This is a genomic window from Empedobacter tilapiae, from assembly GCF_004785645.1.
In the GTDB taxonomy this organism is placed as follows: domain Bacteria; phylum Bacteroidota; class Bacteroidia; order Flavobacteriales; family Weeksellaceae; genus Empedobacter; species Empedobacter tilapiae.
This window is the reverse complement of record NZ_SRPE01000018.1, coordinates 1-41,504: the sequence shown is the minus strand read 5'-3', so window position 1 is coordinate 41,504 and position 41,504 is coordinate 1. Positions and strand designations below refer to the sequence as shown.

Sequence of the window (41,504 nt, the reverse complement as noted above, 5' to 3'; positions counted from 1 at the left end):
AATGAAAAGATTGAAAGAAACATGGCTACTACTATTTGTATATTTTTCATTGTATTATCTTTTATTGATTATTATGGTTGAAATCCTAATTGCACTAAAGCGTAAGCCATTAAATTATGAACAAATTTTTCTTGAGATGTATCGATTACTGTTCCTGATATTGGCGTTCTAAATATACCTTCATCCCAAACGAAAATAACTTTTCCTTTAAAATCTCCTCCTATCGTCCAAACTGCAACACCTCCTCCTACAGCTGTTTCATTAGCATAAATAGTACTTGTTGATGGTAATTGATTTGCCAAAACTCTTCCTTGTGTATCAGAGCCTAACAACGCAATATCTTTTGTATCTCCAAAAACATTACTTAACTGATTGGTTATTGAACTTCGCGCATTTATTTCTCCATAACTACTATAAGGACCTGTAATCCCAAACGAATTTAAAATTGCACTAAAATCGTACTGCGGATTATCTATGTTAATAATAGCTACACCTCCTAATTTTACATAATCAGCAATTTTCTGTGCATTTGTACTCGAAACTTTTTCAAAAAAGCCATTAATAATATCATAATTAACTTTTAATTGAGCTGCTGTAGTCGTTTCTAGAAGCGATGTAATATTTGAAAACTCAAAACCAGTAATCCCTTTGAAGGTTCCTGTTGGACCATAATTTACAGGATTAGTTAATTGGCTATTATAGGCAGGAAAAGCATTTCCTCCAATTACCCAAGAACCATAAGAGCCTAATCTTATTTTTCTTGGTGTTTCTCCACTAGAATCACACGTATTTTTTATACAATTCCAAATAGTCCCATTGTATAACTTGGTACATTTATCTTGGATATCGTACACCAACATTCCTTCTTTTGGATCTTTTATTGCATCTGTAACTAGGTTTGGTGTTGCACTAACATGAGGAACTCTAGTAATTACCATTCCTTTTGTACTAGATTCTAGTGCTAAAAATCCATTTGGAACATTATCTGGCCAAACTTGTTGTTTAGTTTGAGTTGTAATTCCTACATTCGTATAACCGTCAGGTGTTCCACCTAAACCAGAATTGTAGCATAATGGTTTAGATATGAAATCTTTTAATGCAATAAGAGATCCTGCTAAACCTCCTTGTCCAGATATTGTTAATTGTGTAAACCAAGTTGTACTTGTTATTTTAAAGGCACCACCACCACCATAATCACCATATAGTCCACCTGTTATCTTGTTTCCTGTAATAGTAGTATTACAACTTGTTATTGCAGAAATTGTGACAGCTCCTTGATTAGCTGTAAAGTTAAAATCTTCTCTTCCTGAAGGAACTGGAGAACTCCCTGTAGCTCCAATTACAAATACTAAATTATTGACAGGCCTATCAAATTTTAAAGTTACAACCCAAGGTGCATCTGCCACTCCATTGGCATTAGAAGCATTATATCCTACTCGTATAGACTTTGCTCCTAATTGATAACAAGGTAATGAAGCATAAGCTACTGGCCATTGATCAACAAAACCTACTGAAGAACTACTAATATTAACGCCATTAATTGTCGTTTGACCATTAGGAGGTATAGCATATGTTTGTGCACCTAATTTTATTATATTACAGAATAGTAATAAAAGTATAAGATTAATTATCTTTTTCATTGATTATATTTATTTGGTTGTTATATTTTTTAGGTGTCCAAAGAAAATAATGATTCAATTATTAACCTAAAAACCTTCTACTCAACAACTACTCTATTTAAATACAATACTATATCCCAATAACTTAACAAACAAAAAAACTTTATAACAATAGATTTATTGTAATTTATCTACAAACTTTCTAAGCCATATAGTAAAATCTTCTTCAGTATTTAACTTCAATTTTTTTCGAAGATTATAGCGATTATTCTCTACTGTTCTTATAGATTTATATGTATATTTTGCAATCTCTTTATTTGAAAAACCTAAATAGATATATGAACAAAAAGTGAGTTCTGAAACTTTTAAAGTTGAATTTATTTCTAATATTTTGCTTGAAAAGCTTGGATAAATCTCTTGAAAACGACCCCAAAAATGAGGAGAATTTTGTTCAACCAAATTACTTAATTCAAAAAAATAATTATTCGCTTTCAATTCTAATTCTTCAATTTTCTTTTGCTTCTTATCTATTTCAACTCCAACTTCTTTTATATTACTCCGAAGTATTGTTTTAATTTCCATGATATTCAAAATCTCTTTCTTTGTTTTAAGAAAACGTACATACCAAAAAATCATTCCTACAAATGAAATACATACTACTATGAAGAAAAAAACAACTATTTGTTTACTATTTTCTTTATGATTTTGGTCTCTTTGGTCAATAAGTTGATCGAAGGCTAATTGAACAAGCTCTTTATTCTTTACATCAAGAGAATCATTCAAAGCTTGATATTTGTATAAATAAATGGTAGCCTCTTTACTATTTATATTATTTGTTATATAATAATTTGACAAGTCTTTATATATATACATCTCGGTTTCTTTCGATCCTATTTTTTTTGCATTTTCAAGTGCCTTTTTATAATAAATGATTGTCTTTTCTATATTTCTTCTTTCTTCTAATTTAGCAAGTCCAATGAAAGTAGTGTAGAGAAACTGTGCATCGTTCTTCTGAAGTAATTTGATAGATTTATTAAAATACTCATTGGCAATTTCATGCTGTTGAAGACTCAAATAATAATCCCCATATTGATTATATAAAGTAGAGTAATAATAATAGTCATCTTTTTCGTTGAAATGTTTTTTTAACAGCTCTTCCTGTATCTTTAGATGTTTGAATACTGAATCTTTATTGTTTTGAATCTGAAAAGTGTTTGATAAATTCTGATGAGTAAACAAAATAGATAAATCTTTTAAATCTTTATCTTCTATATTTTTTGATATTTTCAATTGCTTTCTATACTCTTTAATAGATATTTCGTATAATTTAAGACTTGTATATGCTCGCCCTCTCAATCTGCAAACTTCAGCTTGCATCGAAGGCGTAGATTTATAAAAGGAGGTTAATACTGCATTTTCAAGATAAAAAAGTCCGTCTTTATACATTCCTATTGTTAATAGTACGTTAGATATATTAAGATTAGCCTTACATATCCCTTTGTCATATTTATTATTTATTGATAGAGTTAATGCTTTTTTTGCATTTTTCAAAGAAGATATTAGTTCCATCTTTGCATATTCTTGCTGAGAAAACTCTAACAACTTGTCTATATCTTTGAAAGTATTTGATTGCGCATTTAATACTACCATTGATATTAATAGTAATATAAATGAGTGTATTTTCTTCATAAAAATCAAATTGATTAAAATTGTAAATCAATAACCGTATATTGAATCTAATATCTTTGAATGTATCATTACCACATCCAATGATTTTAATATAAAAATCCCAAACCCTACCTAAGCAGTAGTATTTAATTAATATTAAATTAGTATCTGATGATGATACATAAGTTACTTTTAATTAAAGAAAGTTTAGAAAAATAAAACATTAATTAAAGAAGGAGGTGGTCTTGTAATTTTTTGTATTAAATAAAAATTACTTTCCCAACAGTTATAGGTGTAATCATGTATAGATGCGTTTGAATAATCGTCTTTCTGATGCAAAAAAATTATCTTTTTAAAAGTATAAACCTGATAACAAATAAATGCAAAAAACATAAAAAAAAAGCATACCCTAACTTTCCTCGAAGGACATATTGAAATAGAAATAATATACTTATTTTTTTTCTTACACATTTTTAGGTTGGCTAAAGATGCGCAAAGAAAAGTATCAATAAAATAATAACCTTAAAATAGAATACTCATTCACTACTCTATTTTTTTACAAACTGAAAATCAATGAAAAGCGTTTTTTATCAAACTAAAATCAATACTTTTTTTAACGATAATGTAAAGCCTTCATCTGTGTTTAAACTTTTTTTCCATCATGCTAATTAATTTTAAAGTGTATTTCACTATTTATTTATTCGTCTAAATGACAAGCAATTTCTTGATTATTTATAATTATTCCTTTCTACTTCTACTGTTTTAGTTTTATAATGATGTTACAAGTTGTGAAAATAAATAATGGGCGAACAATGAGATTATTTCATTATTTCGAGAATAAGTAGGTATTTGAATCTAATTACGTAAAACCGTAAAAACAAACATTATATAGTTAATATTTTTACATGGAAACATACAAATATAGATTATGGACAATCTTAGAATATTATTATCCATTATAGGAGTAATTATTGCATTAATCAGCCTTATATATGCAAAGAAAAGTTTTAGTAAAGATTATGGAGTAGATAGAGAAAATGAACTAATTGAAAAGTTAAGGTTTGATTTTTTCGTAACAAGAAATACTTCTTTAGAATGCTCTCAATTAATCAAAGAATTAATCGAAGAATACAACTTAGGGGAATCATTATTTATCGATTCATTTACCTATAACGATTATTTAAGAAACCTTATCCACTCTCAAGAAAAAAATTTAAAAGAAGACACTATTGAAAATGCTTTAAATCAAGAAGCTACTATTCCATTCCATGTAGTTGAATCAATGATCAAAAGTATAAATAAACAGAAAAATGAACTATCACAAATTTACACACATTTAGAAATCGTAAAACACAATTTAAAAAGTGATAAAAGAAAAAGGTAATATAATTTTCTATTGTTGGATACTATTTTTAATTATAGAAATTAGAAACCTGATAAAAAAAGAATTAGAAAAGAATACTCTCAATTTGAGATTTAGTCTTATTCTATCATTTTTTAGTAATCCCTTTATTTCACAAAACTTATTCTATCATTATTCTCTGCTGTATCTTTCCCCCATTCTGCAATAGCTTTAAGCACAGGAATAAGTGTTTTTCCAAACTGTGTCAATTCATAATCTACTTTAAGAGGAGGTTTACTAGTATGTACTGTTCTGGTAATCAAACCATCTGCTTCCATTTCTTTTAAATGTAGGCTCAATGTTCTTTCTGTAATCACTTTACATTCTTTCCTCAATTCACTATAGCGTTTTTTTTCTATTAAATGTATGAGAATTACAGCTTTCCACTTTCCTCCTATATATCTCATTGTCAAACTAGTGGAACATGGGTATTGTTTATTGTCTATACTGTACATCTGTTACTATCAATTTTAACCGTTATTGCAAAGGTAAATTACTATATTTAGTTTTGCAACAATAAAAAGTATAGTATAATTTAAATTTAAAAATTTATGAGTTTTTTAGATCTTGCGAAAAGTAGATATGCAACCAAAAAGTATGATCCTACAAAAAATATTTCGACAGAACAAATTGAAGAATTAAAGGAAATAATACGATTAAGTCCCTCATCTATTAACAGTCAACCTTGGAAATTTACATTTGTCACGAATAAAGATGTAAAAAAACAATTGGCCTCTCAATCTTATACAAATGAAAATTCAATTAACGATGTAGAGCTTTTAGTTGTCTTTAGTGTAATGGAAAATATAGAACATTTTGAGAAACGAAATCTTTCTATTCTTCCTGATGCATGGGTGAAAGGTTTTTATGAACCAATGATAAAATCGAATGGTAATACAGCTGTAGAATCTTGGATGAAACACCAGGTTTATCTTTCTTTAGGCTACTTTTTAAGCGCCTGCATTAGCATGGGACTAGATGCTACTCCAATGGAAGGAATTAATAAAAAATCCTACAAAGAAATACTATCTCAAGATGGATACCAACCTTTGTTTGCTGTTACGGTAGGTTATGCCGATAAAGATGATTTAGCGCATCCAACTATCTTACCAAAATCTCGTTTTGAATTGGATGAAGTTATCCAATCAATTTAAAGAATAAAAACAAGTTATTTACGTCTAAATAAAATATTAAATAACAAAGACTTACAAGATATTAAAATAATAAATTAAAAAGCATTCAGAAAAAGTTTAGAATATTACATTAGTAATAAAAAAAAGTCCATATTCATATGGACTTTTTTTTATTATTTTTTTATAAATTTCAAATTTACGATTTTACCTTTGTAGTCTGTCCTTAAAATATAATTTCCCATTGGAAGCTTTTCTACAGAAACCTTATTATCTTTAATTATCTCTGTTTTTAGAAGTTGACCAACATAATTATATATTTCTGCTCTAGCATTTTCTGTTTCTTTAGAAAAATATAAGAATGAAGTTGTTGGATTAGGATAAATCTTGAATTCAGAATCCAGAATTTCATTAATTGCTAAATCAGATTTAGGTAAAATAATATTTTGACCATATACAGATGTTTCTGTATTATCTACATTTTCATTAAAGGTTAAAACAAATTCATCTTCTGATGTCTTAACTAAATTATGATGAGATTTAAATGATTCTCTTGTTAGCAATGGTAATGTTTCTTCTTTTAAATCAAATTCTCCATTACTATTTAATCTCGTAATGTGTGTTGTAAATTTTTGAACCGTAAATTCTTTTCGATTATCATATGCAAAAACTGGTTTATCATTATCTAATAATAAATTTCCTATATGCGCTTTAGCATTATTTAAAGAAATAGGAAATACTTCTTTTCCATTATCAGAAAATAATCTTTGTCCTGTTTTTTTATCAAATTTTTGAACATATTCACCTATATAATTTTGTGAACTTGCACTATTATAAGTCGAAATTGCCCAAATATGATCTGTCCCTTTTTGCGAGGCTACTTGTATATCTTTTTCGAAATAAGCATTATTTGTATTAAAATCAACACCTCCAATTCCCCAAGGTAGAGAACCGTCAGAATTGACTCTTACTAAATACGAATCTGAACGTCCTGCCATTCCACTTGTGAAAGCATAATAAATTACATCGTTTTCAAAAAAACTACTATTTTTTGAACTCCAAGTAGATGTTTTATCCGATAACATTACAGGCTTTTCCCATACTGTATTTCCTTTGTTATCAAAACTCTGTGCAAATAAATTAGTATAATTACGTGTTGTAATTTTGTGAAAAACAGCAACTACATTTCCATTACTTTGTTCATAAAGTTTAGATGGTACAGTACTTTTAGATATCTCATCGGAATAAATGATTGATGGATTTATCCAAATTGGTTTTCCTTCGCTTGTAAATTTCTGAAGACGAGCATTTACTTTACTAGAAGGCCAATAACTAATCATAATTTCACCATTAGATAAAGGTAAAATAGTAGGTAAATATCCTTCTCCTAATTCAATTCCATTTAGCCCCCAAGGTAAATCACCATTAGGCGTTACTTTATAAACAAATGCTAAAGTCCCATTTCCACTTCCTGTTATACCTATGTATAAATTGTTTTCTTTGTCTAAAATAGTATTTTCAACCATAGTATAACTAGACATTGGAATTTGATTGCTAATTAACTTTCCTTCTTCTCCAAAAAGTTTATGTCCATTCTTATCCAACAATTGTAATCTTAACTCATAAAGTATAGGTGAATCTACTTTTTTCCAAAACCCAACGTATGTTTTCCCATCGCTTGTAGCTACTGAAAAAGAAGCTCCACCATTTTTTAAGGAAATAACTGAATTTGTATTTGTATCCGTTGTCCATTGTGCTTGCGATATTGTTGCGAATAAAATACTAAAAGATAAAATTAATTTTTTCATATTATTTGTTTTTAGTCTTACAAAACAATTAGTATTTAAAATTTAATCCTAAAATAACACCACCTACTTAGCACACACTATCATTTTTTTCACACCTATTTACTACAAAACAATAATGAATTAGTTTAAATCATTCATATGTTGCGAAAGAGTTTAAATAATGGTAAATATCAACTTGTGTGTTTGTAAGATTAAGTTTTTTCCTAAGCCTAGTTCTAGAATTCTCTATAGTTTTAGGAGTTACATTCAGTAAATTGGATATTTCTTTTGTATTCAATTTTAGCACAATCATAGCTGCCAATCTTTTATCATAAGTCGTGAGATTAGAATGCTTATTTTCCAAATTTTTAAAAAATGATTCATGAACATTTACAAAATGATGTTCAAATTCTTCCCAAGAATTGGTTTTCATATTTGTTTTTATCTCCATGATAATTTTAGAAATATCATCTACTATCTTTTGGTTTTGTACTTTCAATTTAAGATGATCAATTTGTTCCATTATTGATTTAAAAACCTCCTCTACTTTAGATTGCTCCATAGATTTGTAAACAAGCTGTTTTTCTTTCATATGATTCTCTATTTCAAGTTTATTATTCTTTTCTTTTTGAAGAAGCTTTTCTAACTCTAATTTGGAAACTTTACTTTTATAATTAAGCACCAATAAAATTGAAATGATAATACATAAAATAAGGAAAATACTTCCAGCTAAATAATATGTTTGTTTTTTTGTTTGTATCAATTCATCTATTTTTTTCTGAGACTCATAATCGTGTTTTAACTTTGTCCGTTCCACATTTACAGCTTTCTCTTCTATATTCAAATGCTCACGAATAGAATCATATTTTTTAAATGTAATCGCAGCACTTTTATAATCTTTTATATTCAAAAAAGTTGTGTAAGAAGTCCAAAGCAAATCTCTATATTCAAAATTGGCATTAGATTTATTTGTATATGAATCCATTTTTTTTACATAATAAAGAGCTTTATCATAATTTTTAATACCATTAAAATAATTAGCTAAGTAGAAATAAACCAAAGAAAAAGTTTTTCTTTTTTCTATTTTTTCATGATTTAATATCTTTTCAGCTTCATTTAGATAATCATATGCCTTGATATTATTTCCTTGAAACGAATACACCTTACCTAAATTTGCAAGAACAAAAACTTTAAGTTCAGGATTATTATAATTCTTAAGTTTAGTTAAAGCTTTGGAAAAAAAATAATTTGAAGAATCTAATTTCTCAATCGAAAAAAATGCATTACCAAGATTATTAAGAGTCTTTATCTCTTCATAATTATTATTATTTTGGATATGTTGTTGAAGTAGTTTTTCATAGTATTGTATTGCTTTTGGTGTATCATTTAATTGAGAATAAACAAACGCAAACATATCATTAATCTCTGCAATTTTTTTTGGAGATTTCCCATCGTAAATTTTATATGCTTTTCTAGCATAATCTAAAGCTACATCAAAACGATTCGTTTCTGAGTATATTTTGGATGCTTCTATATAGAAAACACCTAATTCATCATTCGTTTTTGCATCAATATATGCTTTATTTAAAAAGTCTTGTGTTTTAACCCAATCTAAGTTTTTATATTGTTTTGCTTTTAATAAAAATGATTCACTACTTGTATTTTTAACCTGAGCATTAACGAAATTGAATAAAAGAAAAATTTGAAGGATAATGAATCGAGATTGTGTCATTAAAAATATTTTTGTGTTAATTTTTTAAATCTACAAAAAGATTTAATCTTATTTTGACCTTCGTTTTATTTTTTAACTGTATTAACCTTTTGTGTATTTTAAATAATGCTAATTTTTAAATTATTTATATTTCTGTTGAATATTTTTTCGTTGATATATTGAATGACTGTCATTGCGGTAATCTTTGTTAATATCCTAGTTTTAAACCCATCAAAAGATTTGGCATAATTGCTTCTTACCATAAATTGGTCACACATTTGAGAAAATAATGTATCAATTTATTTACATATTTTTTAACGAGAACTACGAGCAATCTTACAAATTTCCAAAAGCATACTATCCACTATAAAAATATCTTCCGACTCATTAAATATTTCAGCAAGTTTCAGGCTGATGACATTTTGGTAAAACATCAGTTTTTTTCTTCTATTGTATACTGTGCAATTTATTTTATAGTTAAACACGATAGAAGCTTACGGAAAAAGTCACTTTCGCTGTACAGCCCCATGTATTCAGCGGTCAAACTTAGACTAATAACCTCAAGATAGCTTAATATTAATACTCTATGCTGAATGGGCAATTGTTTTCTGTAGATATTTTTCTTAAAACTTCCAATATTTTTTCTTAATTCACAAGTAAGTTGTTCATTTTAAATCGTTTTGTAATTAAAATAATTTACTAATTATCATCGTAATGAACAACTTATTTTTAATTATAAAAATCATAATGCACAATGGATTTCTATTAATTGTCTTTCGATACTATTGTTGCACATAGATGGATATTATAATAACTGTTTTCGGTATTAATGTTTCAGGAAAAAGAATAGCATCTTAAATATAATCAACTCATTCTAACATATCAGCAAAGGTTTTAATCGCTTTTTCCAAATCCTCTTCTGTTAATGTTCCATAACCTAATCGCAAACCGTTTATTCCTTTGTCAAAACTATAAGAATCTGGTGTAATGATTTTAATACCTTTTTCGTTCATTTTTTTAGCAATAGATTCCCAGTTTTGGTATTCATTCGGAACTATCCAAATAGCTAAACCACCTTCAGGAACGTTAAAAGAAGCTTTTCCTTTTAAATGTTTGTTTAAAAGTTCTATTGTAAAATCACGTTTTTGTTGGTAAAGATGTGTTGCTTTTTTAATATGTCGTTTAATGGTTCCGTCTTTAACAAGTTGTAAAACGGCTTGTTCCATTATACTATCGCCTTGTACATCGATAATCGAACGTAATTCCCCTACTTTTTTAATCAAAGAAGAATCATTACTCGCTAAATATCCGATACGCAATGCCGGAGCAACGACTTTGCTCATGGTACCAATGTAAATGTAATTTTGGAGTTCTTTGAAACTCGATAAAGGTAAAACCGGACGATATCCAAAATGAAATTCATTGTCGTAATCATCTTCGATAATGGTAAATCCGTATTGGTTTGAAAGTTTTATTAATTCCAATCTCCTTTTCAAACTCAATGTAACAGTTGTGGGATATTGATGATGCGGCGTTGTATAAAGTGCCTTGATTTTTTTTGATGATTTTAAATATTTTACAACTTCATCTACCAACAATCCATCTTGATCAACCGAAACCGGAAGCAACTTCGCTCCTGCACTTTCAAAAGCTTTCCAAGCAGGTTTATAGCCCGGATTTTCTACCATTACATAATCTCCCTTTTCTAAAATACAATGAGCAGAAAGATACATCGCCATCTGGCTTCCACGAGTTATACACAAATTTTGTTCCTGAACCTGCATTCCTCTTTGATGATTAAGCATTTGAACAATGTTTTTCCTAAATTCTAAATCTCCAAATACATTACTGTAACCCATCATTTGCCATCTTGCTTTTCGATGGAAGATTTGACGATAAGCTCTTGCCAGCTCTTTAATAGGTGCAATTTTACTGTCGGGATATCCGTCATCAAACATAATTTGAATTAAAGGATTTGAAATATCTTCTAAAGAGATTTCTGTCTTCTCGTTTTTTACAGCTTCTTCAAAATCGGGTAAAGAATCGGATACAAAAGTACCGCTTCGTTCTTTAGAAATTAACCAACCTTCTATCAATAAAACATTTAGAGCTTCGACAACCGTATTCCGATTAACGTTCAACATTGTGGCTAAATTCCTACTTCCGGGCAAAGCTTCACCCGATTTTAATCTGCCTGATTGAATATCATTTATTAAAGCATCGGCAATCTGGAGATAAATTGCTTTATCTGATTGACTATCTAATTGAATTTCAAATTTCCATTCTCGTAACATCTGGACTAGCTATTTTTATAAAAACTGTATCATTAAGACAGTCCAAAGATAAAATACTTTTGTATTGCAATAATGCATTAAACAATAAAAATTTTTAATCATGTCAAAATTAGAAAACGCAACAGAAGTAAAAAAATCGATTCATGCCGAACAAAAACAATTCAGTTCTAAAGATTTTCATCAAACCTTTGCAAGACCTACCTATTTAAAACCTTCGCACATTATTCACAAAAACGTTGAAAATGCAGGAGTTCACAATCAATTTTCGGAAGAAAGAAAACATCCTGTATTTTTTGTAGATCTGCCAAGTAAAAATGTAAGTATGACTATTGGAGGTTTGTTACCAGGACAGAAAACACATTTACACCGCCACACTTATGAAACTGTTTTATATGTGGTTGAAGGTAAAGGTTGGACTCGTGTTGAAGACGAAATTGTAGAATGGCAAGCGGGCGATGCTTTATACATTCCTTCTTGGGCTTGGCATCAGCATCAAAACCTAAGCGATACCGAACCAGCGAAATATATTGCGTGCGAAAATGCTCCTCAACTTCAAAACCTTGGCGTGGCATTACGAGAAGAAGAAGGAAGAGATTTTTAACGATAAAAGAACTTTAAAACAAAAAGAAAAATGAACAATATACCTTTTAAAGGCGTGATTGCTTATCCGGTAACGCCATTTGATCAAAATGAGAATATAGACCTTCCGTTGTTTAAAAAACAAGTCGAGCGTTTGGTTACTTCCGGCTCGCATGCGATTGCTCCGTTGGGAAGTACAGGTGTAATGCCTTATCTAAACGATACAGAAAAAGAAGCTATTACCGAAGCTACGATGCAACAAGTCGCAGGTCGAGTTCCCACATTAGTAGGTGTATCGAATCTTACAACAGAACGAACGATTTACCATGCTCAATTTGCCGAAAAAGCGGGTGCAACAGCTGTTATGATTATTCCGATGAGTTATTGGAAATTATCGGATCAGGAAATTATAAAACATTATGATTCGGTTGCTTCTAAAATTTCTATTCCTATTATGGTTTATAACAATCCTGCAACAAGCGGAGTAGATATGTCGTCCAATTTATTGAAACGATTATTGGAAATTCCTAATGTTACGATGGTAAAAGAAAGTAGTGGCGATGTTCAGCGCATGCATTACTTAAGAAGAGAATTAGGTGAAGATGTTGCTTTTTATAACGGATCAAATCCTTTGGCATTAGCCGCTTTTTCAGCTGGTGCAAACGGTTGGTGTACGGCAGCTCCGAATTTGATTCCCGAATTAAACATCGCCCTGTATAATGCTATTCAGGAAAATGACTTGCAAAAAGCTCGTGAACTATTTTACCAGCAAATGGATTTATTAAAGTTTATTGTTGCAAAAGGATTACCAAGATCTATAAAAGCTGGATTGGATTTATTGGGAATTGGCGGAGGGCACTTTAAAAGTCCTTTAAATGCTCTAAACGAAAACGAAGTTGAAGAACTTAAAAACATTTTAAAAACATTAAACTACAACATTGAAGAGTAGTAACTTTTAAATCAAAAATAAAATGAAAAAAGCTATTTTTTACCATGCAGGTTGTCCTGTCTGTGTTAGTGCTGAAAAAGATCTTTTAAATTTAATTCCAAAAGATCTAGTTGAAGTTATCCATTTAGGTACGGATAAATCAAAAATTAAAGAAGCCGAAAATGCAGGTGTATTATCAGTTCCTGCTCTTGTTCTAGTAAACGGAAATGTTTTGCATATCAATTTCGGAGCTTCTATCGAAGATGTAAAATAAATTATAAACTTCTCCCGAAAAACTAACTTTTGGGAGGGGTTAAAAAACTTCTTTATTCTTATTAAACTATTTAATACATAATTTATTATATAAAAATTAACTGATTATCTATCCAACCATAATTTAAACTGCGGCATTCTTATTCGGCTTACAATTACTTCTGCATTTCGATCACGTTTCAAAATGACTTTTGTCTTTTCGTTAAAATATTTGTGCATACTCTCGATACTGTTGATGTGTAAAATATACTGACGATTTACACGAAAGAAAAACTGTGGATCGAGCTGTTCTTCTAGTTCTTCCAGATTGTATGGTACCGTAATAGATGAATCATCTCGTAACCTGAAATAAACGGTTTTATGTTCAAGAAAAACATAATCGATATCTTCTACAGGAATAACTTTGTAGATTTCGCGGTAGTGAAGTAAAAAACGACTTTTGTATTTTTTTTGTTGGGTTTGAAACATATTCACAAGCAACCCTAAATCATCATCAGAAAATTTAGGTTTAATTCTTTTCACTTTTTCTAAAGCCTCTGCTAATTCTTCTTTAACAATAGGTTTTAGTAAATAAGCAGCACCATAAACTTTAAATGCTTGTAAAGCATATTCGTCGTAAGCCGTTGTAAAAATAACAGGTGATTGAATGGTTACATGTTTGAAGATTTCAAACGACAAACCATCAGCCAAACGCACATCCATAAAAATTACATCAGGATGCGTATTTTCGTTCAACCAGGCAATACTTTCCTGAATAGTAGGCAGAATCGCCAACAAAATGGTTATATCTTCATATTTATCGATAATACTTTTTAACAATGCAGCATTGTGCTGTTCATCTTCTATTATAATGTACTTCATGGCATTGTTTATAAATTTAACAAAGGTAACTTAACTTCAAAACTTGTTACTGATATCTTAATTTCTGGCATTTCTCCTTGTAATAACTGATAGCGTTCCTGAATATTTTTTAACCCCATACCTGTACTTTTGTAATCGATATTAATGCGTTGTAAATTGTTTTTTACTACAATTGTTCCATCTTCAGAACTATCAATAGATAGTCTTAGAGGTTTTTTAATGGTAGAAATATTATGTTTAATGGCATTTTCCATCAATAATTGTAAGGTTACTGGTGGAATTCCTTTTGTTTTATCCGCTTCGCTAATATTTACTTCGAGATAAATACTTTCTCCATGTCGAATTTTAATCAAATGAAAATAGGTTTCAACAAACTTTAATTCTTCTTCCAATGCGACTACATCTTTTTTCCCACTAGTTAAAATATAACGATACACTCTTGAAAGATTTGCTAAAAATTCTTGAGCTCCTACTGGATTTGTTTCGATCAATTGAGTTAGAATACTGAAATTATTAAACAGAAAGTGAGGATCTAATTGTAATTTCAGAACTTCTAACTCTGATTGTAATGCATTCTCTTTCAATTGAAGCGCATGTATTTCAAGTTTATTACTTTCAATGACTTTTGCTTTCCATTTTTCAAAAAAGAAAAAAGAATGATAAAAACTATTAACAAATGCCGCAACTACAACATTTACCACTAGATATTGACGAATTTCTAATTCTATTTCTTTATTCGTAATAGAAGGTTCTGGCCAAATCAATTCATAAACTACATTTTCAAGATACAGCAACATAAACATAGAGCCAATTACAACACCTGTGGTAAGGAGGAAATGTGCTAACACACTATCTTTAAAAATAGGTTTTTGATTCACCCAATTAGAAAGTAAGGCAATAATTCCGAAAAGAACCGTATACATGACTACACCGCCCATAAGACTTGCTAAAACTTCCGTCCATTTTGCTTCTGTATAGAAAAACCACCAACTACTTTCAGGATTCAATAAATACTGAATCAAATGTGCTAATCCCAAGGAAATTAACACACCGCTCCAATAAAAAAATGGTTTCCATTGTTGTTTACCTATTACAGTATCTTTAAATTTCATTTAATTTCCGCCTAACGATTTGTATAAAGCAATGTACGCATTTATTTGTTTCTGAATAGCTGATGTATGTGCCAACTCTGTCTGGAAATAAGCTTGTTGTACCGTTAGTACTTCCAAATAATTTGCTTCACCATACTTATACAACATTTGTGCATCAGCAATGGCTTTATTCATGGCTGATTTTCTTTTATTTACTTCTATTATTTGTTCTTTTATTCCGTTAATGTTATTTAATGAAGTGCTTACTTCTTCTACCGCAGTCAATACCGATTTTCTAAACTCGTGTACAGATGCTTCTCGTTGATGCAGAGCTTGCTCATAAGTTGACTTAATCGTTCTTTTGCTAAAAATAGGTTGCGTTAATCCTGCTGCAACTGTTCCAAACAGTGAAGCCGGAATAGAAAACCAATTACTTGTTTTAATTGCATTTAATCCGCCTTGTCCTGTAATTTTCAAACTTGGATAAAAATCTGCTTTCGTAATTCCAACACGTGCATTAGCTGCTTGTAGCAATAATTCTTGCTGTTTTACATCGGGACGATTTTGCAATATATCTGTCGGAACACCAGCTTCTAGTGAACTTAAAAAAGACGCATTAGTAAAAGAATTCACACGCTCTACCACATCTGGATAACTTCCTGCTAAGGTCTGTAAAGCATTTTCTTGTGCTTTAATACTAGTTTTTATTTCAGGAATTAATGCAGCTGTTTCGGCTAGCTGAGCTTCGGATTGTTTAATTGCTAATGAACTTACATCGCCAACAGAATATTGAACATGAAGCATATCCAATGTTTCTTTCATACTCTTATATACTTCTTGTGTAATACGTAACTGTTCATCTAAACTCAGTAAATTATAATACGCTTGTGCTGTTTGAGCGATTAACTGTACGCGTAATGCCCGACGGTTTTCAGCCTGACTAAGATAGTTAGCTAAAGCTTCTTCACGTTGTTTTTCCAACTTTCCCCAAAAATCAATATCCCAAGAAACAGAAGGTGCAAAATTATACTCTTCGGACAGTTTTGTACTCGAAAATGAACCCATCATACTATTTTTAGAAAGCTGTTGTACGCCTGCACTTACTTGTAGATTAACATCAGGTAGATAATTTAGTTTCACACTTTTCAGTAAAGCTTCAGTTGCTAAAATATGTTCAGCAGCAATCTTTAAATCTAGATTATTTATAATGACCTTATCGATCAAGCTTATCAATTTATCATCCTTAAAAAAATTTTGATAAGTCGCAATTTCCTCAACATTACCATTATTCGTTATAGGATTATCTGTATATTCTGTTGGAAGATTAAGATCTGGACGTGCATAATCTTGCGTTACTTTACAAGATTGTACTAACAAAACCAAAATTAATCCGATTCCTATATTTTTTATCGTTATTTTTTTCATTTGTTACGCATTTTTATTGCTAGAAACTTTTTCTTGTAAACTTTGAAAAATCATATACAAAACAGGTATAATTAATACCCCCAATACAACACCGCTTAACATTCCACCAGCGGCACTGATACTGATGGATTTATTACCAATTGCTGTACCTCCAGTTGCAAACATTAATGGAACTAATCCGGCAACAAACGCTAACGATGTCATTATGATAGGACGCAAACGCATTCGAGCACCTGTAATCGCTGCATCAAAAATTGATAATCCTGCTTTACGTTGTTGTATAGCAAATTCTACAATTAGAATGGCATTTTTAGCCAATAAACCAACAAGCATAATCAATGCAATTTGTACGTAAATATTATTATCTAATCCAGTAAAACCAATGGCAAGAAATACCCCTAAGATTCCTGTAGGTAAAGAAAGTATTACCGCTAATGGCAAGAAATAACTTTCATATTGCGCTGCTAAAAGGAAGTAAATAAATAGAATACTTAATCCAAAAATAAATATCATTTGTGAACCAGAATTTCGTTCTTGTAAAGCCAATCCACTATATTCATAACTGTATCCTTTTGGAAGTTCTTCTTTAAGAACCTCATCAATTGCCGTCATTACTTTTCCAGTACTAGCGTCACCTGTAGCGTTTACATTTACCCGAATACTATTGTATAAATTGTAACGGCTAATATCTTGTGGACCAAAAACTTTTTTAAGCGTTACCAAGGTAGAAATCGGTACCATTTGATTTAGATTATTGCGAACCATAATTTGATTTAATGATGCTTCATCTTTTCTAAATTCAGCTTCGGAACGAACATTTACACGATACAGCCTTCCAAAACGAATGAAATCTGTTGTTTGCGAACCTGTTAAATATAATTGTAAAGCATCCATTACTTCTTTCGGAGTCAATCCTAATTGTTGTGCTTTATCCTCATTTAATTCTACTTCATATTGAGGAAAATCACTTCGAAAAGTTGTAAACGCCATTCCTATTTCAGGACGTTTTCCTATCGCTTCAATTACTTTTTTACTAACTGCTTCAAAATCCTTAATATCACCAGAAGTTCTATCTTGTAAAACAAATTCGACACCTCCAGCAGTACCAAAACCTTCTACAGCAGGATTACGAAAAATCAAAAACTCTCCTTTAATTTTTCCTTTCATAACTCCTTCGATTTTGTGCATTACTTCATTGATATCTGATATTTCACCACGCTCTTTCGGTTTTTTCAATGTAATAAAACCCATTGCCGAATTGGGTGCCGCACCATTTGTAAATAAATTAAAACCAGAAACTGTACTAATACTTTTAACTTCGGGCAATTCTAGAACCATCCTAGTTGCCTTTTCCATTTCTTCTGTAATAAATTGCAAATTCGTCCCTGCCTGTAAATTAACTACAAAACTTAAGTTGTTATCATCTTCTTCTGGAACAAAACCTTTTGGAGCATTATTCATTAAAAAGAATGCACTGAAAGAAATCAAAACTAATAACCCAATGGCAAGAAGTTTTTTCCTTCCTAAAAACTTCACTACTCCGATATATTTATATGTTAATCTTTCAAAACTAACATTAAACGCATCAGCAAAACGTTGTGTAAACTTTTTCTTTTTTCCTTCTTCATTTATTTCATGATTTTTTAATAACAAAGCACACAAAGCTGGGCTCAATGTTAGAGCATTAATTGCAGAAATCAAAATGGCGATTGCCAATGTATACGAAAACTGTTTGTAAAATATTCCTGCCGGACCTTCCATAAATCCTACTGGAAGAAATACAGCAGACATTACCAAAGTAATCGAAATAATGGCTCCACTAATTTCACTCATTGCAGATGCCGTTGCTTTCTTAGCAGTTTCGCCTGTTGCCTGCATTTTGGCATGTACGGCCTCTACAACTACAATGGCATCATCTACCACAATACCAATTGCCAATACTAAAGCAAATAAAGTCAAAACATTTACTGAAAAACCGATCATGTAAATGAAAAAGAAGGTAGCAATAATGGACACTGGTGCCGCAATAGCTGGAATAATCGTTGAACGAAGATCTTGAAGGAAAATGAGTACAACAATAAATACCAAAAAGAAGGCTTCAATCAATGTAGTTTTCATTTGTGAAACAGAAGTATCCAATCGATCTTTCATATTTTGAATCAATTCATATTTGATTCCATCTGGAGCATTTTTCTGAAAATTATCTAATGATTTATTTACTTCAATTGCAATGTCATTTGCATTAGATCCACTTGCTTGAATAACTGCAAATACAACCGAGGGCTTTCCGTCTGTAAAAGTATCACTAGAATAAGTAGATTGTCCAAATTCAATACGTGCCACATCTCCTAAACGTAATATGGAACCATCTGTTTTAGAACGAAGAATGATTTTTTCGAACTCTTCGGGCTTATTCAACTTACCTTTATAACGCAAAGTATATTGTAAAGTAACATCACTTTCTTCACCCAATGTTCCTGGAGACGCTTCAAAACTGTATTGTTGTATAGCAGTCTCTACATCAGAAGGTACTAAACCGTAAGAAGACAATTTAGTTGGATCTAACCAAACACGAACTGAATAATCTTTTTCTCCAAACATCGTCACATTTCCTACTCCTGGAATACGTTTCAGTTCAGGAACAAGATTGATGTTTGCATAATTTTGTAAAAAACCTTCGTCATATTTTTCAGGCTTTTCACTGTTTATATTTACAATCATCAAATAACTCGTCTGTTGTTTAGTCGTTGTCAACCCCAAACGAATTACTTCTTGTGGTAATTGAGAATTGACTTGAGCGACACGGTTTTGTACATTTACGGCAGCTTGATCTGGATCTACTCCTTGTTTAAAAATAATCGTGATGGAAAAACTTCCGTCATTAGCAGCACTGGAACTAATGTATTCCATATTTTCAACTCCATTAATAGCTTGTTCCAAAGGCGTGACTACCGAACGAATAACACTTTCGGCATTAGCTCCTGGATAAGTTCCATACACAAAAACAGTAGGAGGTGCAATTTCAGGAAACTGTGTCATAGGAATACGCAACAGTCCTAAAATCCCTAAAAGTACTAGTATAACTGAGATAACTGTAGCAAGTACAGGTCTTTTAATAATTTTATTTAACATTTCTTAATGCATTTTATTTATTCACTTTTGGGGAAATCACAGCATTTTCAGGAATCATAGCCAATTCGTTTGCAATAATTTTATCTCCTGATTTAAAGCCTGATGTAACAATGTAAAAATTACCTGATTTTGTGTAATCTTGTAATGCTACACGTTCCATTTTGTTTCCTTTTCCAATACGTCCTACAAAAAGTTTATCTTGTACTTCGTAAGTTGCCAAAAGTGGAATTTTAAACACATTTTGTTCTATTGATTTTAAAACAATTCTTCCTGTATTTCCTGTTCTTAGTAAACGTTCTGGATTAGGAAAAGAAGCTCGAAGCATCACCGATCCTGTTGTAGCATCGAATTGTCCGTCCATCATGTCTATTTTTCCAACATGATTATAAGGATTTCCATCTGCAAGTAATAAAGTAATATCTTGAAAGCTTTTCAGTTTTTCTAATAAATTTGCTCCCTGTCGAGAAGCATTAATTTTAAGTATTTCCTTTTCTGGAAGAGCAAAATATGCATAGATTTCGCTCACTTGAGATAAAGTTGTTAATGGTTGTGTATCCGTAGGACCAACCAAAGCGCCTAAACGATTCGGAATACGCCCAATGTAACCACTGACAGTTGCTTTTATCAAAGAAAAACCTAAATTAACATCAGCCGAAGCAACTAATGTTTGTTGCTGTTTTACCATCGCTTTGGCATTCTCGTAATTCGCTTTAGCCTTTTGATATTGAAAGTCTGCTACTACCTTAGAATTACTCAATACTTTGTATTTGTCTAATTCTAATTGTGTCGTTTCTAATTGAGATTTAGCCATAGCCAAAGAAGCTAAAGCAGTATTTTTTTGCTCACGATATACACTGGCATTTATCCGAAACAAAGGCTGTCCTGCTTGTACATAAGCTCCTTCATCGACATAAATTTTGTCTATGTAACCACTTATTTGAGGGCGCAGTTGAATGTTGTCTTTTCCTTCTAAATTGGTTGGATAAGTCTGATCTATTACTGCTTCAGTTGAGTGTAAAGTCAGTATTTCTGCCTGTATTATTTCTGCTTGCTCTGTAACTTCTTTTTCAGAATTTTTACAACTTTGTAAAATATATGTAGAGACTAATAGCAAACTCGCTATTAAGATTTTGTTGTGGATGAAACGTTTCATTAATTCTTACATTTTAACTATTTCTACCACAAAAATAAAGAGGCTATAACCTCCTTACTTTTGAATAATAACCGAAGTGAAGAAAATGAAAGCTGAAATGCAGAAATAAGAATTTAAACCTTTTAGCGACTTTTAGTTTTTCTTACTTTTTTTATATAAATTATAGACCATTTATTTCTTAAACCGAATCAACTTTAATAAAGTTTCTCTGTTCTTTTTAACCCATTGTGGTAAACGTGAAGTAATCCTTTCAGCAATAACCGCTTAACATTCCTTATTAATAAACAAACTTAAATATCGTACTAAAAAGAAAAAGTCCTTATCTAAATAAGGACTTTCTTTGTTCTATAAGAATTAATTTATACTATAAATTATTTTCTTTTTACATTAACAGCCATAAGGCCTTTTTTTCCTTTTTCAATATCAAAAGTAACTTGATCATTTTCATTTACTTTATCAATTAATCCAGAAACATGTACAAAAACATCTTCACCTCCATTTGCGTTAGAGATAAAACCAAAACCTTTTGATTCGTTGAAGAATTTTACTGTTCCTTCTTGCATACTTATTTATTTAATTAATTTATTTTTTTCGAAATTTGAATTGCTCTGAATCCTTTTTCAGTCATTTCTTTTTTAAACTGCACCTTGTCTCCTACCTTAAGCAGTTCTTTTGATTCTTTGAAATGAAAGAATACTTTATCATTAGAAGTTGGTACTTTTATAAAACCAAATCCTTTCGAATCGTTATAGACATCAACTGTACCTTCTATAAAAACATCTCTATTGTCAGATTCTAATCTTCTATTATTCAGCAAATCAGCTTCTTTGTCTTGCAAATGAGGCGGTACATCTGTAAAGTTTCCTAATACATCAACATAAACAATCATTTCTTCTAACGACTTTCCTTTATTGTTATTGTCTTTTCTGCTCTCTCTTTTGTTTAATTTTTCTAATTTTTTTAAAGCTTTCTTTTTGCTATTTTCTTTTTTAGATGTAGAATCTGCCATAAATGTTTTATAGTTCTTTTATTATTAATATTAAAAACCTAAGAATAAATGAATTGATTATCAAATATATTTTACATTTTACAGACGTAAAACTTACAAGTATATATTTTAGAAAACAGAAGTTAAAATTATATTGACTAGGTCAATTAGTGAATTAAAAAAAGTAAAATAAAGAATACAATTGTAAACTATGTAAGATAAAATATCTTCTTAAGTACTTGGCAAAGGTAATAAGTTTTAGTGAATTGAGTGTTATTAATTCATAGAGAATTCAGTATTATTAGAAAAAAAGTTCTAACCTTATTGTATGAGCTAGAACTTAGATCTTATTCAATTTATATAATTAAAACTGATAAATAAAAGTGTTAATGTTCATACCTGCGCCTACAGATGCAAATAAAACAACGTCTCCTTCATTTATTTGATGATTATCTAAATCATTATCCATAATCATTTTCAAGAGAATTGGAATTGTTGCCACACTACTATTGCCAAGTTTATAGATATTCATTGGCATAATATCTTTTGGTACATCTTGATCATATAAATTATAAAAGCGTTTTACAATCGCTTCATCCATTTTTTCATTGGCTTGATGAATAATTATTTTGCTGATATTATCTATTTTATATGTACTATCATCAACACACTTTTTCATTGCTAAGGGTACTTTTGATAACGCGAATTCATATATTTTACGCCCAAACATTTTGATGTATTTTGTATTCGGGCATTTCTCATTATTATATGATTTCCCGAAGAATAGATAATCTTTTTCCTCGTTGGCATAAGAAGCAGATAAATGAGCTTGTATACCTTTATTCTTTGTAGAAGGTTCTATTATTACCGCTCCTGCTCCATCAGCATAAATCATTGTATCTCTGTCATGTTGATCTACAACTCTTGAAAGGGTTTCAGCTCCAATTACTAAACATCTTTTTGCTAATCCAGCTTTTATAAATGCATTAGCTTGTATTACTCCTTCTATCCAACCTGGACAACCAAAAATAACATCATATGCTACGCAATAAGGATTTTGAATTTTTAATAGATTTTTTACTCTAGCAGCAAGACTTGGAACCATATCCGACTGTATTGTATCATGTTTTACATCACCAAAATTATGAGCGAATATAATATAGTCTATGGTTTCAGCATCAATCTTTGCATTTGTTATCGCAGAAGCTGCTGCCATATATCCTAAATCGGATGATACTTGGTCATTTCTTGCATATCTACGTTCTTCTATACCCGTTATTTGTTTTAATTTCTGCGATATAATTGCATTATTTTGATCTAAGATTTCTCCTTGTTCATTAAAAAATTGATGTTCTTCGAAAAATTGATTTGATATTTTTTCGGTTGGAATATATTTTCCTATTCCTATAAAGTGATTTGTCATATATATTATAAATAGAAGAGCTAAAATCTATTATTGCTTACAATCTCGGGAAAACTAAATAAATAATAGTATAAAATTATATTTTTAACGTAAACTTTATGTTTATACAACAAAAATAGCTTAAAAAATATTAAAATAATATTCATACTAAATTTTTGTTTTCAAATAAGAACGCTCGAAATAGATTTAAATATTTTTTTACTTTAAATTAGAGTAGCTATCCTAAATCCTTTTTAAGGACTATTATTATGCAGAAAATATAAATAAGACGTTATACATTAAAAAATCGCAAAACACGACAACAAATAAAATAGTTCGATTTAATACTAGTAGGTAACTACTCTAACGTTACTATAATTCCAAAAAAATCATATCTTACTATCTTCTCAGGATAAATAGGAATTGATTCTGATGGGATAATTACATAAACCTTTAAAGAAAAAAGAAATATAGAAGATAATACCATTAAAAACCTCCTACAGTTGAACTGCAAGAGGTTATAAATTATTTGTTTCTTAGTGAAATAAATGTTTGTAGAACTACAGAGAGAATAACAAAAAATAATCCAACATAAAACGAAATATTTACTTGTTTTCCCTCATCGAAGAACCAAAATGCTATTATAATCGCATATATGGGTTCCAAATTAAGACTTAGATTAATAGTAAAAGCGGATAACTTTTTTAATATTTCAGTGATTGAAACATACACTCCTACTGTACAAAAAAGAGCTAGTATAATTAAATAGAATGTATCTTTTCCTTTAGGAAAAATATTTTCCACTGGAAAGAAATACAAATATGCGGGCAATAAAACTCCTAAACCAATAGTTCCTCCAATCATCTGGTAGTAATTAATAAGCTTAGTATCGTAGCAAATTGTCAACTTCTCATTATAAATGGTATAAAAAGAAGCGAATAAAGGCGAAATAATACCCAATACAATTCCTAACCGATAAGAGGCGTCAAAACTAAAAATCAAGCTGATTCCAAATAAAGTCAATAAACTTAAAAGTAACTCTGATAATTTGAATTTCTTTTTATTGATAATAGGTTCAAGAATAGCAGTAAAAAAACTTGCCATACAATAACATACAACTCCAATAGAAATGTTGGAATATTTGATACTACCATAAAATAAAACCCAAGAAAATGTTATAAATACACCAATCTTAGCTATTTTTATTTTTTCTTTTAAGCTGATATTTGTATTAATTTTCAGCAGTTTTATAATAATAAATAAGATAATTGCAGAGAAAAATACTCTGTACCATGTTAACAAACCTTCGTTCAAAGAAATAAGCTTTCCGAATACACCTGAAAAGCCAAGTAATATCACACTAAAGTGTAATAACAAATATGATTTTTTCATAAAATATTGTCTCTCCATTCCTTTTTACAGAAACGAGAATTTATATTATTAAAATTTGATTGAGAATTTGAGGTACAGCAAAATAACCGACTAAATTAGCCAGCGCTGCACTTCTTTAAAATCTTGAAGTAATATTAAGCTCTTGGAGGAGGAAGACAACTTAATCTGTTCATATCTTGTTATTATAGTTGTAAATATAATAAAATATTCAGCTAAACACAACCATTTATTGCTATAGACTACTAATTTCACACTACTATTAGTGTCAATAATTAAAAAATAATAATCAAGAATGCAAAGAGAAGATGATTTTAAGGAAATTAGTCAAAACTTAACACCCGAACATTTTACTAAAGTAAATATATGGTCAACCGAAGAAATTGATTGGGATTTTTTCGACGAGAATAAGACAAATTATTTGGTCTAAAATACCCTTCAATGACTATTGCTTATATAACAGCTTGAGGACTTCCGAAGTTAAAAATAGAAATTGAGATTTGGGCTGCTAATTATAACCGAACAATTCTAATTATTCTTTTATAAAGCATAAAAGAATCAACCTCCTTACAATTGTAAGGCTTTTTTTATTCTCAAAGGTGATAAAATAAGTCAGTTTTATATAAAAATTCCAATTGAAACAGAAAAGAAACTCTAATTGAGTTTCTTTTCTGTTTGTATTAATCAAGATAATTAATATGTCTTGATAAAAATTATTTTTTGATAATTTTTGAAACTTCAATTACTCCATTTTCTAAAGTAAATTTCACAAGATAGTTTCCACTTTTTAAATTAGAAAGGTTAATTTGGTTATCTTTAAATTCTTTAAAAGTCATCAATTTTTCTCCTGTATAGGTCAAAATAGACAATTCTTTTATTGATTTTTTTGAAGTAAATTTTAAATAATCTTTCACTGGATTTGGATAAATTGAGAGCTTTTGTTTCTCAGATTCTTGAGTTGTTAATTTAGAGCAATCTGCATCGAAGGACCAAATACTTTCCAAGCCAGGATCTTCTTCATAAGTAGTTGTAATCCAAGTTTCACGATTATCTAAACTTTGGAAAGTTGGTGCTGTAGCCCAACCATTGATTCTATGAAATCCAGCAACAGCAATGTTTTCTTTAACCTTAGACCAAACCTGAATTGTTACCCAATATCGGCTATTCTCTTCTTTATTTACAGGTAATTCTATACCACCATTAGGAATTGTAAGTGTAGTCCAAAAAGTAGGATAATCAAGAAATGTTTCGGTATGTTGTATAACTTCAGTTGCTGTAATATTTTCGTATGACTTGATAATTTCTCCTGGAGAGTTGTTCTTATCTTCTCTAATTTCAATCGTAAAGTTTTTAAAATCCTCTTTTCCTATCAATGGAACTATTAAATATTTTAATGTTTTTAATTTAAATATTTCCGAATCTTTTGGTATAAAAAAATCATCTGCTATTAAGTATCCTGCATCACCACTTATTGAACAACCTGCCCAAAATGGTCCGTCATACGATTGGTCACAATTATATTCGGGTTCTGGTGGTATTGCACCGCATCTGATATATTTTTTCACTGAATAATTAGAATTAGTACATGTATCATCTAAATGTACATAATATCTAACTACTTCATCTTTGGAAGGAGTCCAATTGATTAAATCATAACCTGATGCATAGATTTCGGTTCCAGCTTCATTTGAAATAGTAATAAACGTATTGGTAGGATCATTTGGATAAACTATAAATGTATACTCTACATTTGCCGTTACTTTAACATTTGAGTAAGTGCTATGCATTGCTGCAGTAAAAATTTGCTCTTCTCTTCCATCGCAAGAAGGTGTGAATGTTTCTTCAGGGAATGGTCCGTCAAAATAATTTGTAAGACATCCTTTTGTAATTGTTTTCTGAGCCTTAATTTTATTCTCAAATCTATTTATAGTTTGAGAAAATACAGTCTGGAATAATAGGATAAAACCTAATAATAGAATTTTTTTCATTTTTAATATCAAATTTTGTGATTCGATACAAATCTTGTAATTGAAGTTTTAGTTTGCAAAAAAAGTGATGTTATATTACTACTCAGACCTATTTTTTTAATGCTCAATTACTACTCAAAAAACATCAATCAACTCATATATTGATAGTTATAAAATCAATTTAAATCTGTCAAATATTTATTAAGATCAGTTTTACTATTCGTTAAACCCATTTTTTTTCGAAGTCTAGTTCTAGAATTTTCTATAGATCGAACAGTAGATTTCGTAATATTTGCAATTTCTTTAGTAGAAAGGTTGAGTTTTATCAATGCACAAATTCTTTTATCCATATTACTGAGATTTGGATGAGAATGATTAAGATTTTGATAAAATGATTCATAAACATTAGAAAATCTTAACTCAAATTCTTCCCAATTGTTAATATGAGAGTTATGATGTAGCATATTGATAACATAATTCACGGAATTTTTGGTATCTTTTTCTTCGACATTAGATTGTATTTTTTTTAGATCAGTCATCAAATATTGGAAAAGTTCTTTTTGTTCCGTTTCTTTTATTGTTTTTACTGCTAATTCTTTGTTTCGAATTTCAAGTTGATGTTTTAATTCAGTTTCTCTATATAGTTTTAATTCGTGTTCTAATTTTATTTTTGAAATTCTATTTTTATAACGTATAATCAGAATTGAAAAAATTAACAACAAAATAATCAGGATACAAATAGTAATTATAAGAGAAGAATTTTTATTATTATTTATTATTTCTTGTTGTTGGGCTTTAATTTTGTTATTATAATCAATTTTTATCTTTTCAACATTAACTGCTTTAGATTCGATATTGAGATTTTCTCGAACTTTATCATATTGACTAAAATAATGTGCAGCTTCTTTATAATCTTTTTTTAATAAATAAGCCTTATAAAGGGTTTCCAAAAGATCTTTCTGACTAAAAGTATTATGTGTAAGTTCAAAATTTTCTGATTTTTTCGCAAAATATATTGCTTGATCTGCATTCTTGGTTTGTATATAAAGTTGAGCAAGGCACAAGTATATCCAAGATTTTGTGTCTGCAGTTGTATTTTTGTTTATTCTTTGTTCTGATTTTAACAGATATTCTAATGCCTTCGTATTTTCATTCAGCTTACTGTAAGCTCTACCTATATTGGTATAGATTGTAATTTCTAACTCTTCTTTCGGAGAATATTTTAGTAATTCTAACGCATCAAAAAAATAAATTAAAGATTCTTTCGCATCGTCAAAATTTAGATAAGTATTTCCAATATTCGTTTTGGTTTGCGCCATAAAATAATACTCTTTATTGTCACTATAATGCTTCCAAAGTTTATTGAAATAATAAAGCGCTATCTTTTTGTCGTTTAGTCGAGAATAGAGAATAGCTAACTGTGTTTCTAGTTTATAACGTTTTTCTTCGTTTGTATTTTTGTATAAATTATACTCTGATAAAAGTGCTTCCTGAAACAAATCGAGTGCATCTATATCAAAATAAATTTTTTTTGTTTTATCATAAAAATCTTTCCAAGAAGCATCGGTATTTAGTTTTTCGGTATGTTCTTTTGCTAAATTTATATAATATTGAGATCTCGTAAAGTTCTCAGTCTTTAGTTCATCAGCAATTTTAAGACTTAGATCAATTATTTGTTTCTTGTCTTTAGCAATTACCAAACTATCCATAAGTGTAGAAACAGAACTTTGGGAATAAGAAAATATAAACAGTAAGAAAAATTTCAAAACCAATATTTTTTTAAATAACACCATAAAATAAACGTTTACAATTAGATAAAAGTAAGTAAATTAGAGTTATAATCGGATAAAATATTATCTATCTTAGACTTAAAAACAAATCATAGTTCATGTAAAATAAAAAAACCTCTTTAAAAGATTTTAAAGAGGTTTTTTGTTTTTAAAATTGTATTATTAGCTGTAATAGTTTAAGTTAGCTTAAGTTTCATCATTATGTCAGTTTGCTCATCATTTCCAAGTTTAAAAATATGTTTATCAAACTCCACAAAACCGTTTTTCTTATAAAAGTTTATTGCTCTCTGGTTCTCTTCCCAAACGCCTAACCAAACATAATCTGCATTTTTTTGTTTCGCAATTTCTATTGCTTTATTATATAGAATTTGTCCAACTTTTTTTCCATGAAATTCTTTTAAAACATAAATTCTTTCAATTTCAAGTGCTTTATCGTCTTTGATTTCTGTTTGCGATTCTCCGAAGTTAAGCTTTAAATATCCAATTATTTCTTGGTCAATTTTCGCAAAATAAAACTCTGCGTTTATGTCATTTAATTCAGTTGTTAATTTATCAATGGAAAAACCTTTACCTAAATAATCTTTCATGTTTTCTTCGGTATTACTTTCAGAAAAAGTTTCATAAAATGTACGTCTGCCAATTTCTTGTAATTGCAGAATTTCATCTTTTTTTATTTTTAAAATTTCTACTGTTTTCATTTTTCAAACATTCCATTCATAGTTAAGCCACTCATTATTTTCTGTCGCACCCAAACGTTCGTAGAATTTTTGTCCTGCTTTGTTCCAAGGCGCAACTGTCCATTTTATTTGATTACAATTGTTTTGTTCAGCTTCAATTTTTAAAGCATTCATCAGTTGTTCACCAATTTTATGTCCTCGATAATTCTCGTCAACATATAGTTCTTTCATATAAATGGCTGGTCGGTTTTGTATTGTATAAGGAAGAAAATAGTATACGAGAATACCTGTAATCTGTTCATTGCATTCAGCAACAAAACAATAGAAGTCTGGTGGATTTTTTTGAAAACCACTTACTTTCACTATTTCAGGAGTAATAGCAAAATTTTTACTGTATTTTTCAAAAACAGCTAATTCTTTCATTAAGTTCCAAATATTTTCACTGTCTTTTTCTTCAGCTTTTCTAATCGTTACATTCATTAGTTCTAAATTTTAAACAAAATTCTGAATATGGTCTGAAAAAAAATTATACAAATGATAAAAAATGGATCCTATCTTACATTTGTTCTAATACGGCTTAGACTTACTTGTGTTATACCTAAATAAGAGGCGATGTGACCAAGTTGAACCCTTTGAATTAAGCCAGGATAGTTTTTTATTAATTCGATATATCGATCTGTTGCTGTTCCAAATTGTCTAGATATAAGTCTTTCTTCCGCCTTTAAAAGTTCATTTTCTGCTAACTTTCTACCCCAATTGGCTATCTCAATATTTTCTTTAAAAAGATTTTGAAGGTTCGCAGTATTCAATTCGTAAAGATTGCAATCTTCTAGTAGTTCAATGTTTTCATATCCTTTTTGATTGATAATATAACTTCTCAACGAAGCAATTGTATCGCCTTCTTTTCCAAATGAAAAGGTAATTTCGTTCTCTCCTATATTAGAAAAAGTTCGAGCTATCCCTTTTTTAATAAAATAAATGTTTTTTTCAATTTTATCAGCACGGATTATCATATGATGCTTAGGAAAACTAACTTCAATAATATTCTCTTCTAGCATAAGTTTGGATTTAGCTGAAAGAGGATAAATTTTATCTATAATTTGATCAATATCCATTTTGCTGGTTAAGTTCTATTTGAAAATTGCAGATAGTGTTCGAGCTAATTTTATTTTCAAAAACTAAATTAATTTATTGTTTTTAGAAAACCAATTTTAAGATTTGAAAATGCTAAGTCAAAAATTTAGTTTCAGTCCGTTTTTGTGAAATATTAATGTTAGACGTCATTTTTTCTCGAAGTAAAATAAGCAAGTTTAACTAGATTCCACCATATCGTACGAAGCTACCAAGAATTAACATTAGTATACTAATTGTTGTCACGGCTATGATGTGAAATGTCATTAGAGGAAGTTTTGTATTATCTGTTTTTAAACGAGGAAGTACATAAAATTGTGCACTCAAAGCGAATAATACAATTGTAGCTAGGCATATCAGTTTTAAAGAAACAACACGTTCAATTGGATTTTCGAAATTAAACCAATTACTAATTTTTATGATATAGATATAGGACATTCTTATCCCTGTAATTACCATGACTAACAAGGCTGGAAGTCCAATACGTTCGTATTTACTTTCAAAAGAAAATAACTTTTCTACCGACTTTTCTTTCCATACTTGTGGTAAAATAACTAAACTTAATATAATATGACCTCCTACCCATATCGTAGCTCCTATTAAATGGAAAATTAATAATAAATGTAATTCGTGCATATTTGTTTAAGTTAACATAATTTATATTCAAGATTTTGTACAAGTTTATAATTTACAACATCATCGTTATGTTTTTACATTCTAATGAAGTTATTTTTGAGATCCTATTTTACTAAAATCAACTGACTATTTTCTAACGCCTCTAACTTATGTATAACATTTGGTTCGATGGTTATATATTCACTAGAGCTTAATTCTATTTTTTGTTCATTTTCATCTAAATACAACACTTTTCCAGTAACACATAAAAGCAGTGCAGGAATTTTTGTACTATGCTCTTTTAAAACACTTTTTTCCAATAATTGAATTGATGTTACGTTACTTGATTCTCCTTTGAAAATACTTATCGCTCCAACATTCTTGTCATTTGCATGAATGTTATTTAAACTAGACGATTTATCCATAATGAATTATTTTATTATCTAAATTTATTTCAAATCAATTAAATAAACAATTCAATTTAGTTTATATTTTCTTATCTATATTCATTAATGATAAACTATTATAGAGAACAAAAAAAAACCTCGTTTAAAAAGACTTAAATAAGGTTCTATATTTTAATTTTTTACTTTTTTTATACTTGTACAGTAGTTCCACTTTTCAGTAAAAGTTTCTATTTTGTTACTTCTCCAGTTTCAATCCAATGATCAACTTTTTTACGTTTTATCATATTTTCGGAATTATCTATTCCATAATCAATTGTATACATATTATCATAACTTCTAAGGTTATTATTAGATAAAACAATATTTAAAGGAAATGAAAGCCAGCGAAAATTAAATTGCTGTGCATCTGAGTTATATTGACTATATTTTTCGTTCAATTCTTCATTTAGTTTTTTGAACTTTTTATCATCATAAAGTTTCTGATTAATCTTATATTCTGTCCATAAATTATCATTTATTTTATTAGAATTTTTGATGATTGAATCCGATTTTTTTGCTAAAACTTTTAGACTATCAGAAACATCAGAATTAAGGATTAATTTATTTCTTTCAGACATTTTGTCTTTGTAAGCAAGTAAAGAATTTTTAGTTTTTTCGTTTTCTTTAATCAGTTCTTTTGATAATTTAAGATTGTAAAAATAAATCAGAGAAGTTATTGCAGTAATAAAAATTAGTAATGTAAGAAGGCAACCTTTTATAAATTTCATAGTTTGACGATAATTCGATATAATTTCGCTAATATATCAATTAACTAAGTTTAATATAAATGTTTCTGAAAATACGATTGACATCTGTATTTTCACTTTTCTTCTTATTCTATTGTGATAATTTAAAACTACTCTCATTAAACAAAATAATATTTGTATCAGAAAGTAATGCTTTGTTTTGTATTAAGTAATTTTTCAAATTTTAGGTGTATCAATAAGTTCAAGGCAAACAAGGTTCTTGTTTGATGGAATTTCTGAACTATTAAAACTAATGTTATCATTGTGCAAGTAACCTGCTTTAGCTACAAAGATTGCTGCTTCGTTAATGTTCATTTCTTTTGCTCTTTTCAAAAGTAATTGACCTAAATTATTATTCCAAAGTCTTTGCCAAAAAGACTGTCCTTTGGCTTGCTGTCCATAACTAAAATATATTCTCACTATATTTATATTATGTAATTCTGAGTTCATGTAATTGTTTTTAGAGTTCATTTAATCGTTTACCTTTTTGATTTAAAAATCTCTTATACTTTGGTTCACCAATCATTTGTTTATTATAAATACTGTTGTTACCAGAAATCAAATATGCAACAACACACGCAATAGCAGCATATACTCCACAATCAACACCAAAAAGTTCAAGTGCCATAATACTACAAGCTAACGGCGTATTTGTTGCTCCTGCAAAAACTGCAACAAACCCCATTCCTGCTAAAAGTCCAATCGGTAATGGGATAAAAATACTTATTGCACTCCCCAAAGTAGCTCCAATAAAAAACAAAGGTGTTACCTCTCCTCCTTTAAAACCTGCTGAGAGTGTTAAAATGGTAAAAATCATTTTCAATAGAAAGTCATACGCTGGCAATTGCTCTTCAAAAGATTCAACAATTGTTGGTACGCCCAAACCAATATATTTTGTGGTACCAATTATCCAAACTGCAAGAGCTACGATTGTACCTCCTACTAAAGGACGAAAAGGTGGAAAACTTATTTTTGATTTAAAAATAGCACTTGTCTTATGCATAGATTTACTAAATGTTGCTGCACATATACCAAAAATAACACCTGCTATAATGGTAAAAAAAATGTTGAGAAATGAAATTTCAGGAACAAAATCGATATGATAATGTGTATGCTCAGTTTGCCAAAGTTTGGTAACTAAATCAGCTATAATTGCGGACAAAAATGCAGGAAAAATAGCATCGTATTTTAATCGTCCTATTAAAAAAACTTCTAAACCAAAAATGGCTCCTGCTAATGGTGTGCCAAACACTGAACCAAAACCAGCTGAAATGGCTGAAATAATTAAAATTTTTCGCTCATATTCTATCAATCGAAATGGTTTACTAAATTGATCTGCAATTGCTCCTGCCATTTGTAATGCAGTTCCTTCTCTACCTGCTGAGCCTCCAAACATATGGGTAACAAGTGTTCCTATAAATACAAACGGAGCCATCCTAAAAGGAATTATTTCCTTTGGATTATGTATTGTGTCAATAAGTAAATTATTTCCAGCTTCAATGTTTTTACCAAAATAGTAATAGAGTAAACCAATAGAGAAACCACCAATCGGTAAAAATGCAATTAACCATAAATGATTTTCACGATAATTTGTAACCCAATTTAATGATTGAAGAAAACCTGCCGAAGCACTCCCTACACACAGTCCTATAAGAGAACATAAACATACCCATTTTAAAATATAAAGAATTGCAGGAAATTGTCTAAATAACAGATGTAACTGTAGATTTATTTTTTTGCTGAAAGATTTTGTTTGTTTTAATTGCATAACTACCTGATTAAAATGCTTAGATCATTTTACTTAATCAGGCGTCATCAGCTTTTTATAAAGCGGTTGGGTAAGGAAGAACACCATTTCCTTTTTATCTACTGCAAAAGTAATAATTTATTGTTAAATACTCATAAACAGCTTTTACAATTTCTGCAATTATTAATTTGTTCAATGCTAAATCAACTAGATTTTCTTTTAATAATTGAGAACAAAAGTTTATGTTGCATAACTTCTTAATTCATCAATTTCATTAAAAATAATTTCTTGCACATAGCCTAACTTTATTAATTGCTTTAAAATTGTATCTATTTTTTATCAAGTTACTATTATTTTGCGCTCTATTTACTTTTAATTTACGCTCAATATATCATACTCTATTTACAGATATTTTAGCTTTATCCTTCCCATATATTGATCTTTTAATATTAAATTACCCTCTATCACTAAGAACTTCAATGATTTATTTTTTTTATTATCTTCAAATTTAATATTATTTAATTCAAAGATTATAGAAATAGAATACATTTCATCTCCAAATACACTATTTAGTTTTGAAAGAATAAAATCGTTTTTATCTGATATAGTTTTAATGTTTAATAGTGATTTATCATCAATTAAGGATCCTGCCATTGATAGAGAACCAATTATATTTCTAAAACTTTTCTAAAATCATCTAGTCTTTCAACTTCCTTTTGACTCTCTAAATCAATTCATTATGAATAGAATATATAATAACATATTTGAATACATTATTATATACTATATTTTCTCAATGCTTTCTGCTGAAAATGTATAATTTTTTTATAAATAAAAAAAATTTACGAAATAAGTTATAATTGTATATTTGCGTTTATTTATTCTAAATAAAAAGATGAGAAAATATTTATTTAAAATCCCTCAAAAACCTTCCCTATTTCTTAGTTTGCTTTTAAGCGTTTCCACTTTTGCACAAGTCAACGATTCTATAGTAAACTCCAATGAAGTTATATCTGTAGATGAAGTTATAGTTACAGCTGGTAGAAAGTCCGAAAATATAAATAAAATACCATCTTCTGTTACTGTTATTTCTCAAAAACAGATACAAGAACAAATGGAATTTACTACTGACATTTCACAAATTCTTGGAAATTTAGTTCCTGGACTAAATGTGAGCAATAACAAGTCAACCAATTCTGGACAGTCGTTACGTGGACGTACAGTTTTGGTATTAATTGATGGTATTCCTCAATCTACTCCTTTAATGAATGGAGCTAGAGATATACGCACAATAGATCCAAGTGTTATTGAACGAATTGAAGTTATAAAAGGTGCTACTTCTATCTATGGAAATGGATCTGGAGGTGGAATTATAAATTATATCACAAAAAAGAATTTTAATCAAAATCCTATTTCAGGACAAACTTCTGTAGGAATTACAGCTAATCCATATAATAATAAAGAAACTTTTGGTTACAGAGTATCTCAATTCCTTTCTGGGAACGTTAATAAAATTTCTTATATGGTAGGTGGATCAATTGATTACACAGAATTACAACGAGATGGTGATGGTCTAGTTTTAGGACAAACAGACGGCACTTCAAACTCTTACCAAAATAATGTTTATACAAAACTTAATTATCAAATTAACGATGAGTCTGAAATTAGTTTAATGTATAATTTTTATAACAGTACACAACATGCAAAGTACATAAGTAAAAATGGTGTTTTTGGTGTTTCGCCAACAATTGGAGTAAAAGGAGAAGATCCTGGAAAACCAACAGGTACTCCATTCAATCACAACTTAATTGTTCGTTATAATAACAATAAATTATTTGGAAATACTCAGTTCGATGCTTCATTTTATCTTAATTCATTTCGTTCAATGAATAGATATGTTGAATCTGCAGTAAACTGGTATGGACCTGGTCAAACAAAAATTAATTCGAATAAAAAAGGGATTCGTTTAAACTTTAATACACCTTTTTCTGTTGCTAATATCCCAGGAGAGGTTACTTACGGATTAGACTTACTAAACGATGTTACATATCAAGACTTAACAGACGGAAGAGTTTACATTCCGAAAATGAAAATGGCAAGTTTTGCTCCTTATGCTCAATTAAAATTAGATTTATTGGAAAACTTAGTCTTTAAGGGGGGAATTCGTTACGAAAATGCTCAAGTAAAGATAAAAGATTTTAGAACTATAGCAAGTGGGCCAAATGGAGAAGGATCTATAGATGTTCAAGGCGGAAAATTCCCTTATAAAGGAACCACTTTTAATGCAGGTTTACGTTATACAAAATTTGACATTTTTAATCCATTTATAAGCTTTACACAAGGTTTTTCTATTAATGAATTAGGAAGAATTGTACGAGCTGCAGAAGAAAGTACATTAGCGAATGTAAATACAAAACCTATTTTAACAAATAATTACGAAATCGGATTTTCTTCGCGATATAAGATGTTGAATTTTACAGCTGCTTATTTTATAAGTACATCAAAAGATGGGGTTAATTTAGTAGCAAACGAAAATGGCATATTGAGACCATTAAGAGCGCCTGAACGTACCTACGGAATCGAATTAAGCTTAGACGCTAATATTTCTAGAGTATGGAAAACAGGTGTATCTTATTCTTTTGTAGAAGGAAAATCTGAAAATAATGATGGTAGTAAAAAGTATTTGAACGGAACAAGAATTGCTCCTCCAAAAGCTACAGCGTATGTACGTTTTTCTCCAAATCAAAAACTTAATATCGCTTTAAATTATGTAATGACAGGTGATAGAGATCGTTTTAATATAAACAATAAAGGCGTTTACTTAGCAAATGAAGCTCCTGTAAAAACTGTTAACTTATTTAATTTATCTAGTAATTATCAGTTCAATAAAAATTGGGGAGCTAGCTTAGGAATCGATAATATTTTTAATTACACATACTATACCGTCGCAAGCCAGTACAGCGCAAATGCAGCTAATTATGTTAGAGGAACTGGAACAACAGCAACATTTATGATTAATTATAAATTTTAACTTAAAATGATTAAGAAATCAATACTTTGGTTACATAAATGGCTTGGTCTTATTGTAGGCTTAATCATATTTGTTGTAAGTATTACTGGATGTATTTATGTTTTTTATGATGATTTAAAAACAATAGTTTATCCGGAAAGATATTCTATTCAAGAAAATAAAATGCCTGTAAGTAAGCAGGCATTACCTTTAACTGATCTTATAGAAATAGCAAATAAAAATCTTCCTACGAATGAAAAAGTTACACGTGTTGATTTATATTTAGATAAAGACAGAACTTGGATTTTTAGAGCAAACAAAACTGATAAAGAAAAAACGTTATACCATAATTACATGGTTTACTATAAAAGAGTTTTCATAAATCCATACAGTGGAAAAGTACAATTTGTAGAAAATACAAAATATGAATTTTTTCAAGTTGTTTTGCAACTACACCAAACATTATTGTTAGGAAAAAATGTTGGTCATACCATTGTAGCTTTATCTACAGTTATTTTTATAATACTTACAATAAGTGGCTTAGTGCTTTGGTGGCCAAAAAAATGGAAAAAGAAATTAGTAAAAAAAGCTGTTTGGGTTAACTTTAGTGTAAAATGGAAACGTTTAGTTTACGATTTACACAACGTTCTAGGTTTTCAGACATTTGTATTTGTACTAATTATTGCATTTACAGGCTTAATATTTTCTTATCCTAGCTTTAAAAAGTTTACAACAAAAACTCTTAATTCGATAACAATATCAGAAAACGATAAAGATTTATCCTTAGAAAAAAATGTAATTCTTAATCCTAATAATATTTTGAACGAGTCTTTACTTTATGCAATGGAGAAAAATCCTGAAGCTAATATGATGTCCGTTAGATTAAGAGATAAAGATGAAGACCAAGATATACAAGTTAGATTAGAAAAGAATAAAACAAGTGTTTTCAGATGGTATTATTTTGATCAAAATTCAGGAAAATTACTTAATATAAAATCAAGTGAGAATCAAAAACTAGGCGATGAGTTAATAGGAATGAATTATGATTTACATACCGGAGGAATATGGGGATATCCTACTAAAATATTAGCTTTTATTGTCTCTCTCATTTGTGCATCTCTTCCTATTACTGGAGCAATTGTATGGTGGAATAAACAGCCTAAAAGAAGATAGAAATTACTTATACAGGTATGAAAAGATGAGGTCTCCATATACTAAACAAATAGTCAATTTTAAATATTTTAAGTAGCTTTTAGGGAAAGCAAATAAAAATGGTACTCTTTATATTTCATGAAGGTACCATTTGTTTTTACCTTCCAGATGAATGTGTTTTTTAATTTCCTTTATGACAGAATGAATATCTTTTCCATTTATTTTAAGATATTTGTAATATGGATGGTAAAACAAGAGCTAATATAAAACCTGGTATGCTGGTTAATATTGTATTGAAAAAGGATCAACGAACTGGCGAATTGACTGAGGGTATCGTGAAAGATTTATTGACTTCTGCGCCTTATCATCATCATGGTATAAAAGTTCGTTTGATGGATGGACAAATTGGGCGTGTACAGGAAATTATTGAAGACGATTTTTAGAACACATCAAATTATAAATTAAAAGCTCTTATTCGTATTGATAAGAGCTTTTTATATTTTTTTGTCTTTGCTTTTTCTGTTTTTGATACCAACTCAACTTTTGGGAAATCCTGACATTTGTTCTCATTACAAAAGGCTAATTATTAAACTTTCAACTTCCATAGCTTGACGCCCCCACTGCTGATACATTTAGTTTTAGTTGGGAAGATTTTTATCTTAATGAAATGTGGGAATTGTATTAGGTAAAAAGTAGTGGTTACATGTATTTGTCAAACTGAATTTATTTCAGCTTCTTTTTATCATCAGTCAGAGTGAAGTTTGTAAAACGTTGTATCGAAGACTTAGACGATAAATAACGATTACTCGCTAATTGCTTAACTATGTTCATTTTTTTTCTTGATAAAAAGACATTTGAGATTAAGAAAACGGCATTAAAACTCACACGTTAAGAAAATGATTGAATGAAACGTAAAAAAGGTTTTAGCCCGTAGGGTTTTTAAAATCTTTAGTGAAATGAGAACATTTTTAGTAGTGAGGTTTACAGCCAAGTCTTTTTTCGTTAGTTTTTTTGACTAAAAAAAGTGACATTAAAGAAAAGGAATACATATACCCTTCGGGAAACCTTGACGCAAAAACATTTGAAATTAAAAATTTGAGATTAAGAGGAGAAGCTCCACTGGAGCTTAGGTAAAATTGTTACAAATTAATTAATAATTATATGTTCATTTTTACCTTGACGCAAAAACGAACCAAAAACGTCAAGACTGCGATTTTCGACGTTCAATCTTATTTTACTCACTAAAAATCTTAAATGACTCGCTATCGCTCACTAATCTTTTTTACGCTCGTTTCAATGGATTGAAGCTCGTCTGCAAATCGTATGTCAACTTTAAAACTCTTATTTACAGCAATCTCGGCTCTTCAGCAATGACAGTTTTTGAAATTCATTGTTAAAATGAATTTGAATATTGAAAAAGGAATTAAAAATCCGACGATTTAGTATCGAAATGAAATTCAACTCTAAATTATTGAAATAAAAAAGTTGGAGTGTTTGAGCAAAGCGAGTTGCCAACTTTATGAAAATAATTTAGTTAGTTGAATCATTGAGAGACTATTGTCGGCATCTTTTTTTGTTTCGTTTTTTTGGATGAGCAAAAAAATGAAAATAAAGAAAAGCGTCGATTGACGATTTTTTAAATAAATATCTTTTTCCACTTAGCAACAGTATTTCTACTTAATTTAAAATGATTTGCTAATTGAGAATTATTTAGATTATGTTTTTTCTGATAATCTAATATTAATAAAATATCCTTTTTAGAATAAGATCTGAATTTTTGATTTACTTCAATATTTCTTTTGTGTTTATCTTCGAAAATCAATTTATTTAATTCTAAAATATCAAGTATAGATAAAGTGTTTTTATTCAATATTTCTTGACAAACTGATTTTTTTGAAGGATAAAGGTCATTTATAATATCTGAATAAAGTGTTTTATAATTTATCTTGGTTTTCATTGGTCTGAGTTTAAAAAGCCACTAATCACTAAAAAATGATTAGCAGCTAATGGTTAATTAGAATAGGTTAAATTAATAATTAGAGAGTATAGTTTTTATTTGTCCATATTTTTATACTTACTTATCCATTTATACAAAGTTGTTTTTGGAATATGATAACGTTCAATCACTTCTATAATCTTCATATCTCCAGTTTCTATTTTACTCAATATGTAATCAATCATTTCTTTCGTGTACACATTTTTACGAAATCTAGGTAATGTTGATTTTTGACTTTTAAGAGAAAAATTATTAGTTTTTACAGGAGCATATAAAATCAAGTGTTGAGAATACAATCGAAAGAAATCATACTCTAATAATTTACTCCATTTTAAAAGTAGTTCTGAATCGATACTTTCCTTATTATACATATCCTCCACTTCTTCTTTAGTTAATTTCAAGAAATTACAGATGCGTGATATTTCTATTCCTCTCTCTATAACTGTTTGTTTAATTAAAGCTCCTATGTGAATAGACTTGTAATTCATCTCATATTCATTAGAGTTTCGTAAGAGAAAGCGTGAATGATGGAGCACCATATCCTGCTTGTAAACTAATTTGATCAACATTATCACCTTGTGGTGATGTTCCAGCAAAAGTTCTATAAAATTTGATCCTTATTAAATCACCAACATTAAAATTATTAATTACTGTTGGTAAAGTATAAGATTGATTCATTCCAGCAGACCAATACAGAACAAAAATAGGTCTTGCACCTGAAATAGAAGTCCAACTTGTTCCTCCGTTACGACTTACATCGATGTTTAATGCCATAAAAATCTTTGCGTCAGTAGCAGGACTTCGTAGACCAAAGTTTAATGATGCTCCTATCAAATAGTTTCCTGATTGATTAATCCTTATATTACCTGTTGATGGAATAGTAGCATTAATTGTATTAAGAGATTGATTACTAGAAGTAATTGGAACAATTTGATCGCTACCTGTATTATAATTACTAGGCGTAAAAGTTAAAGTTGATGTAGATGTAAAGAACGCTATTTGAGATTGAGGACTAATGTTTGCTTTTCCTACTAACCCATTTTCATCAACAAAAATCGGTGAAACTGTAGTGCTTGTTAAAATGTCTGTATTTCTAATTCTTGTTCTTCCATTTACATCTAAACTTTGTGTTGGTGTTGTAACACCTATACCAACCCTTCCTTGATTAGTTATTACAACATCATCTACTTGTTGTGCAACACTAGGAACTCCTGTAGTTGGATTTGTAGTTGCAGCAGATGATTTTCCGTCTGTATGAAAAAGCTGTTGAGGATTTTCGGTATTTATTCCTACTTGAGAAAATAGAGTAACTGATGAAAACAAACTCATCAAAATGACTAAATGTTTTTTCATAATTTTAAATTGTTTAGTGATTATTTAATAAATAGTCCTAAC

General features: G+C 29.4%; 38 protein-coding genes, 1 pseudogene and 1 riboswitch. Of the genes and pseudogenes, 9 read left to right on the top strand and 30 right to left on the bottom strand.

Annotated elements, in window-relative coordinates:
- Positions 1–71: 71 nt before the first annotated feature.
- Complete coding sequence (locus E4J94_RS17210; protein WP_135837016.1) at positions 72–1,640, bottom strand: hypothetical protein; 1,569 nt, start codon at positions 1,638–1,640, stop codon at positions 72–74.
- Positions 1,641–1,796: 156 nt separating this feature from the next.
- On the bottom strand, positions 1,797–3,308 hold the full coding sequence (locus E4J94_RS17205) for a helix-turn-helix domain-containing protein (RefSeq protein WP_135837015.1): 1,512 nt from the start codon (positions 3,306–3,308) through the stop codon (positions 1,797–1,799).
- 907 nt (positions 3,309–4,215) lie between these two features.
- Here E4J94_RS17205 and E4J94_RS17200 point away from each other — a divergent pair.
- The gene (locus E4J94_RS17200) at positions 4,216–4,671 is read left to right on the top strand and encodes a hypothetical protein (protein WP_135837014.1); all 456 of its coding nucleotides are present in this window, start codon (positions 4,216–4,218) and stop codon (positions 4,669–4,671) included.
- A 125-nt stretch (positions 4,672–4,796) separates the two neighbouring features.
- On the opposite strand, the gene E4J94_RS17195 is transcribed toward E4J94_RS17200, so the two are convergent.
- Positions 4,797–5,144, bottom strand: a complete 348-nt coding sequence (locus E4J94_RS17195) for a winged helix-turn-helix transcriptional regulator (protein WP_135837013.1) — start codon at positions 5,142–5,144, stop codon at positions 4,797–4,799.
- Between the two features lie 96 nt (positions 5,145–5,240).
- On the opposite strand from E4J94_RS17195, the gene E4J94_RS17190 reads away from it, so the two are divergent.
- A complete protein-coding gene (locus tag E4J94_RS17190) occupies positions 5,241–5,843 on the top strand; it encodes an NAD(P)H-dependent oxidoreductase (protein WP_135837012.1) in 603 nt (200 codons plus the stop codon).
- A gap of 152 nt (positions 5,844–5,995) precedes the next feature.
- On the opposite strand, the gene E4J94_RS17185 is transcribed toward E4J94_RS17190, so the two are convergent.
- From E4J94_RS17185 to pdxR, 4 genes and pseudogenes are all read right to left on the bottom strand, one after another.
- On the bottom strand, positions 5,996–7,627 hold the full coding sequence (locus tag E4J94_RS17185) for a T9SS type A sorting domain-containing protein (protein ID WP_135837011.1): 1,632 nt from the start codon (positions 7,625–7,627) through the stop codon (positions 5,996–5,998).
- A 130-nt stretch (positions 7,628–7,757) separates the two neighbouring features.
- Positions 7,758–9,338 carry a tetratricopeptide repeat protein gene (locus E4J94_RS17180; RefSeq protein ID WP_135837010.1) on the bottom strand — a complete coding sequence of 527 codons (1,581 nt, stop codon included), beginning with the start codon at positions 9,336–9,338 and terminating at the stop codon, positions 7,758–7,760.
- 98 nt (positions 9,339–9,436) lie between these two features.
- Positions 9,437–9,616, bottom strand: a pseudogene (locus E4J94_RS17995) (IS982 family transposase); the annotation flags it as partial.
- A 570-nt stretch (positions 9,617–10,186) separates the two neighbouring features.
- Positions 10,187–11,611, bottom strand: coding sequence for a MocR-like pyridoxine biosynthesis transcription factor PdxR (pdxR, locus tag E4J94_RS17170; RefSeq protein WP_135837009.1), 1,425 nt, complete (start codon positions 11,609–11,611; stop codon positions 10,187–10,189).
- Positions 11,612–11,711: 100 nt separating this feature from the next.
- On the opposite strand from pdxR, the gene E4J94_RS17165 reads away from it, so the two are divergent.
- The 3 genes from E4J94_RS17165 to E4J94_RS17155 are packed head-to-tail and all read left to right on the top strand — an operon-like array spanning position 11,712 to position 13,392.
- On the top strand, positions 11,712–12,212 hold the full coding sequence (locus tag E4J94_RS17165; protein WP_135837008.1) for a cupin domain-containing protein: 501 nt from the start codon (positions 11,712–11,714) through the stop codon (positions 12,210–12,212).
- Positions 12,213–12,242: 30 nt separating this feature from the next.
- On the top strand, positions 12,243–13,139 hold the full coding sequence (locus E4J94_RS17160; RefSeq protein ID WP_135837007.1) for a dihydrodipicolinate synthase family protein: 897 nt from the start codon (positions 12,243–12,245) through the stop codon (positions 13,137–13,139).
- A 22-nt stretch (positions 13,140–13,161) separates the two neighbouring features.
- A complete protein-coding gene (locus E4J94_RS17155; RefSeq protein WP_135837006.1) occupies positions 13,162–13,392 on the top strand; it encodes a thioredoxin family protein in 231 nt (76 codons plus the stop codon).
- Between the two features lie 104 nt (positions 13,393–13,496).
- Here the strand turns inward: E4J94_RS17155 and E4J94_RS17150 are convergent, their stop codons facing one another.
- From E4J94_RS17150 to E4J94_RS17110, 9 genes are all read right to left on the bottom strand, one after another.
- A complete protein-coding gene (locus E4J94_RS17150) occupies positions 13,497–14,252 on the bottom strand; it encodes a LytR/AlgR family response regulator transcription factor (protein WP_135837005.1) in 756 nt (251 codons plus the stop codon).
- An 8-nt stretch (positions 14,253–14,260) separates the two neighbouring features.
- On the bottom strand, positions 14,261–15,364 hold the full coding sequence (locus E4J94_RS17145) for a sensor histidine kinase (protein ID WP_135837004.1): 1,104 nt from the start codon (positions 15,362–15,364) through the stop codon (positions 14,261–14,263).
- Complete coding sequence (locus tag E4J94_RS17140; RefSeq protein ID WP_135837003.1) at positions 15,365–16,768, bottom strand: efflux transporter outer membrane subunit; 1,404 nt, start codon at positions 16,766–16,768, stop codon at positions 15,365–15,367.
- Between the two features lie 3 nt (positions 16,769–16,771).
- Positions 16,772–19,900 carry an efflux RND transporter permease subunit gene (locus E4J94_RS17135; protein WP_135837002.1) on the bottom strand — a complete coding sequence of 1,043 codons (3,129 nt, stop codon included), beginning with the start codon at positions 19,898–19,900 and terminating at the stop codon, positions 16,772–16,774.
- A 13-nt stretch (positions 19,901–19,913) separates the two neighbouring features.
- On the bottom strand, positions 19,914–21,053 hold the full coding sequence (locus E4J94_RS17130) for an efflux RND transporter periplasmic adaptor subunit (protein WP_135837001.1): 1,140 nt from the start codon (positions 21,051–21,053) through the stop codon (positions 19,914–19,916).
- Positions 21,054–21,424: 371 nt separating this feature from the next.
- Positions 21,425–21,616, bottom strand: a complete 192-nt coding sequence (locus tag E4J94_RS17125; RefSeq protein WP_135837000.1) for a cold-shock protein — start codon at positions 21,614–21,616, stop codon at positions 21,425–21,427.
- Between the two features lie 14 nt (positions 21,617–21,630).
- Positions 21,631–22,062 carry a cold shock domain-containing protein gene (locus tag E4J94_RS17120; RefSeq protein ID WP_135836999.1) on the bottom strand — a complete coding sequence of 144 codons (432 nt, stop codon included), beginning with the start codon at positions 22,060–22,062 and terminating at the stop codon, positions 21,631–21,633.
- A gap of 343 nt (positions 22,063–22,405) precedes the next feature.
- Positions 22,406–23,464: a 3-oxoacyl-ACP synthase III family protein gene (locus tag E4J94_RS17115; protein ID WP_135836998.1), complete on the bottom strand. Its 1,059-nt coding sequence runs from the start codon at positions 23,462–23,464 to the stop codon at positions 22,406–22,408.
- 504 nt (positions 23,465–23,968) lie between these two features.
- On the bottom strand, positions 23,969–24,835 hold the full coding sequence (locus E4J94_RS17110) for a DMT family transporter (RefSeq protein WP_135836997.1): 867 nt from the start codon (positions 24,833–24,835) through the stop codon (positions 23,969–23,971).
- Positions 24,836–25,127: 292 nt separating this feature from the next.
- Here E4J94_RS17110 and E4J94_RS17940 point away from each other — a divergent pair, with 292 nt between their 5' ends.
- Positions 25,128–25,262, top strand: coding sequence for a hypothetical protein (locus E4J94_RS17940; RefSeq protein ID WP_262710495.1), 135 nt, complete (start codon positions 25,128–25,130; stop codon positions 25,260–25,262).
- A 283-nt stretch (positions 25,263–25,545) separates the two neighbouring features.
- Here the strand turns inward: E4J94_RS17940 and E4J94_RS17105 are convergent, their stop codons facing one another.
- The 11 genes from E4J94_RS17105 to E4J94_RS17055 all read right to left on the bottom strand — a co-directional run bounded on the left by E4J94_RS17105 (position 25,546) and on the right by E4J94_RS17055 (position 34,605).
- Positions 25,546–26,820 carry a T9SS type A sorting domain-containing protein gene (locus E4J94_RS17105; protein WP_135836996.1) on the bottom strand — a complete coding sequence of 425 codons (1,275 nt, stop codon included), beginning with the start codon at positions 26,818–26,820 and terminating at the stop codon, positions 25,546–25,548.
- 155 nt (positions 26,821–26,975) lie between these two features.
- A complete protein-coding gene (locus E4J94_RS17100; protein ID WP_135836995.1) occupies positions 26,976–28,592 on the bottom strand; it encodes a tetratricopeptide repeat protein in 1,617 nt (538 codons plus the stop codon).
- Positions 28,593–28,765: 173 nt separating this feature from the next.
- A complete protein-coding gene (locus tag E4J94_RS17095; RefSeq protein WP_135836994.1) occupies positions 28,766–29,287 on the bottom strand; it encodes a GNAT family N-acetyltransferase in 522 nt (173 codons plus the stop codon).
- A 3-nt stretch (positions 29,288–29,290) separates the two neighbouring features.
- Positions 29,291–29,746, bottom strand: a complete 456-nt coding sequence (locus tag E4J94_RS17090) for a GNAT family N-acetyltransferase (protein ID WP_135836993.1) — start codon at positions 29,744–29,746, stop codon at positions 29,291–29,293.
- 71 nt (positions 29,747–29,817) lie between these two features.
- Complete coding sequence (locus E4J94_RS17085; protein ID WP_135836992.1) at positions 29,818–30,381, bottom strand: Crp/Fnr family transcriptional regulator; 564 nt, start codon at positions 30,379–30,381, stop codon at positions 29,818–29,820.
- Positions 30,382–30,580: 199 nt separating this feature from the next.
- On the bottom strand, positions 30,581–31,033 hold the full coding sequence (locus E4J94_RS17080) for a CopD family protein (RefSeq protein WP_135836991.1): 453 nt from the start codon (positions 31,031–31,033) through the stop codon (positions 30,581–30,583).
- Between the two features lie 104 nt (positions 31,034–31,137).
- Positions 31,138–31,437 (bottom strand): cupin domain-containing protein, encoded by a 300-nt coding sequence (locus tag E4J94_RS17075; RefSeq protein WP_135836990.1) that lies wholly within the window; start codon positions 31,435–31,437, stop codon positions 31,138–31,140.
- A gap of 209 nt (positions 31,438–31,646) precedes the next feature.
- Complete coding sequence (locus tag E4J94_RS17070; RefSeq protein WP_135836989.1) at positions 31,647–32,186, bottom strand: hypothetical protein; 540 nt, start codon at positions 32,184–32,186, stop codon at positions 31,647–31,649.
- A 195-nt stretch (positions 32,187–32,381) separates the two neighbouring features.
- Positions 32,382–32,654 (bottom strand): hypothetical protein, encoded by a 273-nt coding sequence (locus E4J94_RS17065; protein WP_135836988.1) that lies wholly within the window; start codon positions 32,652–32,654, stop codon positions 32,382–32,384.
- A 10-nt stretch (positions 32,655–32,664) separates the two neighbouring features.
- The gene (locus E4J94_RS17060) at positions 32,665–33,972 is read right to left on the bottom strand and encodes a voltage-gated chloride channel family protein (protein WP_135836987.1); all 1,308 of its coding nucleotides are present in this window, start codon (positions 33,970–33,972) and stop codon (positions 32,665–32,667) included.
- Between the two features lie 31 nt (positions 33,973–34,003).
- A riboswitch (Fluoride riboswitch) is annotated at positions 34,004–34,072 on the bottom strand.
- A gap of 281 nt (positions 34,073–34,353) precedes the next feature.
- Positions 34,354–34,605, bottom strand: a complete 252-nt coding sequence (locus E4J94_RS17055) for a hypothetical protein (protein ID WP_135836986.1) — start codon at positions 34,603–34,605, stop codon at positions 34,354–34,356.
- A 241-nt stretch (positions 34,606–34,846) separates the two neighbouring features.
- On the opposite strand from E4J94_RS17055, the gene E4J94_RS17050 reads away from it, so the two are divergent.
- The 3 genes from E4J94_RS17050 (at position 34,847) to E4J94_RS17040 (ending at position 38,556) form a co-directional block, all read left to right on the top strand.
- Entirely contained in the window at positions 34,847–36,982 is a 2,136-nt protein-coding gene (locus tag E4J94_RS17050; protein ID WP_135836985.1) for a TonB-dependent receptor, read from the top strand.
- 6 nt (positions 36,983–36,988) lie between these two features.
- The gene (locus E4J94_RS17045; RefSeq protein WP_246034369.1) at positions 36,989–38,134 is read left to right on the top strand and encodes a PepSY-associated TM helix domain-containing protein; all 1,146 of its coding nucleotides are present in this window, start codon (positions 36,989–36,991) and stop codon (positions 38,132–38,134) included.
- A gap of 218 nt (positions 38,135–38,352) precedes the next feature.
- Entirely contained in the window at positions 38,353–38,556 is a 204-nt protein-coding gene (locus E4J94_RS17040) for a YwbE family protein (RefSeq protein ID WP_135836984.1), read from the top strand.
- Between the two features lie 1,193 nt (positions 38,557–39,749).
- Here E4J94_RS17040 and E4J94_RS17035 read toward each other — a convergent pair.
- The 3 genes from E4J94_RS17035 to E4J94_RS17025 all read right to left on the bottom strand — a co-directional run bounded on the left by E4J94_RS17035 (position 39,750) and on the right by E4J94_RS17025 (position 41,462).
- Positions 39,750–40,070 carry a helix-turn-helix domain-containing protein gene (locus E4J94_RS17035; RefSeq protein WP_135836983.1) on the bottom strand — a complete coding sequence of 107 codons (321 nt, stop codon included), beginning with the start codon at positions 40,068–40,070 and terminating at the stop codon, positions 39,750–39,752.
- Positions 40,071–40,165: 95 nt separating this feature from the next.
- A complete protein-coding gene (locus E4J94_RS17030; RefSeq protein ID WP_135836982.1) occupies positions 40,166–40,597 on the bottom strand; it encodes a transposase in 432 nt (143 codons plus the stop codon).
- Between the two features lie 10 nt (positions 40,598–40,607).
- A complete protein-coding gene (locus E4J94_RS17025; protein WP_135836981.1) occupies positions 40,608–41,462 on the bottom strand; it encodes a hypothetical protein in 855 nt (284 codons plus the stop codon).
- Positions 41,463–41,504 lie beyond the last annotated feature (42 nt).

Coding starts and splice junctions, on each gene's coding strand:
- E4J94_RS17075 (WP_135836990.1), bottom strand. CDS start 31,437: ATGGATAAATCGTCTAGTTTAAATAACATTCATGCAAATGACAAGAAT.
- E4J94_RS17205 (WP_135837015.1), bottom strand. CDS start 3,308: ATGAAGAAAATACACTCATTTATATTACTATTAATATCAATGGTAGTA.
- pdxR (WP_135837009.1), bottom strand. CDS start 11,611: ATGTTACGAGAATGGAAATTTGAAATTCAATTAGATAGTCAATCAGAT.
- E4J94_RS17070 (WP_135836989.1), bottom strand. CDS start 32,186: ATGAAATTTATAAAAGGTTGCCTTCTTACATTACTAATTTTTATTACT.
- E4J94_RS17150 (WP_135837005.1), bottom strand. CDS start 14,252: ATGAAGTACATTATAATAGAAGATGAACAGCACAATGCTGCATTGTTA.
- E4J94_RS17035 (WP_135836983.1), bottom strand. CDS start 40,070: ATGAAAACCAAGATAAATTATAAAACACTTTATTCAGATATTATAAAT.
- E4J94_RS17060 (WP_135836987.1), bottom strand. CDS start 33,972: ATGCAATTAAAACAAACAAAATCTTTCAGCAAAAAAATAAATCTACAG.
- E4J94_RS17160 (WP_135837007.1), top strand. CDS start 12,243: ATGAACAATATACCTTTTAAAGGCGTGATTGCTTATCCGGTAACGCCA.
- E4J94_RS17080 (WP_135836991.1), bottom strand. CDS start 31,033: ATGCACGAATTACATTTATTATTAATTTTCCATTTAATAGGAGCTACG.
- E4J94_RS17210 (WP_135837016.1), bottom strand. CDS start 1,640: ATGAAAAAGATAATTAATCTTATACTTTTATTACTATTCTGTAATATA.
- E4J94_RS17130 (WP_135837001.1), bottom strand. CDS start 21,053: ATGAAACGTTTCATCCACAACAAAATCTTAATAGCGAGTTTGCTATTA.
- E4J94_RS17110 (WP_135836997.1), bottom strand. CDS start 24,835: ATGAAAAAATCATATTTGTTATTACACTTTAGTGTGATATTACTTGGC.
- E4J94_RS17030 (WP_135836982.1), bottom strand. CDS start 40,597: ATGAATTACAAGTCTATTCACATAGGAGCTTTAATTAAACAAACAGTT.
- E4J94_RS17125 (WP_135837000.1), bottom strand. CDS start 21,616: ATGCAAGAAGGAACAGTAAAATTCTTCAACGAATCAAAAGGTTTTGGT.
- E4J94_RS17155 (WP_135837006.1), top strand. CDS start 13,162: ATGAAAAAAGCTATTTTTTACCATGCAGGTTGTCCTGTCTGTGTTAGT.
- E4J94_RS17045 (WP_246034369.1), top strand. CDS start 36,989: ATGATTAAGAAATCAATACTTTGGTTACATAAATGGCTTGGTCTTATT.
- E4J94_RS17165 (WP_135837008.1), top strand. CDS start 11,712: ATGTCAAAATTAGAAAACGCAACAGAAGTAAAAAAATCGATTCATGCC.
- E4J94_RS17050 (WP_135836985.1), top strand. CDS start 34,847: ATGAGAAAATATTTATTTAAAATCCCTCAAAAACCTTCCCTATTTCTT.
- E4J94_RS17090 (WP_135836993.1), bottom strand. CDS start 29,746: ATGAATGTAACGATTAGAAAAGCTGAAGAAAAAGACAGTGAAAATATT.
- E4J94_RS17105 (WP_135836996.1), bottom strand. CDS start 26,820: ATGAAAAAAATTCTATTATTAGGTTTTATCCTATTATTCCAGACTGTA.
- E4J94_RS17095 (WP_135836994.1), bottom strand. CDS start 29,287: ATGAAAACAGTAGAAATTTTAAAAATAAAAAAAGATGAAATTCTGCAA.
- E4J94_RS17115 (WP_135836998.1), bottom strand. CDS start 23,464: ATGACAAATCACTTTATAGGAATAGGAAAATATATTCCAACCGAAAAA.
- E4J94_RS17940 (WP_262710495.1), top strand. CDS start 25,128: ATGCAAAGAGAAGATGATTTTAAGGAAATTAGTCAAAACTTAACACCC.
- E4J94_RS17100 (WP_135836995.1), bottom strand. CDS start 28,592: ATGGTGTTATTTAAAAAAATATTGGTTTTGAAATTTTTCTTACTGTTT.
- E4J94_RS17040 (WP_135836984.1), top strand. CDS start 38,353: ATGGATGGTAAAACAAGAGCTAATATAAAACCTGGTATGCTGGTTAAT.
- E4J94_RS17055 (WP_135836986.1), bottom strand. CDS start 34,605: ATGGCAGGATCCTTAATTGATGATAAATCACTATTAAACATTAAAACT.
- E4J94_RS17085 (WP_135836992.1), bottom strand. CDS start 30,381: ATGGATATTGATCAAATTATAGATAAAATTTATCCTCTTTCAGCTAAA.
- E4J94_RS17190 (WP_135837012.1), top strand. CDS start 5,241: ATGAGTTTTTTAGATCTTGCGAAAAGTAGATATGCAACCAAAAAGTAT.
- E4J94_RS17200 (WP_135837014.1), top strand. CDS start 4,216: ATGGACAATCTTAGAATATTATTATCCATTATAGGAGTAATTATTGCA.
- E4J94_RS17120 (WP_135836999.1), bottom strand. CDS start 22,062: ATGGCAGATTCTACATCTAAAAAAGAAAATAGCAAAAAGAAAGCTTTA.
- E4J94_RS17180 (WP_135837010.1), bottom strand. CDS start 9,338: ATGACACAATCTCGATTCATTATCCTTCAAATTTTTCTTTTATTCAAT.
- E4J94_RS17185 (WP_135837011.1), bottom strand. CDS start 7,627: ATGAAAAAATTAATTTTATCTTTTAGTATTTTATTCGCAACAATATCG.
- E4J94_RS17065 (WP_135836988.1), bottom strand. CDS start 32,654: ATGAACTCAGAATTACATAATATAAATATAGTGAGAATATATTTTAGT.
- E4J94_RS17145 (WP_135837004.1), bottom strand. CDS start 15,364: ATGAAATTTAAAGATACTGTAATAGGTAAACAACAATGGAAACCATTT.
- E4J94_RS17195 (WP_135837013.1), bottom strand. CDS start 5,144: ATGTACAGTATAGACAATAAACAATACCCATGTTCCACTAGTTTGACA.
- E4J94_RS17140 (WP_135837003.1), bottom strand. CDS start 16,768: ATGAAAAAAATAACGATAAAAAATATAGGAATCGGATTAATTTTGGTT.
- E4J94_RS17025 (WP_135836981.1), bottom strand. CDS start 41,462: ATGAAAAAACATTTAGTCATTTTGATGAGTTTGTTTTCATCAGTTACT.
- E4J94_RS17135 (WP_135837002.1), bottom strand. CDS start 19,900: ATGTTAAATAAAATTATTAAAAGACCTGTACTTGCTACAGTTATCTCA.